43 protein-coding genes, 3 tRNA genes and 2 pseudogenes are annotated in these 51,089 nt (G+C 70.7%); 23 read left to right on the top strand and 25 right to left on the bottom strand.

Going from position 1 to position 51,089, the window contains the following annotated elements; translation table 11 throughout:
* From Aau02nite_RS36305 to Aau02nite_RS36295, 3 genes and pseudogenes are all read left to right on the top strand, one after another.
* Nucleotides 1-541 (top strand): annotated as a pseudogene (locus Aau02nite_RS36305) (hypothetical protein); the annotation flags it as partial.
* Nucleotides 542-852: 311 nt separating this feature from the next.
* The gene (gene orn, locus Aau02nite_RS36300) at nt 853-1,443 is read left to right on the top strand and encodes an oligoribonuclease (RefSeq protein ID WP_212993152.1); all 591 of its coding nucleotides are present in this window, start codon (nt 853-855) and stop codon (nt 1,441-1,443) included.
* Nucleotides 1,444-1,541: 98 nt separating this feature from the next.
* Nucleotides 1,542-1,614 (top strand) — tRNA-His (locus Aau02nite_RS36295).
* Between the two features lie 86 nt (nt 1,615-1,700).
* Here Aau02nite_RS36295 and Aau02nite_RS36290 read toward each other — a convergent pair.
* Both Aau02nite_RS36290 and Aau02nite_RS36285 read right to left on the bottom strand, forming a co-directional pair.
* Nucleotides 1,701-2,585, bottom strand: coding sequence for an MHYT domain-containing protein (locus Aau02nite_RS36290; RefSeq protein ID WP_212993151.1), 885 nt, complete (start codon nt 2,583-2,585; stop codon nt 1,701-1,703).
* 156 nt (nt 2,586-2,741) lie between these two features.
* Entirely contained in the window at nt 2,742-5,936 is a 3,195-nt protein-coding gene (locus Aau02nite_RS36285; RefSeq protein WP_246595699.1) for an ATP-binding protein, read from the bottom strand.
* A 70-nt stretch (nt 5,937-6,006) separates the two neighbouring features.
* Between Aau02nite_RS36285 and Aau02nite_RS36280 the strand changes: the two genes are divergently transcribed.
* A complete protein-coding gene (locus tag Aau02nite_RS36280; RefSeq protein WP_212993149.1) occupies nt 6,007-6,876 on the top strand; it encodes an alpha/beta fold hydrolase in 870 nt (289 codons plus the stop codon).
* A 44-nt stretch (nt 6,877-6,920) separates the two neighbouring features.
* Here the strand turns inward: Aau02nite_RS36280 and Aau02nite_RS36275 are convergent, their stop codons facing one another.
* From Aau02nite_RS36275 to Aau02nite_RS36250, 6 genes are read right to left on the bottom strand one after another with little or no spacing between them, the layout of a single operon-like run.
* Entirely contained in the window at nt 6,921-8,312 is a 1,392-nt protein-coding gene (locus Aau02nite_RS36275; RefSeq protein WP_212993148.1) for an NAD(P)/FAD-dependent oxidoreductase, read from the bottom strand.
* 2 nt (nt 8,313-8,314) lie between these two features.
* On the bottom strand, nt 8,315-9,145 hold the full coding sequence (locus tag Aau02nite_RS36270; protein WP_212993147.1) for an ABC transporter permease: 831 nt from the start codon (nt 9,143-9,145) through the stop codon (nt 8,315-8,317).
* Complete coding sequence (locus Aau02nite_RS36265; protein WP_212993146.1) at nt 9,142-10,005, bottom strand: ABC transporter permease; 864 nt, start codon at nt 10,003-10,005, stop codon at nt 9,142-9,144. The genes Aau02nite_RS36270 and Aau02nite_RS36265 overlap by 4 nt, the downstream gene beginning before the upstream one ends.
* A 3-nt stretch (nt 10,006-10,008) precedes the next feature.
* Nucleotides 10,009-11,259: a polyamine ABC transporter substrate-binding protein gene (locus tag Aau02nite_RS36260; RefSeq protein ID WP_307857973.1), complete on the bottom strand. Its 1,251-nt coding sequence runs from the start codon at nt 11,257-11,259 to the stop codon at nt 10,009-10,011.
* Between the two features lie 2 nt (nt 11,260-11,261).
* Nucleotides 11,262-12,386, bottom strand: coding sequence for an ABC transporter ATP-binding protein (locus tag Aau02nite_RS36255; protein ID WP_212993145.1), 1,125 nt, complete (start codon nt 12,384-12,386; stop codon nt 11,262-11,264).
* Nucleotides 12,387-12,396: 10 nt separating this feature from the next.
* A complete protein-coding gene (locus Aau02nite_RS36250; RefSeq protein ID WP_212993144.1) occupies nt 12,397-13,896 on the bottom strand; it encodes an aminobutyraldehyde dehydrogenase in 1,500 nt (499 codons plus the stop codon).
* 278 nt (nt 13,897-14,174) lie between these two features.
* Here Aau02nite_RS36250 and Aau02nite_RS36245 point away from each other — a divergent pair, with 278 nt between their 5' ends.
* The 9 genes from Aau02nite_RS36245 (at nt 14,175) to Aau02nite_RS36205 (ending at nt 23,083) form a co-directional block, all read left to right on the top strand.
* A complete protein-coding gene (locus tag Aau02nite_RS36245) occupies nt 14,175-15,176 on the top strand; it encodes an efflux RND transporter periplasmic adaptor subunit (protein ID WP_246595697.1) in 1,002 nt (333 codons plus the stop codon).
* Nucleotides 15,173-15,862 carry an ABC transporter ATP-binding protein gene (locus Aau02nite_RS36240; RefSeq protein WP_212993143.1) on the top strand — a complete coding sequence of 230 codons (690 nt, stop codon included), beginning with the start codon at nt 15,173-15,175 and terminating at the stop codon, nt 15,860-15,862. Before Aau02nite_RS36245 ends, Aau02nite_RS36240 begins: the two co-directional genes overlap by 4 nt.
* Nucleotides 15,859-17,139 (top strand): ABC transporter permease, encoded by a 1,281-nt coding sequence (locus Aau02nite_RS36235; protein ID WP_212993142.1) that lies wholly within the window; start codon nt 15,859-15,861, stop codon nt 17,137-17,139. The genes Aau02nite_RS36240 and Aau02nite_RS36235 overlap by 4 nt, the downstream gene beginning before the upstream one ends.
* Before the next feature lie 30 nt (nt 17,140-17,169).
* The gene (locus Aau02nite_RS36230) at nt 17,170-18,150 is read left to right on the top strand and encodes an aldo/keto reductase (protein ID WP_212993141.1); all 981 of its coding nucleotides are present in this window, start codon (nt 17,170-17,172) and stop codon (nt 18,148-18,150) included.
* A gap of 7 nt (nt 18,151-18,157) precedes the next feature.
* A complete protein-coding gene (locus Aau02nite_RS36225) occupies nt 18,158-19,069 on the top strand; it encodes an ATP-grasp domain-containing protein (RefSeq protein ID WP_212993140.1) in 912 nt (303 codons plus the stop codon).
* 12 nt (nt 19,070-19,081) lie between these two features.
* Nucleotides 19,082-19,270 carry a hypothetical protein gene (locus Aau02nite_RS36220; protein ID WP_212993139.1) on the top strand — a complete coding sequence of 63 codons (189 nt, stop codon included), beginning with the start codon at nt 19,082-19,084 and terminating at the stop codon, nt 19,268-19,270.
* Between the two features lie 98 nt (nt 19,271-19,368).
* Nucleotides 19,369-20,631, top strand: coding sequence for a hypothetical protein (locus Aau02nite_RS36215; protein ID WP_212993138.1), 1,263 nt, complete (start codon nt 19,369-19,371; stop codon nt 20,629-20,631).
* A gap of 5 nt (nt 20,632-20,636) precedes the next feature.
* A complete protein-coding gene (locus Aau02nite_RS36210) occupies nt 20,637-21,863 on the top strand; it encodes an AAA family ATPase (RefSeq protein ID WP_438841208.1) in 1,227 nt (408 codons plus the stop codon).
* Complete coding sequence (locus Aau02nite_RS36205; protein ID WP_212993136.1) at nt 21,860-23,083, top strand: vWA domain-containing protein; 1,224 nt, start codon at nt 21,860-21,862, stop codon at nt 23,081-23,083. The genes Aau02nite_RS36210 and Aau02nite_RS36205 overlap by 4 nt, the downstream gene beginning before the upstream one ends.
* On the opposite strand, the gene Aau02nite_RS36200 is transcribed toward Aau02nite_RS36205, so the two are convergent.
* From Aau02nite_RS36200 to Aau02nite_RS36185, 4 genes are all read right to left on the bottom strand, one after another.
* Nucleotides 23,067-24,242 (bottom strand): hypothetical protein, encoded by a 1,176-nt coding sequence (locus tag Aau02nite_RS36200; protein ID WP_212993135.1) that lies wholly within the window; start codon nt 24,240-24,242, stop codon nt 23,067-23,069. The two genes, Aau02nite_RS36205 and Aau02nite_RS36200, sit on opposite strands and share 17 nt — an antisense overlap.
* Nucleotides 24,239-25,936, bottom strand: coding sequence for a YVTN family beta-propeller repeat protein (locus Aau02nite_RS36195; protein WP_212993134.1), 1,698 nt, complete (start codon nt 25,934-25,936; stop codon nt 24,239-24,241). Before Aau02nite_RS36195 ends, Aau02nite_RS36200 begins: the two co-directional genes overlap by 4 nt.
* Nucleotides 25,937-26,196: 260 nt before the next feature.
* Nucleotides 26,197-26,793 carry a mycothiol-dependent nitroreductase Rv2466c family protein gene (locus tag Aau02nite_RS36190; protein WP_212993133.1) on the bottom strand — a complete coding sequence of 199 codons (597 nt, stop codon included), beginning with the start codon at nt 26,791-26,793 and terminating at the stop codon, nt 26,197-26,199.
* Entirely contained in the window at nt 26,790-27,614 is an 825-nt protein-coding gene (locus tag Aau02nite_RS36185; RefSeq protein ID WP_246595696.1) for an alpha/beta hydrolase, read from the bottom strand. The genes Aau02nite_RS36190 and Aau02nite_RS36185 overlap by 4 nt, the downstream gene beginning before the upstream one ends.
* A 106-nt stretch (nt 27,615-27,720) precedes the next feature.
* On the opposite strand from Aau02nite_RS36185, the gene Aau02nite_RS36180 reads away from it, so the two are divergent.
* The 3 genes from Aau02nite_RS36180 (at nt 27,721) to Aau02nite_RS36170 (ending at nt 31,561) form a co-directional block, all read left to right on the top strand.
* Nucleotides 27,721-29,304 carry an ABC transporter transmembrane domain-containing protein gene (locus tag Aau02nite_RS36180; protein ID WP_212993155.1) on the top strand — a complete coding sequence of 528 codons (1,584 nt, stop codon included), beginning with the start codon at nt 27,721-27,723 and terminating at the stop codon, nt 29,302-29,304.
* On the top strand, nt 29,301-31,010 hold the full coding sequence (locus Aau02nite_RS36175) for an ABC transporter ATP-binding protein (protein WP_246595695.1): 1,710 nt from the start codon (nt 29,301-29,303) through the stop codon (nt 31,008-31,010). Before Aau02nite_RS36180 ends, Aau02nite_RS36175 begins: the two co-directional genes overlap by 4 nt.
* 191 nt (nt 31,011-31,201) lie before the next feature.
* Nucleotides 31,202-31,561, top strand: a complete 360-nt coding sequence (locus tag Aau02nite_RS36170; protein WP_212993131.1) for a YciI family protein — start codon at nt 31,202-31,204, stop codon at nt 31,559-31,561.
* Between the two features lie 23 nt (nt 31,562-31,584).
* Here the strand turns inward: Aau02nite_RS36170 and Aau02nite_RS36165 are convergent, their stop codons facing one another.
* The 4 genes from Aau02nite_RS36165 to Aau02nite_RS36150 all read right to left on the bottom strand — a co-directional run bounded on the left by Aau02nite_RS36165 (nt 31,585) and on the right by Aau02nite_RS36150 (nt 36,072).
* Nucleotides 31,585-32,793, bottom strand: coding sequence for an RNA polymerase sigma factor (locus Aau02nite_RS36165; RefSeq protein WP_246595694.1), 1,209 nt, complete (start codon nt 32,791-32,793; stop codon nt 31,585-31,587).
* A gap of 17 nt (nt 32,794-32,810) precedes the next feature.
* Entirely contained in the window at nt 32,811-35,075 is a 2,265-nt protein-coding gene (locus Aau02nite_RS36160) for a hypothetical protein (RefSeq protein WP_212993130.1), read from the bottom strand.
* Nucleotide 35,076: 1 nt separating this feature from the next.
* Nucleotides 35,077-35,149: transfer RNA gene (locus Aau02nite_RS36155), tRNA-Arg, on the bottom strand.
* Nucleotides 35,150-35,484: 335 nt separating this feature from the next.
* Nucleotides 35,485-36,072: a TetR/AcrR family transcriptional regulator gene (locus tag Aau02nite_RS36150; protein WP_212993129.1), complete on the bottom strand. Its 588-nt coding sequence runs from the start codon at nt 36,070-36,072 to the stop codon at nt 35,485-35,487.
* A 72-nt stretch (nt 36,073-36,144) separates the two neighbouring features.
* Here Aau02nite_RS36150 and Aau02nite_RS36145 point away from each other — a divergent pair, with 72 nt between their 5' ends.
* Both Aau02nite_RS36145 and Aau02nite_RS36140 read left to right on the top strand, forming a co-directional pair.
* Nucleotides 36,145-36,873, top strand: coding sequence for a CPBP family intramembrane glutamic endopeptidase (locus Aau02nite_RS36145; protein WP_212993128.1), 729 nt, complete (start codon nt 36,145-36,147; stop codon nt 36,871-36,873).
* Between the two features lie 378 nt (nt 36,874-37,251).
* Nucleotides 37,252-37,484: pseudogene (locus tag Aau02nite_RS36140) on the top strand (IS5/IS1182 family transposase); the annotation flags it as partial.
* 93 nt (nt 37,485-37,577) lie between these two features.
* Here the strand turns inward: Aau02nite_RS36140 and Aau02nite_RS36135 are convergent.
* Nucleotides 37,578-38,600, bottom strand: coding sequence for a glycoside hydrolase family protein (locus Aau02nite_RS36135; protein WP_212993127.1), 1,023 nt, complete (start codon nt 38,598-38,600; stop codon nt 37,578-37,580).
* Nucleotides 38,601-38,726: 126 nt separating this feature from the next.
* Between Aau02nite_RS36135 and Aau02nite_RS48130 the strand changes: the two genes are divergently transcribed.
* Nucleotides 38,727-39,152, top strand: coding sequence for a hypothetical protein (locus tag Aau02nite_RS48130; protein WP_212993126.1), 426 nt, complete (start codon nt 38,727-38,729; stop codon nt 39,150-39,152).
* Nucleotides 39,153-39,613: 461 nt separating this feature from the next.
* Here the strand turns inward: Aau02nite_RS48130 and Aau02nite_RS36125 are convergent, their stop codons facing one another.
* Both Aau02nite_RS36125 and Aau02nite_RS36120 read right to left on the bottom strand, forming a co-directional pair.
* Nucleotides 39,614-41,566, bottom strand: a complete 1,953-nt coding sequence (locus Aau02nite_RS36125) for a hybrid sensor histidine kinase/response regulator (protein ID WP_212993125.1) — start codon at nt 41,564-41,566, stop codon at nt 39,614-39,616.
* 757 nt (nt 41,567-42,323) lie between these two features.
* A tRNA-Leu gene (locus tag Aau02nite_RS36120) sits at nt 42,324-42,429 on the bottom strand.
* A 296-nt stretch (nt 42,430-42,725) separates the two neighbouring features.
* On the opposite strand from Aau02nite_RS36120, the gene Aau02nite_RS36115 reads away from it, so the two are divergent.
* The gene (locus Aau02nite_RS36115) at nt 42,726-43,619 is read left to right on the top strand and encodes an IS5 family transposase (RefSeq protein ID WP_212993124.1); all 894 of its coding nucleotides are present in this window, start codon (nt 42,726-42,728) and stop codon (nt 43,617-43,619) included.
* A 166-nt stretch (nt 43,620-43,785) separates the two neighbouring features.
* Here the strand turns inward: Aau02nite_RS36115 and Aau02nite_RS36110 are convergent, their stop codons facing one another.
* The 4 genes from Aau02nite_RS36110 to Aau02nite_RS36095 all read right to left on the bottom strand — a co-directional run bounded on the left by Aau02nite_RS36110 (nt 43,786) and on the right by Aau02nite_RS36095 (nt 46,283).
* The gene (locus Aau02nite_RS36110; protein WP_212993123.1) at nt 43,786-44,439 is read right to left on the bottom strand and encodes a hypothetical protein; all 654 of its coding nucleotides are present in this window, start codon (nt 44,437-44,439) and stop codon (nt 43,786-43,788) included.
* A gap of 110 nt (nt 44,440-44,549) precedes the next feature.
* A complete protein-coding gene (locus Aau02nite_RS36105) occupies nt 44,550-44,942 on the bottom strand; it encodes a contact-dependent growth inhibition system immunity protein (RefSeq protein ID WP_212993122.1) in 393 nt (130 codons plus the stop codon).
* A gap of 523 nt (nt 44,943-45,465) precedes the next feature.
* Nucleotides 45,466-45,822, bottom strand: coding sequence for a VOC family protein (locus Aau02nite_RS36100; RefSeq protein ID WP_212993121.1), 357 nt, complete (start codon nt 45,820-45,822; stop codon nt 45,466-45,468).
* Between the two features lie 104 nt (nt 45,823-45,926).
* Nucleotides 45,927-46,283, bottom strand: coding sequence for a hypothetical protein (locus Aau02nite_RS36095; protein WP_212993120.1), 357 nt, complete (start codon nt 46,281-46,283; stop codon nt 45,927-45,929).
* Between the two features lie 545 nt (nt 46,284-46,828).
* Here Aau02nite_RS36095 and Aau02nite_RS36090 point away from each other — a divergent pair.
* Nucleotides 46,829-47,524, top strand: coding sequence for a hypothetical protein (locus tag Aau02nite_RS36090; protein ID WP_212993119.1), 696 nt, complete (start codon nt 46,829-46,831; stop codon nt 47,522-47,524).
* A gap of 150 nt (nt 47,525-47,674) precedes the next feature.
* On the opposite strand, the gene Aau02nite_RS36085 is transcribed toward Aau02nite_RS36090, so the two are convergent.
* Nucleotides 47,675-47,827 (bottom strand): hypothetical protein, encoded by a 153-nt coding sequence (locus Aau02nite_RS36085; protein WP_212993118.1) that lies wholly within the window; start codon nt 47,825-47,827, stop codon nt 47,675-47,677.
* A 197-nt stretch (nt 47,828-48,024) separates the two neighbouring features.
* On the opposite strand from Aau02nite_RS36085, the gene Aau02nite_RS36080 reads away from it, so the two are divergent.
* A complete protein-coding gene (locus Aau02nite_RS36080) occupies nt 48,025-48,828 on the top strand; it encodes a nucleotidyltransferase family protein (protein WP_212993117.1) in 804 nt (267 codons plus the stop codon).
* A gap of 510 nt (nt 48,829-49,338) precedes the next feature.
* Here the strand turns inward: Aau02nite_RS36080 and Aau02nite_RS36075 are convergent.
* Nucleotides 49,339-50,277, bottom strand: coding sequence for a PLL family lectin (locus Aau02nite_RS36075; RefSeq protein WP_212993116.1), 939 nt, complete (start codon nt 50,275-50,277; stop codon nt 49,339-49,341).
* Between the two features lie 308 nt (nt 50,278-50,585).
* Here Aau02nite_RS36075 and Aau02nite_RS36070 point away from each other — a divergent pair, with 308 nt between their 5' ends.
* Nucleotides 50,586-51,011, top strand: coding sequence for an Imm32 family immunity protein (locus Aau02nite_RS36070; RefSeq protein WP_212993115.1), 426 nt, complete (start codon nt 50,586-50,588; stop codon nt 51,009-51,011).
* Nucleotides 51,012-51,089 lie beyond the last annotated feature (78 nt).

Genomic DNA, 51,089 nt, shown 5'->3' with positions numbered 1-51,089 from the left:
CAGCGCAGGTTCGGCTGACGTGCTCCCGGCTGGCGCTCGCCCGGTCAGCTCAGCTGACGCCCGCCCGGCTGTCGCCAACCCGATCAGCGCGGGTCCGGCTGACGCCCGTCCGGCTGCCACCGCGGAGGCGACCAGCAAGGTCGACCCGGCGAAGGTCGACCCGGCGAAGGCCGACCAGGCGAAGGCCGACCCGGCCAAGGCGAACCCGGCGAAGGCCGATCTGGCCAAGGTTGCGCTGGGCACAGCCGAGAAGGCGGGCGCTGAGCAGGCCGAGGCTGGCAAAGCGGGGGCCGAGAAGGCGGCTGACAAGGCCGAAGAAGGCAAAGCCGACAAGGGCAAACGCAAGCCCGAAGGCTCCCTCTCGCGGCTGGCGGCGTACAAGGCGGAGGTGGCGGAGCTGCTCGGGGGTGACTCGGCCGCCCGGCGCCGGCGGAAGAATGTCACCGCTTCCGGGCTGCCTGCTCCGGATCCGGCGACCCAGGAGCCGCCGATCAAGGTGACCCGGCCGCCGCGTAAGGGTGGTTCGCGGTCGAAGGACTGACCTGGCGTAAAGCCTGGGCGGCCGTGACCTGTTCGACGGGGTTGCGGCCGCCCGGCCGATCCGACGGGACGACACCGAAAAGGGCCCTCCGCGCTGCCGACGCGGAGGGCCCTTTTACCGGGGGAACGGAGTAACCGAAGGGGGGCTTCGTCCGTTAAGCACACTTTAACCCCTGGACGGCGGAACTGGGTAGTCCTGGGGTTAATACGGACAATCCAGGGTGAACGTGCCCGGTGCTGGTGTGGCGTCCCCGGCGGGTGGGTACGGCGGACGCGGCGACACGTCTTCCGCGCGGCGCGTAGGCTGGGCGGGTGGCGGATCTTCTGGTGTGGATCGACTGTGAGATGACGGGTCTCGACCTGGGCAAGGATGCCCTGATCGAGGTGGCCGCGTTGGTGACCGGTCCCGATCTCGACGTTCTCGGCGACGGCATCGACCTCGTCATCCATGCCGACGACGCGGCCCTGGACGCGATGCCGGAGGTCGTGCGCGAGATGCACGCCAAGTCCGGCCTGACCGACGAGGTGCGCCGTTCCACCGTCACCATGGCGGAGGCCGAGGAGGCCGTCCTCGCGTACATCAAGCAGTTCGTGCCCAACCCCCGCTCGGCCCCGCTCTGTGGCAATTCCATCGCCACCGACCGGGGTTTCCTCGCCCGTGACATGCCGGCGCTGGACGACTTCCTGCACTACCGCATGATCGACGTCTCCTCGATCAAGGAGCTGGCCCGCCGCTGGTATCCGCGGGTGTACTTCGGCCAGCCGCAGAAGGGCCTGGCCCACCGGGCGCTGGCCGACATCCGCGAGAGCATCCGTGAGCTGGAGTACTACCGCCGCACGGTGTTCGTGCCGCTGCCGGGTCCGGACGTCGACCAGGCCCGGGCCATCGCCGCGGAGCTGTGAGCCACGCCGAGCGGTAACCCGGTCGACGACTGCGGGGGTGCTGCCGCTATGCTTGTCCGGCACGCGCCGCGGGGAGTTTCCGGCGGCAGCGCGGCATGGTGGTCGTAGCTCAGCTGGTAGAGCACCGGGTTGTGGTCCCGGGGGTCGCGGGTTCAAGTCCCGTCGGTCACCCAGAGATAGTCAAGGCAGAGCGCCTGATCGCGGAAGCGGTCAGGCGCTCTTGCGGTTTCCGCACCCGAGCCGTGCTCGGAGAGGCCCTACTGGCCCGCCCGGTCGCGGAAGGTCCACGCTGCTCCGCCGGTGGGCATGCGCCGCCCGTTGGGCCCCTGCTGCGGCGCCGGCTCGTACAGATCGTCGTCGTTCTCGCGCTCCAGCCGCGCCGCCAGGTACGCCGCCGCCGCCCGGTCCTCCTCGGTCGGTGCCGCCATCAGCGCGTAGATCAGGCCGAGGATGCCGAAGATGACGGTCAGGCCGATCGGGATGAGCAGCGTGCTCGCGCTCGCCCCGGTCACCGAGGCGCCCGTGGCGGCGGGATCGGGGCGCACCGACATGGCGGACATGCCGGTGAAGTGCATGCCGTTGACCGCGATGCCCATGACCAGCGCGGACGCCAGGATCGCGAGCGGCCGCTGCACCGTCATGGCCAGCCAGAGCGCCACGGTCGCCGCGACGACCGCGATGGCCACCGCTGCCACGACGCGGCTGGTCAGGTAGTCGATGGTGCCGTCGAGGTGCATCGCGTACATGCCGGTGAAGTGCATCGCCGCCACGCCGAGGCCGGCGAAGAGGCCGCCGATGATCAGCCGGGCGCCGTGGACCTTGGTGCCCCGGGCCGCGATGGACAGGCCGATGGCGACGGCGCCGATGGCGATGAGGGCGCTCAGGGTGGTCACCGGGACGTCGTACCGGATCGGCATGCCGACCACGCTGAAGCCCAGCATGGCCACGAAGTGCATGGTCCAGATGCCGGTGCCGCCGATGGCGACCGCCGCGAGGGTGAGCCACCAGGCGCGCCAGCCGGCGCTCGGCGCCGTGCGCAGCCGGACGGCGCACACCAGCCCGAGCAGGGATCCGAGCACGGACAGCGTGTAGCTGAACGTCGGCGTCAGCCAGCCGTGCTCGAAGTGGTGGATCTGCGCCATGCCTGGTCACTCCCTAGATCGACCTACCGATGCATCCTTCCTGGCTTATTCGCGTTCGGCACCGGGATGAAGGGCGCCCGGACCGGAAATCAACGTTGGTACGGGGCAGTCCTGACTGTTCGGAGGCCCGCGGTGACCGTCGACCGGAACGATCGGTCAGGACGGACGAGGCAGTTGTTGCCCCAGGTGATCGGAGACTGGACCGAGGGTGACCACGCCACTGCCGGCTCCGGCGAGCTCGCCGGCGGCCGGACGCAGCTCCGCGTGGACCCGGGCGAGCGTCGCCCGGTCGTCGAGGACCCGGGCGGCCCGGGCCACCAGAGCCAGCCGCGCTTCCCACAACAGGTCGTGCGGTGACTCCGGGACCGCGCGCAGGGCCGCGGCCGCCCGCGCCCGGTCGCCGCCGGCCAGCAGCACCAGCGGCCGGGCCCACGGCTCGTACGGGCCGAAGTCACCGTCCGGCGCACCATCCGGGTCCAGGGTGAGCAGGGCCAGCGCGAGCAGACCCCCGGCCATCCCGGGCATGCCGCTGCCGTCCAGCCTGACCTGCGCCGCCCGGTACGCCGCGGCCGCCTCGGCGACCCGGCCGGCCAGGGCCAGGCGCAGCGCGGCGCACCACTGGGTCAGGACCCCGACCAGCGGCAGGTCGTAGCGCTCGGCGAGCCGGTCGGCGGCCTGCGCGTGGGCGTCGGCGACGGCGGGCTCGCCGAGCGCGCTGTGGGCCTGGAGCAGGATGAGATGACCGAGGACCTCGAAGGTCACCAGCTCGTGCCGGGCGGCCACCGCGACCAGCTCGGTGCCGATCGCGGCCCGTTCCCGGGCCAGCCCGGTCCGGGCGAACGTGTGCATGAACCGGGCGTTGAGGGCGAACGCCAGCAGCGCCGGGTCCCCGGCCTGCCGGGCGAGGGCCTCGGCCTCCCGCGCCGCCCGGTCACCCCGGTCCGTGGTGGTGCCCCGCAGCTCCAGCGCGATGGTGCTCAGCAGCCGGCTGCGCTGCTCCGGCCGGTCGGGGCCGAGGGTGGCCAGGGTCCGCTCGGCCAGCTCGACGATCTGCCCGGAGAGCCGGTCGTCGTCGTTGCGGGTCCAGACCGCCGGCACGTCGAAGGCGGCCAGGACGCTCGCGGCGAGCTCCGGGTCGTCGAGGTGCCGGACGGCGGCGACGGCTTCGGCCCGCAGCGCGCGGGCCTCGTCCAGGTGCCCGGTCACGGCGAGAGCCCGGCCCAGCCCCATGACGGCCGCCAGCCGGCCCCGGTCGTCGGCCTCGGCACTGCGGTCGTACGCGTCGACGGCCTGCCGCCACAACCGGGCGGCCTCGTGCGGGCGTGAGCTGCGTTCGGCCTGCTCGGCGGCTGCCCCGCTGTAGCGGGCGGCCCGGACCGCGGTGGCCGGGGTCGCCGCCCGGGCGAAATGGTGGGCGAGGGCGGTGACGTCCCCGGGATGCAGGCGTTCCAGCGCCGCGCCGGCGGCGGCGTGCCAGTGGGCCCGGCGCAGCGCGGACAGGTCGCCGTAGACCGTGTCCCGGACCAGTACGTGGGTGAACCGCGGCTGACCGCCCGGCCCGTCCTCCGCGAGCAGGCCGGCCCGCAGGGCCGCGTCCAGGGCATCCAGCGTCGCCGTCGCGTCGCCGGCCAGCTCGGCCAGCACTTCCGGGTCGACGTCGCGGCCGAGCACAGCCGCTTGCCGCAGCACGCTCTGCGCGGACTCCGGCAGCCGGGAGAGCCGGTGCCGGATGACATCGCGGACGCCTGCCGGCACCTGCTCCAGGGCGGCGTCGCCCTCGGCGGCGAGCAGCCGGGCCAGCTCGCGGACGAAGAACGGATTTCCGCCGCTGCGGCGGTGGATCAGCCGCGCGGCCGGTGCGTCCAGGCCGGTCCCGACCACGGTACGGGCCAGCGCCGCCGTCGCCGCCTCGTCCAGCCCGCCCAGGTAGACCCGCACCGGCTCGGCCCGGGCGAACCGGGCCAGCGCCGCCGTCAGCTCCGGGGTGATCTCGGTGGCCCGGAACGTGGCGACTATCAGCACCGGCACCGGCTCGACCGCCAGCGCGGCGATCAGGTCCAGCGTCGCCTCGTCGGCCCGGTGCAGGTCGTCGGCGATCAGCAGCACGGGTGCGTGGGCCGCAGGTGCGGTCAGCCGCGCCACCGCAGCCTGCCGCCGGCGGAACCGGGCCACCGCGGGATCCCCCGCGGGCTCGGCTTCCTCCCAGACTCCGGGCCAGGTCACCGGCGCGCCCTCGTAGCCCGGACTGTGTCCCCGGGTTACGGCCCAGCCCAGGCTGACCAGGTGGCGGGTCAGCGCCTCGGCCAGGGTGGTCTTGCCGGCGCCGGCCTCGCCGGAGACCAGCGCCAGCGCGGCCCGGCCCCGCGCGGTCACCGTCTCGGCCGCGCGCGCCAGCTGGGCCAGTTCCTCGTCCCGGCCGACGAGAGCCGGCTCCGGCGCGGCGACGCCCGCGGCTGCCCGCACCGGCTGCACCGGCTGCACCGGCTGCACCGGCTGCACCGGCTGCACCGGCTCGTCCGCACGGCCGACGAGAGCCAGCTCGTCCGCACGGCCGACGGGAGCCGGCTCGGGCGTAGCGGGCTCGGGCGGGCTCAGATGGGCCGCCTGGGCGAGGATGTCGGCCTCCAGCTGGCGCAGGCGCGGGCCGGGGTCCACGCCGAGCTCGCTCACCAGCGTCGCGCGGATCTGCCGCAGCGCGGCCAGTGCCTCGGCCTGGCGTCCGGCCCGGTAGAGGGCCGTGGCCAGCAGCTGCCAGGCGTCCTCGCGCAACGGCTGGGCGGCGGCGTGGGCCTGCAGTCCGGAGACGGCGTCGGCGGCCCGGCCCAGCGCGAGCAGGGCCTCGGCGCGGCGTTCGATCGCCAGCAGCCGCAGCTCGTCGAGCCGGTCGGCCTCGGCGCGGGCCCAGCCGCGGTCGGCGTACTCCGCGTAGGCCGGACCCTGCCAGAGCGCGAGCGCCGCATCGAGCTCGGCCAGGGCCCGGGCCGGCGATCCGGCGCCGAGCAGCTCACCCGCCGCGGCCACGGCCGCCTCGAACCGCCAGGCGTCCACCGCGTCCGGGGCCGCCTCCAGCGCGTACCCCGGCGGCGCGGTGACCAGCAGCCGGGCCGGCTGCCGCGGTGGGCGGCCCGGCTCCAGCGCCCGGCGCAGATCCGACACGAAAGTGCGGATGGCCGGGACGGCACCCCGCGGCGGCTGCTCCCACAGATCGTCGACCAGCCGGTCGATCGGCACGACCCGGCCGCGCGCGATCAGCAGGCGGGCCAGCACGGCCCGGTGCTGCGGACCTTTCAGCGGTACGGGGCCCAGCGCGGTGCTCGCCCGCACGGGTCCGAGCACACCGAAGGCCACCATGACCCCATCTAAGCAGCGTGCTGATCCGCTGCTGATCCGCTGCTGATCAAGCCGGCGCAGCCTGGTGGACATGAACCCTTCCCTCACCGGATTCGACTACCAGCGCGTCACCGTCGCCGACGACGTGGCGCTCAACGTCGCGGTCGGCGGCTCGGGCAGCCCGATCGTGCTGCTGCACGGCTTCCCGCAGACCCATCTGATGTGGCGGCATGTGGCCGCGGACCTCGCTGCCGACCACACCGTGATCTGCCCCGACCTGCGTGGCTACGGCGCGAGCGACAAGCCCGCCGGTGGCGCGTACGACAAGCGGACCATGGCCGCCGACATCGTGGCGCTGGCCCGCGCGCTGGGCCACGACCGTTTCGCCCTGGCCGGGCACGACCGGGGCGCCCTGGTCGCCATCCGGGCCGGCCTCGACCACCCGCAGGCCGTCACCCACCTGGCGTCGCTCGACGTGCTCCCGACGCTGGACATGTGGGACGTCATGCACGGCGTCAGCGCGGCGGTGGGCTTCCACCTGTACCTGATGGCCCAGCCGCCCGGCCTGCCCGAGGAACTGATCGGCGCGGCCCCGGACGCCTTCTTCGGCCACTTCCTCGACATCTGGACGCAGGACCCGCAGACCATCCCGGCCGACGTACGCGCGGCCTACCTGCGCGCCTGCCGCGAGGCGGTCCCGTCGATCGTCGCGGACTACCGCGCCTCGGCCGGCGTCGACGTGGAGCACGACCGGGCCGACCGGGCGGCGGGCAACCAGCTCCGGATGCCGGTGACGGTGCTGCAGCAGGACTGGGGCGCGGCGCTGGGCTTCGACGCGGCGGCCATCTGGCGGGCCTGGGCGCCGGACCTGGAGCACCGTACGGTCTCGTGCGGGCACTTCATGGCCGAGGAGGCCCCGGCCGAGGTGGTCAAGGCGTTGCGCGGTCTGCTGAGCCGGTAGCGGGCCGGGCGGCCACGGGGCCCCGCAACAAGTTGTGCCGGTCCTCAGGAGTCGAAGCCGAGGCCGACCTTGTCCAGGGTGCGCAGCCAGACGTTGCGGCGGCCCTCGTGGGCGTCCGCGCGGGCGATGGACCAGCGGGTCAGCTCGATCACCCCGGAGCGCACCGGTTCCGGCGGGAACGGCACCGGCTTGCGGCGCACCATCTTGAGCCGGGTCAGTTCGGTCCGCTCGCCGGTGAGCAGGTCCAGCATCACGTTGGCACCGAAGCGGGTGGCGCCCACGCCCAGCCCGGTGTAGCCGACCGCGTACGCCAGCCGGCCGCTGTGCGCCGTACCGAAGAAGCCGCTGAACCGGCTGCACGTGTCGATCACGCCGCCCCACTTGTGCGTGAAACGCACGCCGTCGAGCTGCGGGAAGGTCTGCGCGAAGTGCTCGGCCAGCACCGCGAAAGTGGCCTCGCGCTGGTCGCGTTCCGGGCTGATCCGCCCGCCCCGGTAGTAGATCGCGTCGTAGCCGCCCCAGAGGATCCGGTTGTCCGCGGTGAGCCGGTAGTAGTGGAACTGGTTGCCCGCGTCGCCCACGCCCTGACGCCGCTGCCAGCCGACGGACGCCAGTTGCGCGGCGGTCAGCGGCTCGGTCATCAGCACGTAGTCGTAGATCGGGACCACGTAGTGGTGCAGCCGGCGCAGCAGGTTGCCGTGCGCCCCGGTGGCCAGCGCCACCTTCGCCGCGTCCAGCCGGCCGCGCCAGGTGTGCAGGCTCAGCCCGCTGCGGGTGGAGCTGATCCGCTCGACCGGGGAGTTCTCGTAGATCCGGACGCCCAGCTGCAGGCAGGCCCGGCGCAGACCCCAGACCAGCCGGGCCGGGTCGACCATCGCGCAGCCGGTGCGGTCCCAGGCCCCGCCGAGGTACGTGGGCGAGTCGACCTCGGCCCGCACCTGGTCGCGGTCCAGCAGCGTGACGTCCAGCCCGCGCCCGGTGGCCTCGGCGTGGTACGCGGCCAGATCCCGTACCTGCCACTCGGCGGTCGCCACGCTCAGCTCCCCGGTGCGGGCGAAGTCGCACTCGATCCCGTACCGCTGGACGGTCTGCTCGATGCCGTCCAGGTTCGCCCGGCCGAGCCGCTCGAGGGTGTCCATCTCGTCCGGGAAACGGCTCAGTCCGTTGTCGAAGCCGTGGGTGAGGCTGGCCGCGCAGAACCCGCCGTTGCGCCCGGAGGCCGCCCACCCGGCCGTGCCCGCCTCGATCACCACGACGTCGCGGCCGGGGTCGCGTTCCTTGGCCAGCAGTGCGGTCCACAGTCCGCTGTAGCCGGCGCCGACCACGGCCAGGTCCGCCGCGTCGATCCCGTCCAGCGGGTCGGCGGCCGGCGGCGCGCCCGCCTGCGCGAGCCAGTACGGCTCGGGCTCCGCGTCGGCGAGCGCGCGCGCCACCATGCTCAGGAGTTCTTCCGGGGTCGCGACCGCACGCTGCTGACCACCGCGATCAGCACCCCGCCCACGAAGATCAGCGTGCCCATGACGTTGACCTGTGGGGGCAGGCCGACCCGGGTCGCGCCCCAGATCCACAGCGGGAAGGTCGTGGTGGTGCCCGCGGTGAAGTTGCTGACCACGAAGTCGTCGATGCTCAGGGCGAAGGCCAGCAGCATGCCGGACATCACCGCGGGCATGATGATCGGGAAGGTGATCCGCCAGAACGTCGTCCACGGATTGGCGCCCAGGTCGGCCGCGGCCTCCTCGACCGAGCGGTCCAGGGTCAGCACCCGGGCCCGCACCACCACCGCGACGAACGAGATCGAGAACATGATGTGCGCGATCGTGATCGTCGTGGCGCCCAGTCCCACCCCCAGCGAGACGAAGAGCGTCAGCAGCGAGGCGCCCATCACCAGTTCCGGGGAGGACATGGTGGCGAACATGATCAGGTTGACCGTGCCCGAGCCGCGGAACCGGTAGCGGCCCAGCGCGTAACCGATGCCGGTGCCCAGCGCGCCCGCGAAGACGGCGGTGAGCACCGCGACGACCAGCGAGATCACCAGGGCTTTGGTCAGTTCGTCGAGCGCGAAGACCCGGCCGTACCACTTGAGCGTGAAGCCCTCCCAGGTCTGGTTGTAGCGGCCCGGGGTGTCGTTGAAGCCGAACAGGATCATGATCAGCACCGGCAGCATCAGCCAGGCGATGATGAGCCAGCTGTAGATGGACAGCGCCCGCCCGCCGGTGAGCCGGGACCGGCGGGGAGCGACCGCGGGCGCTTCCTCGACGACTTGGGTCATCGCGCCGCCACCTTCATGACGTCCTCCGTGCCCAGGGCCCGGGCGTAGGCGAAGACCCCGACCAGCAGCACCGCCATCAGCGTGAAGGACAGGGCCGAGGCCGTCGGATAGTTGGAGCTGGTCAGGTACTGCGACTGGATGACCTGCCCGATCATCGTGGTCGAGGAGCTGCCCAGCACCGCGGAGTTGACGTAGTCGGAGCTGGCCGGCACGAAGGTCATCAGCACGCCGGCGAAGACCCCGGGCAGGGCCAGCGGCAGGATCACCTTGCGGAACGCGGTGGCCGGGTCGGCGTACAGGTCACGCGCGGCCTCGACGACCCGGGGGTCGATGCGCTCCAGCGCCACGTAGATCGGCAGCACCATGAACGGCAGGAAGTTGTAGACCAGCCCGCCGATCACCGCGACCGGGGTGCCCAGGATGTTGAAGCCGTCCGGCAGCAGACCGGCGCTCTTCAGCGGTCCGAGCAGCATGCCCTCGTCGGTCAGGATGTAGCGCCACGAGATGGTGCGCAGCACGAAGGACACGAAGAACGGCAGCAGCAGCAGGAACAGGTAGGTCGGCTTGCGCCGGCCACCGTAGAAGGCGATCCAGTACGAGACCGGGAAGGCGAGCACGATCAGGATGACCGTGGTGACCGCCCCGTAGATCAGCGACCGGACCAGCTGCGTGCGGTAGTTGACGACGGCGTCCACGTACGTCTGCCAGTGACCGGTGAAGACGTACCCGGACACGATGTCGCCCTGCTGCAGGGACAGCGACAGCATCGTCACCATCGGGATCACGAAGAACAGCAGCAGCCACAGACCGCCCGGCAGGATCAGCAGGTAGGGCGCGAGCACACGCCGTGAGCGCGACACGGGTCAGGCCAGCACGATCGGCTCGAAGATGCTCTGGTACTCCTGCTGCTCGGCGGGCGTGGCGAAGTCCCGGAAGTAGTGCAGCTTCGCGTAGTCGGCCTGGGTGGGGAAGACCAGATTGCTGGCGGCGACCGCCTCCAGCGCGGACTTGTCGTCACCGGACGCGGCCGCCGCGTGTTCCTTGATCTTGGCCTGGGCGGCCGGCACCGGGCACACGTAGTTGATGTACTCGGCCAGCGTCGCCGCGTTCTCCACCTCGTAGAAGAAGTCCATCAGCTTGATCGCGTCGACCGGGTTCTGCGCGGTGATCGGGATGGCGAAGTTGTCGGTCCAGATGGTGCCGCCCTCCTCCGGGATCACGAACTTGAAATCCGTGCCGTCGGAGACGTTCTTCTGGAAGATGTCGCCGGACCACGCCTGGGTGATCCACACTTCGCCCTTGCCGAGCGCGTCCACGTAGCTCTGGTCGTAGTAGTTGCGGACCTGGCCGGCGGCCTTCTGCTCCTTGAGCTTCTCGGCGGCCTTCTTCCAGTCCTCCGGGGTGGACTTCGCCGGGTCGATGCCGAGCGCCATCATGCCGAAGTTGCCCAGCTCCTGGGTGTCGGAGTACATGCCGACCTTGCCCTTGAAGGCCGGGTCCCACAGGTCGGCCAGCTTGGTGATCGGCCGGGTGATCTTCTTCGGGTCGTACGCGATGCCGGTCATCCCGGAGGTCCACGGGATCGTGTAGACGTTGCCCGGGTCGAACGCCTCCTTGGCGTACGACGGGTCGGCGTTGGCCACGTAGTTGGGCAGCTTGGAGTGGTCCAGCGGGGCCAGGAAGCCGGAGTCGACGAACTGCTTGAACTGGATGCCGTTGGTGATCACCATGAGGTCGTAGCCGATCGACTGCTTGGCCGCGAGCTGCGGCTGGACCTTGGCGAACCAGGGACCCATCTCCTGGATGACCTCCTGGTACTTCACCGCGACCCCGGTGGCCTTGGTGAACTTCTTCAGCTCGGGCTGCTCGGGGTCCATGTAGAGCGGCCAGTTGGCGAAGTTCACGGTGCCGTTGCTGGTCTTGCCGGCCCAGTACTTGGCCACCGCGTCCGGGGCGGGGGCGCTCGGCGTGGTCGAGCCGGTGCCCTTGACGCCGCAGGCGGCCAGCGCCATGGCGAACGCCGACAGGCCGGACACCCGCAACGCGTCGCGGCGGCCGAGCCGGCGCTGCGTCATGCCGCGGATCAGGGAGGGGTCGGGGAGGTTCGACTGCACGATCAGACTCCGATCGGGTAAGAGTGCTGAGGGCTCCAGCTGAGGTACACGCGGTCGCCGGGGCCGGCCAGGTCCTCGGCGGAGAAGGCGTTCTGGTCGAAGACCACGAGGTCGGGGCCGGCCGAGGTCTTGACCGTGTAGTTGGTCGAGGTGCCGTGGTAGACGACCTCGGTCACCACGCCGGTGAGCACGCTGGTGCCGTCGCCGTCCGGCGGCTGCTGGGAGAGGTCGATCTTCTCCGGCCGGACCGAGACCTCGAGGTCGTCGCCGGTCTTCATGGTCCCGCTCACCGGGACCAGCACCCGCTCACCCTCGCCGTAGCTCAGCCGGGCGACGTCACCGGTGATGCTCTCCACGGTGCCGTCGAGCAGGTTCGAGGTGCCGATGAAGCCGGCCACGAAGCGGGTCGCCGGGCGTTCGTAGATCTCCCGCGGGGAGCCGAGCTGGTCGATGCGGCCCGCGTCCATCACGGCGATGCGGTCCGACATGGTCAGCGCCTCGCCCTGGTCGTGCGTCACGTAGACGAAGGTGATCCCGACCTCGCGCTGGATACGCTTGAGCTCCACCTGCATCTGCTGGCGCAGCTTCAGGTCCAGCGCGCCCAGCGGCTCGTCCAGCAGCAGCGCCCGGGGCCGGTTGACCAGTGCACGGGCCAGCGCGACGCGCTGCTGCTGGCCGCCGGACATCTCGCGCGGGGCCCGCTTCTCCATGCCGGTCAGCGAGACGATCTCCATGATCTCGCCGCACCGGCGGCGGATCTCGGCCTTGTCGACCTTCCTGCGCTCCAACCCGAAAGCCACGTTCTGGTACGCGTTCAGGTGCGGGAACAGCGCGTACGACTGGAACACCATGTTCACGTCGCGTTTGTTGGGCGAGACCCGGGTGACGTCCCGGCCGTCCAGGAACACCGTGCCCCCGGTGGGCTCCTCGAAGCCGGCGATCATCCGCATCGTGGTGGTCTTGCCGCAGCCCGACGGGCCCAGCAGCGAGAAGAACTCGCCCTGCGCGATGCTCAGGTCCAGCCGGCGGACGGCCTGCACCGTCTCGCCGTGCGACAGGTAGTCCTTGTGCACGCCGGCGAGCTCGATGGCCGGCCGGCCGGGGTCCTCGTCAACAGCAGTGGTCATTCATACCTCTTCAGGCCAGGTTGCTCATCACGTGCTTGATCCGGGTGTATTCCTCGAAGCCGTACATGGACAGGTCCTTGCCGTAACCGGAGTGGCCGTAACCACCGTGCGGCATCTCGGACACGAACGGCAGATGGGTGTTGATCCACACCGCCCCGAAGTTCAGCCGGCGTGACACCCGCATCGCCCGGCCGTGGTCGCGGGTCCAGACGCTCGCGCTCAGCCCGAAGCGCACGTCGTTGGCCCAGCGCACGGCGCCGTCCTCGGTGTCGAACTCCTGCACCGTGATGACCGGGCCGAAGATCTCGTCCTGGATCATCTCGTCGCGCTGGCGCAGGCCCGCCACCACGGTCGGCTCGAGGAAGTACCCGCGGTCACCGATGCGCTGCCCGCCGGTCACCACCCGGGCGTGGCCGGGCGTGCGGTCCAGGAAGCCGCGCACCCGGTCCAGCTGGGTGCTGTTGTTGACCGGCCCGAAGTAGGCGCCGGTATCGGCCGGGCCGCCGACCCGGGTGTCCCGGGCCGCGGCGGCCAGCGCGGCGGTGAAGTCGGCCGCGACCCGGGCGTGCACCAGCACGCGGGTGGCGGCGGTGCAGTCCTGCCCGGCGTTGAAGTATCCGGCGCCCGCCACGGCGGCGGCGGTCGCCTCGAGGTCGACGTCGTCGAAGACGATGACCGGGGCCTTGCCGCCCAGTTCCAGGTGGACCTTCTTGAGGTCGGCGGCGGCCGCGGCGGCTACCGCCATGCCGGCCCGGGTGGAACCGGTGATCGAGACGAGCTGCGGGGTGGGGTGCACCACCAGCGCACGGCCGGTGTCCCGGTCACCGCAGACGACGTTGAGCACCCCCGGCGGCAGGAACTCGGCGGCGATCTCCGCGAGCAGCAGGGTGCTGACCGGGGTGGTCTCGGAGGGCTTGAGCACCACGGCGTTGCCGGCCGCAATGGCCGGGGCGAACTTCCACACTGCCATGACCATCGGGTAGTTCCACGGTGTCACCTGGGCGCAGACGCCGATCGGCTCGCGCCGGACCCAGGAGGTGTGGTCGCGCAGGTACTCCCCGGCGGACTTGCCCTCCAGCATCCGGGCGGCGCCGGCGAAGAAGCGCAGCTCGTCCAGCAGCGGCGCCATCTCCTCCTGCCGGGTGGCTTCGACCGGTTTGCCGGTGTTGCGGCACTCGGCGGCGATGATCTCGTCGGCCCGGGCCTCGACGGCGTCGGCGATGCGCAACAGGGCGCGCTGCCGCTCGGCCGGTGTGCTGTCCCGCCACACCTCGAAGCCCGCCTCGGCGGACTGCATCGCGGCGGCGACATCGACAGCGGAGGAGACCGGGGCGTACGCGTACGCCTCCCCGGTGCACGGGTCGACGATCGCCGACGTCGCGCCGTCGGCGGTGTCCGTGCTGGACCCGCCGATGAAGTTGTGGAGGACCGGTAGGTCGGTGCTCACGGAAATCGGACCTCCCGCCCCGGGCCTGTGACAGCCCCCACACGAAGAGGTGGACCTTGACATAGCCGAAGACCTAAAGACAAGGGAATCCGAGGGATTTTGCAAGACCGAAACGGAATCAGGAGCGCGCACCCGCGCGCAACTACGCAATCCGGCGCGGATAACCGTCGCCGGGCCCGTTTCCGCAGGGTGATCCCCGCGTTCCCGGCGGCCCGACAATCCGGTGCATCTGGATCGCTTGCCAAGTCGATGTACCGTCTGCGAGCGCCGTTCGGATCGGAGATCATCTCTGGACGGCCATCGATGTGCCGACGATCGGCTCGAACAGCTAAGGGGAACCGGTGGACGGACGCAGGCTCCTGCCCCGCGCACTCGTGGGGATGACCGTCGTGGCGGCGCTGGCCGGCTGCTCCGGCTCCTCCGACGAGGCCGGGACTCCCGGACTGGAGCCGCGCGGCACCGTGCTGACCACGGTCCAGCCGACCCGCCAGGACCTCACCAACAAGATCAGCCTCAACGGCAAGGTGGCGATCAACCCGGTCTACGGGATCGTCGCGCCGGTCGACGGTGAGCTCCGCTACGTGCAGCGCCGGCCCTCGACCTCGGCCAGCACCCAGGCGACCTGGGTGGCCACGGTCTGGGACCAGGGCACGCCGCACAAGGTCCTGATGCCGAAGAACTCCATCCTGGCCGGCCGGCTGCTCGACGACCGGACCACGGTCACCGCGGGGATGCCGGTGATCTCCGCCAAGCGCGCCGGGTATGCGGTCGTCGCCGACATCGACAGTGCGCTGGCGTACCGGATCTCCGGCTCGGCGAAGTCCGTCCAGGGCCAGATCAAGAACGGCCCGGGACCGTTCCCCTGCAAGCCGCTCGGCACCATCGCCGCGCTGCCGGCCGGGACCATCCCCGAGCCGCCGCCGGCCTCGCCGTCCCCGGGCGCCACCGGCGAGCCCGCCCCGCAGCCCGAGCAGCCGCCCGCGGGTGGCAGCGAGGGTTCCGAGCCGACCGGCCTGCGGCTGGTCTGCACCGCCGGCAAGGGCATCAAGCTCATCAACGGTGCCGCGGTGACCCTGGAGATGGTCACCGGCAAGGCCAGCGACGTGCTGGTGCTGCCGGTCGAGGCGGTCGCCGGCACCCAGGGCAAGGGCAAGGTCGACGTGGTCGGGGCGGATCGTGTCCGCAAGACCGTCGACGTGGTGCTGGGCCTCACCGACGGCAAGGTCGTGGAGATCAAGAAGGGCCTCAAGGGCGACGAGACCGTGGCGATCCCCGGCCCCAACCTGCCCGCCGCCCCCGAGAACCCCAACCCCGGCGACCAGCCCTCCGGGGCCGTGGGATGACCGCGCTGATCGAGCTGACCGGCATCACCAAGGTCCTCAAGGGTCAGCAGCAGCCGCGCACCATCCTCGACGGCGTCGACCTGACCGTGCAGGCCGGCGAGAGCGTGGCCATCGTGGGCCGGTCCGGCTCCGGCAAGAGCACCCTGCTCAGCGTCCTGGGCCTGTTCGACAGGGCGGACGAGGGCAGCTACCTGCTCGCCGGCCAGGACATCAGCCGGCTGCCCGAGCGCCGGGCGGCCAAGCTGCGCAGCTCCCACTTCGGCTTCGTGTTCCAGCGCTTCTTCCTGCTCAAGCACCTGACCGCGGCCCAGAACGTCTCCATGGCGCTGGTCAACGGCCAGGGCTGGCTGCCCCGGCGGGAACGCCGGGCCCGCGTCCTGCAGGCCCTCGAGCAGGTCGGCATCGCCCACCTGGCCAAGAACCGCCCGGCCCGGATGTCCGGTGGTGAGCAGCAGCGGGTGGCGATCGCCCGGGCGCTGGTCCGCGACCCGATGGTGCTGCTCGCCGACGAGCCCACCGGCGCGCTGGACACCGAGACCGGTACCGCGGTCATCGACGCCCTGCTGGCCGCGACCGAGCGGGGCTGCGGCCTGGTGCTGGTCACCCACGACCGGGACCACGCCGCCCGGATGGGCCGCACCCTCGACCTGGTCGACGGGGTCCTCACCCAGCGGGTGACCGCGTGAGGCGGCTCTCCGGCCGGTTCCGGTCCGCGCTGATCATCGGGCTGCAGGGCATCCGCGCCCGCAAGATGCGCACTCTGCTGTCCATGGTGAGCCTGTTCCTCGGCGTCCTCGCGGTGGTGGTCGTGCAGGCCGGCGCCAGCATCGCGGACAAGGCGCTGCTGTCGGACATCGAGCTCGCCTCGGCCGTCGACGGCACCACGATCATCGGTATGCCGATGGAGCCCAAGGCCACTGACATCGTGCTCGACACGGTGGACGGCCGCACCGACGCGGTGGCCATGCTGGGCCTCACGGCGATGATCGGCGAGCCGAACGTCACGCCGGTCAACCCGGGCGCCGCGCCGTTCGACGAGGACTGGGGCGGCGGCGTGGTCTGCTACGGCACCGGGCCGTGCGAGCCCGCCGACACCCTGCCCAAGGGGCAGGCGGTCGAGGTCCGGCTGACCGCGATGACCGGCGACGTGCGCCCGTTCCGGCCGCTGCGGCCGCGCACCGGGCAGTGGCTCGAGTTCGGCACGGTGCCGGCGATGGCGCCGCGGCTGGTGGTCAACCGCGAGGCCGCGAAGGGCTTCGAGCGGTACAAGGTGCCCGCTGAGATGCGCATCGGCGGCGCGACGGCCAACATCACCCCGCAGTTCGTCGGAGTGGTGGACGACGGCGACATCCAGCCACGCGCCTACGTGCGGCTGGACGAGCTGGCGACCTGGCTGCCGAGCGCCGGCGTGGCCGACCCCAACAGCGGCGGGGAGATGCAGGTGCTCGTGGCGCCGGGCAGCCCAGTCGAGCAGGTGCTCACCACCAAGCTCAAGGCCATCGGCTCGGAGACCTGGGTCCAGACCGTCGACACCAAGAAGGAGATGGAGAGCCAGCTCAAGCTGCTGCGCCTGGTCTTCCTGGCGATGGCCAGCCTGGTGCTGCTCATCGGCGTGGCCGGCATCCTCAACGTCGGCCTGGCCACCGTGGGAGAGCGGGTGGAGGAGTTCGCCCTGCGCCGGGCGGTCGGCACGCCGCGGATGCTGCTGGCCGGCATCGTGCTCGCTGAGACGTTGCTCACCGGCCTGTTCACCGCGGCCGTGGCGATCGGGCTGAGCGCGGCCGGTCTGCGGGCCGTCTCGGTGCTGTTCGGTGACTCCGAGCCCTTCCTGAAGGATCTGCAGTTCCCGTGGGAGGCCGGGATCGCCGGCATCATCGCCGGTCTGGTCGCCGGCATCCTCGGCGGCTTCATCCCGGCGCTGCGGGCCGCCGGCATCCCGATCGCCACCGTCATGCGTGCTTGACCGGGCGGCCGATCACCGGAGAATGCAGCAGTGGACTACGTGAACTTCGGCTCGACCGGCCTGCGGGTCTCCCGCCTCTGTCTCGGCGCGATGAGCTACGGCACCCCCGACCGCGGCGGGCACCCGTGGTCGCTGCCCGAGGAGCAGGCCCGGCCGTTCATCCGGCAGGCGCTCGACCTGGGCGTCACCTTCTTCGACACGGCCAACGTCTACTCCGACGGCACCAGCGAGGAGATCCTCGGGCGGGCCCTCAAGGACTTCGCCGACCGGGACGACGTGGTGATCGCGACCAAGGTCCACGGCCGGATGCGCCCGGGCCCGAACGGCGCCGGCCTGTCCCGCAAGCACATCATGACCGAGATCGACAACAGCCTGCGCCGGCTCGGCACCGACTACGTCGACCTCTACCAGATCCACCGCCTGGACCCGGCCACCCCGATCGAGGAGACCCTCGAGGCGCTGCACGACCTGGTCAGGGCGGGCAAGGTCCGCTACCTCGGCGCCTCGTCGATGTGGGCGTGGCAGTTCGCCCAGGCGCTGTACCTGGCCGACCTGCACGGCTGGACCAGGTTCGCTTCCATGCAGAACCACTACAACCTGCTCTACCGCGAGGAGGAGCGGGAGATGCTGCCGCTCTGCCTCGACCAGGGCGTCGCGGTGATCCCGTGGAGCCCGCTGGCCCGTGGCAAGCTGACCCGGCCCTGGCAGCAGGACACCACCCGCTCCGGCACGGACGAGTTCGGCAAGACCCTGTACGCGGGCGCCGAGGACAACGACCGGCAGATCGTCGACGCGGTGACCACGGTCGCGGAGAAGCGCGGCGTACCGCGGGCGCAGGTGGCCCTGGCCTGGGTGGCGCGGAACCCGGCCGTGACGGCACCGATCGTGGGCGCGACCAGACCGCACCACCTCGACGACGCGGTGGCCGCCCTGGAGCTGACCCTCACCGACGACGAGGTGGCACTGCTCGAACGCGGTTACGCACCCCGTCCCGTCGCCGGCTTCAACTGAGGGCCGGATGACCACCACCATCGGTCTGGTGACCACCGACACCGAGCTCGTCCGGGAGCACGACCCGGACACCGCCGTGCTGCTGGACGGCCTCACCGCGGCGGGTTTTCGAGCCACCGCCCCGGTCTGGCATGACCCGGCAGTCGACTGGGCCGCCTTCGACCTGCTGGTCATCCGGTCACCGTGGGACTACCCCGAGCGGTACGCCGAGTTCACCGGCTGGCTGGAGCGCACGGCCGGGCGTACCCGCATCCTCAACGCGCCCGAGCTGATCCGCTGGAACATCGACAAGCGCTACCTCGACGACTTCCGCGGGCTGGACGTGCCGTGCGTCCCGTACGTCTTCTGCACCACGCCCGCCGAGGCGGAGGCCGCGATCGCCGCCCTCGCGGACAGCCGGGTGGTGGTCAAGCCGTCGGTCTCGGCCGGCGCCCGCGACACCGGTCTGTTCCAGCCGGACGACCCCCGGGCGGCGAAGCTGGCCGCCCGGATCATCGCCTCGGGCAAGACGGCGATGGTCCAGCCGGCCGTGGAATCGGTCGTCGCGCACGGCGAGAACGCCCTGTTCTTCCTCAACGGCGAGTTCGCCTACGCCTGTCACAAAGGGCCCTTGCTCGCGCCGGGCGGTGCGTACCTGGGCGGCGAATACACCGAGGTCATCACCCGGGCGGACCCGTCGGCCGAGGAGATCGACCTGGGCCGCCGGACGGTCGCCGCCCTCGCCGGCATCGCGGAGCGCAAGGGCCTCGGCGAGGACGCCGGACTGCCCCTCTACGCCCGCATCGACATCGCCTCGCAGCAGGGCCGCGACCCGCTGATCATCGAGGTCGAAGTGTTCGAGCCGTCCTACTTCACCGACGTGATCCCCGAAGCCACCGGCCTGTTCGTGCAAGCCGTCGAGCGCCGCTGCCGATCGTGAGCCGGCCGCCAGATGTATCTCAACGGGCGTCTCCCGGGCTATCGCGCGGCCCTGCTGATGCTGCCGGACCACGAGTTCGTGGCGGTCGCTCTGGCCGACGACGAGCAGGCGCTGCCGGCGCTGGCCCGTACCCTCGACGATCTGCAACGACCCCTGACCGGCGACCAGCTGGCCGAGGCCGTCGTCTCCTTCGCCGCCTGAAAATCGCCTTCCCACCGCCGAAGGCCGGTGGTACGGTCCCCGGCGATGATTACTTCCTGTGTGCGATTGGGGGTTCCGTCCGCCAAAGGTGAGCGCTGATGCCCTCACTGATCGCGGATGGCGAATCCCGCCTCTCCCTCTGGCTGCGCGTGCGCGAGTTCGCCGTGCCGCCCTCGATGATCGAGCTGGCGACTGCCCGCCGGGCCGCCTTCGACTGGGCGGCGGCGTGCGCGGCGGCCCGGGTCGACGTCGACCTCAATCTGCGGGCCGTGGCCCGTACCCGGGGTGCCGAATTCGCTGCCCGGATCCGGGCCGACCTGCGGCACCTCGCTCCTGACCTGCTGCGCTGGCACCTGCCGCGGATCGCACCGGACGGGTTGCTGCGCCCCGGCCTGACCATCTCCCTGGCCCGGTACGACGACGTGCACCTCGTCGTCCGCACCCCGCCGGCCTGGGCGGACGCCGGTCAGCGGTTCAGCCTCGCGCTGTGGGACCGGGCCGATCCCGGCGGCCCGCGTCCCGACCGGCGGTTCCGGCTGGACCTGCACCGGCACCTGTGGGACGCGAGACGGTCCGGCGAGCTCCGCGATCGGTCCATCGTGGAGCGGGCCGGGCGCTGGGCGGCCGAGGCGGCGATCCTGTTGCGTTCGGAAGGGTGCAGCGGCGGCGCGGTGACCGTACGGCTGGGCCATCGCCGTCGGTTGATCCTGGAGCTCACCGGGACCGGCGCGGTCAGGGTCTCGCCGGACCCCGTGCGGGGCTGGGCCGCGGCGCTGCCGGTGCTGCCGGACGCGGCGACGTGGGAGCTGCCCGACCTGGCGTTGCTCCGGGCCGGACTGATCGAGCCGGACCGGTTGCATCCCCTGGTCGCGGCCGCGCTCGCGCCGGGACATCCGCGCCGCCCGACCCCGGCGCCCGAGCCGGGTACGGGTCCCCGCCTGGTCGCCTGCCGTGGCGCCGAGCACCGGATCGCGCTCGTGGACGGGATGCTGGTCCCGCTGGACCACAGTCCGGACGAGATCCGCCGCGAGGAGTTGCTGGCCGCCCTGACCGGCACCCCCGTGCCCTGCCTCCAGGCCATCGACGAAGCCCACCGGGGCCCGGCTGAGCTCGTCGACGTACGCGCCCGCCTCGATCACGGCGACGTCGCCGGAGCCCTGGCCGTCGTCGAGTCGCTGCTCGGTCCGCAGGCGGTGCTGCGCGGCGGTGACCTGCGCGACGAGCTGGAGAACGCGGTCCTGCGGCAGCTCACGCACCGGCTGTTCCGGGCCGGCCTGGCCGGGCGCACACCGCTCCCGGCCGACCGTGACGAGCGCAGCCGGCGCCGTGGCCGCCCCTCTTCCTTCTCCCACCCAAGGTGATGACTGTGCCCCTCACTGCCCGCAACTCCCGTCTTGATGTCGCCGCCGACCTGCTGTCGCTGCTGCACGCCACCACCACCGAGCCCCGCCACGATCAGCAGCTGGAGGCGCTGACCCTGGCCGTGGCCGCCGATCTGCCCGTCCTGCTGTGGGGCGAACCCGGTATCGGCAAGACCGCCGCGTTGCAGCAGCTCGCGGCGTCCCTGGAGCTGCCCCTGACCACGGTGATCGCCAGCGTGCACGAGCCGTCCGACTTCTCCGGGCTGCCCGTGGTCGGTGACGATCCGGCCGTCCAGGGTGTCCCGATGGCTCCGCCGGACTGGGCCGTGCGCCTGGTCCGCGAAGGTCGTGGCCTGCTCTTCCTGGACGAGCTGTCGACCGCGCCGCCGGCGGTTCAGGCCGCGCTGCTGCGGCTGGTGCTGGAACGCCGGGTCGGTGCCCTGAAGTTGCCGCCCGGGGTACGGATCGTGGCCGCCGCCAACCCGCGCTCCTCGGCGGCCGACGGGTGGGAGCTGAGCCCGCCGCTGGCCAACCGCTTCGTGCACCTGCTGTGGCTGCACGACCACGACGTCGTGGTCCGTGGCCTCGGCGGGACGTGGCCCCGGGCCGTCCTGCCGGAGCTGGATCCGCGGCGGTTGCCCGAGGCGGTGGCGTTCGCCCGCCGGGCGGTCTGCGGATTCCTCGCCGTCCGTCCCGCCCTCGTGCACCAGCTCCCGGCCGGCGAGCCGCGCCGGGGCGGCCCGTGGCCCTCGCCGCGGAGCTGGGAGATGGCCCTGGCGCTGACCGCCTTCGCCACCGCCGCGGGTACCTCGCGGGAAGTGCTGTCCATGCTGGTCCGGGGCACGGTCGGGGACGGTCCCGGGCTGGAACTGCTGGCCTTCCTGGACCGGATGGATCTGCCCGACCCCGAGACCCTGCTGGCCGACCCGGCGGCGGCTGCCCTGCCCGAGCGCGGTGACCTGCGTCAGATCGTCCTCGACGGCGTGGTCGAGGCGGTGCGCAAGCGGCCGGACCGGCAGCGCTGGGACGCGGCGTGGGCCATCATGGCCCGCGCGCTGGAGACCGGGCCGCCGGACCTGGTGGTGGTGCCGGCCGGCTCGCTGGCGGCCCTGCGCCAGGCCGACTGGGACGTGCCGGCGACGATCGGCCGCCTGGCCGGCGCGGTCTCGCTGTCCCGGCGGGCGGACCGGGCCGGTGCCCGCGTCGTGGCCGCGGCGGGGAGCGGCCGGTGAAGCTGGACCGGGACAAGCTGTTCGCCGCCCGGCTGCAGGCCGTCCGCGCCCGGCCGTACCTGGCCACCGCGCTGTTCGCCCTGCACGTGGTGGAGTCGTCGCGGGTGCCCACGATGGGCGTCGACCGGTACTGGCGGTGTTACGTCTCACCGGTGTTCGTCGCGCGGACCCCGGTGGAGGAACTGGCCGGGGCCTGGGTGCACGAGGTCGCCCACCTGCTGCGCGACCATCACGGCCGCAGCGACCGGTACGCCGCGAAGCACGGGCTGACCGAGCCGGGGGAGCGGTTGCGGATGAACATCGCCGCCGACTTCGAGATCAACGACGACGTGTACGGCGACGGGCTGGCCAGACCGGCCGGCGCCGTCCTGCCCCGGCTGCTGCATCTGCCCGAGGACGAGCTGATGGAGGACTACCTGCACAGCGTCCAGCTGCGGTCGTACACCCGGGAGCTGATGTGGCTGGACTGCGGCAGCGGCGCCGACGGGCTGGACCGGGAGTGGGAGCTGGGACCCGACGGCGCGGACGGCCTCACCGAGCAGGAGCAGGACGCGGTGCGGTTCCGGGTGGCGGAGGGCATCAACGGCCGGCCGGGTGACGTCTCGAAGGGCTGGCGGCGGTGGGCGCAGGAGGCGTTCCATCCCCCGCAGCCGTGGCGGGACCTGCTGGGGGCGGCCATCCGGTCGGCGGCCGCGAGCTCCGGGGCGGGCGACGACTACTCGTACGGGCGTCCGTCGCGCCGGTCCGCCGGCCTGCCCGGCGTGGTCCTGCCCAGCCTGCGCCGCCGGCCGCCGCGGGTGTCCGTGGTCATCGACACGTCCGGCTCGGTCAGCGACGCCGAGCTGGGCAGCGCGGTGCTCGAGGTCACCGCGATCGGTCAGGCCGTCGGCGGCCGGCGTGACCTGGTCACGGTGCTGCCGTGCGACGCGGCGCCCCGGGTCGTGCACACGCTCTGCCGGACCGAGGGCATCCCGCTGCTGGGTGGCGGCGGTACGGACATGCGCGCCGGCTTCTCCCGGGCGCTGCGCACGACGCCGCGACCGGACGTGGTCGTGATCCTGACCGACGGGCAGACCCCGTGGCCGGTGGCGCAGCCGGCGTGCCGGACGGTCGTGGGCCTGTTCCGCCGCGGCCGGCAGCAGGAGTCGTGGGACGAGAACTCCGCGTACGTGCCGTCCCGGCCGCCCGCCTGGGCGCGGGTGGTCACCATTGCCTCGTGACCGGGGCCTCCGTCTCGACCGGCGGGTCCATGTCGTACCAGGGGCGCTGCCGGGGCCCGGTCGGCTCCGGGGGACGCACCGGGACGGCGTCACCGTCCGGGCGCCGCGGCTCGGTCCAGATCGGAGCGACCCGCGGCGGCGGGTGCCAGCCCAGTTGTGCCGTCGCCGGCGTGGCGAGTGCCGCCTGGGCCCGCTGCGGCGGCTTCCAGACCGGCGGCGCTCCCCACCAGATGACCCGTTCGGCGTGCGGCTTCGGCGCGGGTTGCGCGGCGGCGGCGATCGCGAGCGGCGCCGGTGCGGCCTCGACGGCCTCCGGCGGCTGAGCGGTCTGCTCGTGTCCCGAGGCGCCGGCCAGCAGCACGGCGGCTCCGACGGTGACCAGGCCGGCGATCAACGCCGGCACTTCCCAGCCCGAGCGCACGGCGTCGCCCATGACCAGGAGCGCGACGGCCGACGGCGCGATGACCTCGGCGATCCAGAGCACCGCGGTCACCGGCCCGACCGCGCCGTGCTGCAACGCGTGGGTGTAGAGCAGCATGCCGCCGACGGCGAACACCAGCAGGGCCCAGAGCAGCGGCTCGGTGACGATGCCCAGGGCCATGCCACCCGGGTTCTCCATCCCGTGCTCGGGCATCGGCATGGCCCGGCCGGCCAGGGCCGCCCCGCCGAGGGACAGCCCGGCCAGTGCCGCGACCCAGCCGGGTGAGCCGCTGATCCGGGCCGTGCCCCAGCCGATCACGGCCAGGCCGACGGCGGCCGAGCACAGCGCCAACCGCAGGCCGTTCGACGCGGCGACCTCGTCCTGCGGCCCGGCCGACATGGCCAGCACGGTCAGCGCGACGACGGAGACCACGACAGCCACCACGTCGCGGTTGCGCAGCCGGGCTTTGAGGAAGATCCGGGCGGCCACCACGGTGATCGCGAGCGAACTGGCGAGCACCGACTCGACCAGGTACACCGCCAGCTCGCGAAGCGCGACCATCGAACCGACGAAGGACAGGATGTCGAGGCCCAGGCCGAGCAGATAGAGCGGATGGCCGAGGGCCCGCACGGTGGTGGTGCTGCGCCGGGCCCCGACGGACTGCAGGATCGAACCGGCGGCGTAACAGACGGCACCGAAGAAGGCGATCCCCAGGGCGATCCAGCCGGCGCTGGTCACGATGCTGTCCGCAGTACGGAGATGGTGTCGTCGGCGCCGTTGGACACGTACGCCATCCGGCCGTCGGGCGACACCGCGACCGTACGCGGACTGCGCCCCACCGGAACCGTCGCGGTGACCGCACCGGTGTGACCGTCCAGCACGGACACGGAGTTACTGCCCTCGTTGACCACGTACGCATGCTCGCCGTCGGTGGCGAAAGCGACGCTCTGCGGCTGCTTGCCGACCTTGAACGGCCCGATCCGCCGCAGGGTGGCGGCGTCGATCAGATCGGCCGCGTTCGCCTCGTACCCCGCGACCAGCACCGTCCGGCCGTCGGGCGAGACGGCGATGCTGTGCGGCGCCTTGCTGACCGGAATCGATTTGAGCAGCCGGTCGGTGCGCATGTCGATGATCGACACGGCGTTCGACTCGTGGTTCGGCGTGTACGCCCGCTTGAGCGGCCCGGAGAAGGCCACGGCGTGCGGGTTGGGCGGCACGAGGACCCGCCCCCGCGCCCGGTACCCGCTGGCGTCGTAGATCTCGACCCGCCGCTCACTGTGGATCGGCACCCAGACCCGCCCGTCGGGACCGACCGCCAACGTGTACGGCTGCACGCCGGTGCTCATGTACCGCAGGACCTTGCGGGCGGCGGCATCCACGACGGCCACGCCGCTGCCGGACTTGTCGTCCTCGTACATCGAGACGAAGACGAGGCGCCCGTCGCGTGAGGTGGCGACGAACCGGGGCGTGTTGCGCAGCCGTACGGAGGTGACCCGCTCGGTGGCGACGTCCAGCACGGAGAGGATGCGCGAGCTCTGGTTGGCGACGTAGACCGTACGGCTGTCCGGCGAGACCACGACGCCTTCGGGCTCGTCACCGACCCGGATCGTGCCCACCATGGTCGGCTTGGCCAGGCTCGACACGCTCAGCGCCAGCGGCACCCGGGCCACGCCGGTCGGGCCGGGCGCGGCACCTGTGGCAGCGGCCGCCGCTGTCGCCGGCGCCGTAGTCGGCACCAGGGCCAGCGTCGGTGGTGGAACGGGATCGTCACCCCGGTTCAGCGCCACTGCGACGCCCGCGCCACCGAGCAGCACGCCGGCCGCCAGGGCGGCGAGCAGAACCGGTGCCCGCCGCTGCTTGCGTGCCGGTGGTGCGGACAACACGGTCATGCGGGTCGTACTGGGATCGTCGGGGATCGCGAACTGCTCCTCACCGTCGGTGCGTGCCACCGCTGCCCCCGCGGCGACCTGCCCGGTCACCCGGACGTCGGCCCAACCGGCCGGGCCACGCACCGTGACGGTCCCGTCCAGCCAGTCGGCGGCCGGCAGCCAGGCGATCCGCAACCGGCGACCGGCCAGCATCGCCCGCAGTCCCGGCCCGGAGACCGTGACGGCGGCAGCGGCGGCGAGCGGCGGCCCCTCGACGAGGACCTCCGCTTCCAGCCGGGTCGTCCCCGCGGCGACCTGCCCGAAGTGGACCTGGTCCGGATTGAGCCGCAGAGCGGTCCGCTCGAGAGCGGCGGCCGCGGCAGCGGCGACGCTGCGACTGTCCTCCTGGGTCAGCCGCATCAACGTACGCCGGGCCGCGGCGGCCATCGCGAGATCGGAACCGTTCGCGAGCCGCTCCAGCTCGCCCACACCCTTCAAGCGAGTCTCACGGACCGAACTGTCGATCTCGGTCAGCACCTGCGTCGGCAAGACTTTTTCACTCATAGTGTCCCCGGAGTCATTCTGCGTGACGATCGCCATCGAAGGAACCCTCAGCCCGAAATTGGCACCTGCCGATCAATCGACTCTTGTCGGGCTGCGGCGACACCGCCGAACCGTCCGCCGGCACAGCGCCGGCTCCCGCCGCGGCGACAACGCCACTCGCGGAGGAAGGCCGCGGCGACGTCGCGACCACGGTCAACATCACCTGAACAGCTCCGACATGCTCGTGGAAGGACAGTCCCGCGGGCCGTCCACCTCGGCCCTCACAGTGCCGCCGGGCGGCCTCTCAGCTCGTGGAACCCGGGCGTCGCGGCGACCAGGACGACCCCGTCCCACAGCCGGCCGGCCGCCTCCCCGCGCGGCACCTCCGAGATCACCGGGCCGAAGAACGCGACGCGCTCGCCGGCCGGCCCGTCGGTAGCGATCACCGGGGTGCCGACGTGCTCGCCGACCAGCGAAATTCCTGCGGTATGCGAGGCCCGGACGGCGTCGTCGTACTCGTGCGTCCACGCCACCTCGGCCAGGTCCGGCGGTAGCCCCGCGTCGGTCAGCGCGCCCCGGAACTCGCCCCACTCGCCGCTCTCGTGCACGCGAGTGCCGTACGCGGTGAAGAAGCGCGCCAGCGCCTCCGGCCCGTGCCGGCGTTCCACCGCGGCGCACACCCGCACCGGTCCCCACAGGTAGCCGCCGGTGTCGCCTTCCGGGTCCACGTCGCGCCCCTCGTTGAGCACCGACAGGCTCATGACGTGCCAGCGCACGCCGAGCGGTCGTACCGTCGCGGCCTCGACCATCCACCGCGACGTCAGCCACGTGAACGGGCAGCTCGGGTCGAACCAGAAGTCCACGGCTCGCGCTGTCACGAGTCACCTCCGGCCAGTTCCGTGACGGCGTCGATGAGCTGCCGCCCGTTGAGCAGCGAAGCGTCGTTGTGGTCGGCGCCCTCGACCACCACGACCCGTACCGGTCCGGCGGCGTTGTCGGCGACGGCCCGGCTCTGGGCCGGTGGGACGACTGAGTCGGCCGTACCGTAGACGACCAGCGTCGGTGCGGTGATCCGGGCGATGGCGTCCCGGACCGGGAAGCGGTCGCGGGCGAGCAGCCGCACCGGCAGGAACGGGTAGTGCTCCTGGCCGGCCGCCGGCAGGTCGGTGAACGGTGACCGCAGGATCAGCCCGGCCGGCGCATGCCGGGTCGCGAGCGCCGTCACCACGGCCGCGCCCAGGCTCTCGCCGAAGTAGAGCAGGCGTTCGGTCCGCTCGGCGAGATAGGCCCGGGCCGCGTCGACGTCGCGGGCCAGCCCCGCCTCGGTCGGGCTGCCGGGGTTCCCGCCGTAGCCCCGATAGTCCACGAGCAGCACGGTGAGACCCCGGCCGGCCAGGGCCGTGGCGAGCGGCACCCGGGCGAGCCGGTTGCCGGCATTGCCGGGCGCCACGAGCACACCGATGCGCCGGTCGGTCGTTCCCGGCGGGGGCCGGACCAGCCAGGCGCCCAGGCTCAACCCGTCAGCGGTACGCAGGGAGACGTCCTCGGCCCCGGCGAGCACCTGAGCCGCGGGCGGCGGCGCCGAGCGGTCCGGGAAGTAGACCAGCCGGCGTTGCATCAGCCACGCCGCCGCGACGAGCAGCGCGAGGAGGAGCAGCACGACGAGCGCTGCCCGTACCGCAGCGGGCACCTTGACCACCGTCCCATTGTCGCCAGGCACCATGGTGTCCGTGGATATCCGGGGACCCGCACGTTACCTCTGGTGGCTCGCCAGGCAACTGAAAGGCCGGGTTCTGCTCGGCGCCATGTTCGGCTCGCTCTGGTTCGCCAGCCTCGCTCTCACGCCGTATCTGCTGTCCCAGGCCATCGATCGCGGTCTCGGTCCGCGCCGGCCGGTGGCCCTGCTCGCCTGGACGGCGGCGGTGCTGCTGATCGGCCTGTCGAGCGCGGGCCTGGGCATTATGCGGCACCGGTCGATGACCAAGTTGCGGCTGGCCGCCGCGCTGCGGACCGCCGATGCGGTGCTGAGGCACGCGATCCGGCTCGGTGCCGCGCTGCCCCGCCGGGTCACGTCCGGCGAGGTGGTCACCATCGGCATCGCCGACGTGTGGACCATCGGGCGGGCGATGAACGTCGTCGGGGTCGGGGTGGCGAGCGTGCTCGCGTACGCGGTGGTGGCCGTCCTGCTGTTCCGGACCTCGCCGCTGCTGGCCGTCGTGGTGCTGGCCGGCGTGCCGGTCCTCGCCCTGGCGGTGGGTCCGCTGCTGGTCCGGGTGCAGGCGGCCGGGGCGCGGTACCGCCGGCGGCAGGGCGCGCTGGCCGCCCAGCTCGTCGACGTGCTCACCGGCCTGCGGATCCTCAACGGGCTGGGCGGCAAGGAGGGCCACCTGGCGCGGTACCGCAGCTCCTCGGCCGGCCTGCGCGACCTGGGCTACCGGGTGGGCCGGGCGAGCAGCTGGGTCGGCGCGCTCGGCGAGGGGCTGCCCGGCGTCTTCCTCGCCGTGGTGATCTGGCTGGCGGCGCGGCAGGCGGCCGCGGGCGAACTCACGACCGGCGAGCTGATCGCGGTGTACGGCTACACGGCCATGCTGGTCATCCCGGTCAACGTCATGATCTTCTGCGGGTTCGACGTCACCCGGGGCCTGGTCGCCGCCCGGCACGTGGTCGCCTTCCTGCGCCTGCCGCCGGACGAGGTCGCCGGCCGGCCCGCCCCGGACCGGCCCGCGGTCCTGCACGATCCGGTGTCCGGGGTGTCGGCCGAACCGGGCCGGTTGACCGCGCTGGCTTCGGCCCGGCCGGCCGACGCGGCGGCGGTCCTCGAACGGCTCGGCCGGTACGGCCCGACCGACGCGACCTGGGGCGGTGTCCGGCTCGACAGCATCGCGCGGGACGAGGTGCGGTCGCGGATCCTTGTCGCCGAGCACGAGGCGGACCTGTTCGCCGATCCGTTGCGCGACGTGGTCGCCGGCCGCGACACCCCCGAGCAGGAACGCTTCCGGGCGGCGATCGAGGCCGCGGCGGCCCGCGACGTCGGTGAGCCCGACCATCCCGTGGAGTGGGGCGGCCGCAATCTCTCCGGCGGCCAGCGCCAGCGCGTACGGCTGGCCCGCGCGCTCTACCAGCAGGCGGAGATGCTGCTCGCCGCCGAGCCGACCTCGGCGGTGGACGCGCACACCGAGGCCGCGATCGCCGGACGGCTGCGGGCCGCCCGGGCGGCCCGCGGCACGGTCGTCGCGACCACCTCGCCGGCGCTGCTGGACCGCGCCGACGTCGTGCACTACCTGGTCGACGGGCGGGTGGCGGCCACCGGATCGCACCGGGACCTGCTCCGCACCGCACCCGGCTACGTCCGGCTGGTCGCCCGGGTCTTCGGGGAGGACCCGGCGTGAGTGCCGTACTGCCGATCGCCGACCGGCGTCTGGTCGTGCGGGCGGCCCGGCGGCTGCTGGCCGCCGACCGCCGCACCGTCGTGCTGATGCTCGTCCTCAACGCCCTGGCCGCGCTGGCCGGCCTGGGCGGTCCCTGGCTGCTCGGCCGGATCATCGACACGGTCACCGGCGGGCACGGCGCCGGGCGGGTGGACCGGCTGGCCCTGGCCGTGCTGGCCTGCGCCGTCGCGCAGATGCTGCTGTCCCGGTACGCCCTGACGGTCGGCTACCGCTTCGGCGAACGCACCGCCGCCCGGATCCGCGAGGAGTTCCTGCGCCGATCGCTGGACCTGCCCGCCGCGGTGGCCGAACGGGTACCGGCCGGTGACCTGACCGCCCGCGGGACGACCGATGTGGACGCTGTCGCGACGACCCTGCGGGACTCGCTGCCGGTGGTGTTCATCTCCGTCGTGCAGATGCTGCTGATCGTCGTCGCGGTGGTGGTGGTCAGCCCGCCGCTCGGAGTGGCGGGCCTGCTCGGCTTCTCCGGCATCTGGTTCGTGACCCGGTGGTACCTGCGCCGGGCCCGGGCCGCGTACCTGCGCGAAGGCGCGGCCAACTCGGTGATGGCCGACGAGCTCGCGGCCACGACGACCGGCGCCCGCACGATCGAGGCCTTCGACCTCCGCGAGCGCCGCCTGACCCGGGGACACGCGGCGATCGCGGAGACCCGGCGCACCCGGCTGGCCACGCTGGGCCTGCGGTCGGTCTTCTTCCCGCTGGTGGAGATGTCGTACGTGCTGCCGGTCGTGCTGGTGCTCCTGATCGGTGGCCGGCTGTACTTCGCCGGCTCGGTCACGCTGGGCACGGTGGCCGCGGCGTTGCTGTATCTGCGGCAGCTCGTCGGGCCGCTCGACAACATCATGCTCACGATCGAACAGTTGCAGAGCAGCGCGGCGTCGTTCGCCCGCGTCGAAGGACTCGCCGCGGTGCCCGCGGACGGCACCCGCGCGATCCGGGCGCCGGACGGCGACCGGATCGAGGTCCGGGCGGTGCGCTACGCGTACGAGTCCGGGCCGGATGTCCTGCACGACGTGGACCTGACCGTACGGCCGGGAGAACGGCTGGCGATCGTCGGCCTCTCCGGCGCCGGCAAGTCCACCCTCGCCCGCCTGATCGCCGGCGTGGACCGCCCGGACGCCGGATCGGTGACCGTGGGCGGCGTGCCCATCGCCGACCTGCCACCGGACGAGCTGCGCCGCCAGGTGGTCCTGGTGACACAGGAACACCACGTCTTCCGCGAGTCCCTGCGGGAGAACCTGATGGTGGCGGCCCCCGACGACGTGCTGCGCCGGGCGCTGAAGTCGGTCGGCGCCGACTGGGCCGACGACCTCGACCGCGACCTGGGCGAGGACCCACCGAGCGGCGGCGAGGCCCAGCAGCTGGCCCTGGCCCGGGTGGTGCTGGCCGACCCGCACACCGTCATCCTGGACGAGGCGACGGCACTGCTGGATCCCACGGCTGCCCGCAGCGCGGAACGCGCCCTGGCGGCGGTGCTGCACGACCGTACGGTCATAGCCATCGCCCACCGCCTGGAGACCTCCCACGACGCGGACCGGGTGGCGGTCATGGACGGCGGCCGGATCATCGAGCTGGGCAGCCACGACGAGCTCCTCGAGGCGGACGGCCCGTACGCAGCCCTGTGGCGCACCTGGCACGGCACGTGAGGCCCGCCTGCGGGGCACCGGCGCCGGAGGGGGCGCGCAAGGCCAGGTACGTGCATGCCGGTGGAGACCGCCAGCACCTGGCCTGTGCCCCGGCCGAGAAACTGTCCTGACAACTGCCGCGACGCTGTCGAGAACCGGTGCCTCCCGTTCGTCACCCGGAGGACGCAAGCCTTCGACCCTGAGGAGAACCCATGAGATACGCGATGCTCATCTTCGGTGACGACCGTGACTGGTCCGAGCTGTCGCCCGCCGACGAGCAGGAGCTGATGACCCAGGTCTACGGGTGGTACGAGCGGTGGCAGCCGACCGGCAAGATCGCCGAGGGCGGGGCCGAGCTGCAGGAACGGAGCACGGCGAAGACGGTGCGCGCCGGTGCGGACGGGGAGCCGGTGATCACCGATGGGCCGTACCTGGAGCTCAAGGAGGTGATCGGCGCGGTGATCATGCTGGAGTGCGACGACGCCGACGAGGCTGCGAAGATCGCGGCCACCTGGCCGCTGGGCGCGGGCATGAGCGCGGTGGAGGTGCGACCGGTGATGAGCCGGGAGTAGGGCGGTGCGGCGGGGCGCCGGTCTCACCGCCGGCGCCCCAGCTCACCCACCCGGCGCGACATGAGCTCGCGTTCGGCGGGATTCGTCGCCAGTGCCAGGGCCCGTTCCGCCGCCGCGAGGGCCTCGGCCGGCCGTTGGAGCGTGGACAGCAGGTCCGCTCGGGCGGCGTGCCACAGGTGGTAACCGGCCAGCCGCCCCGCAAGCGCGTCGACCTCTTCCAGGGCCGCGACCGGCCCGATGACGAACCGCGTGGTCACCGCCCGGTTGAGCAGCACGACCGGAGACGGGTCCAAGCTGGACAGCCGGTCGTACAGCGCGCGGACCTCGGCCCAGGGAGTGACCTCGTACGAGGCCGCCAGCGCGTGCAGCGCGGCGATACCGGCCTGGACCTGGTACGGCCCGGGCCGGCCCTGGCTCACCGCCGACCGCAGCCGCAGCGCCGCCCGTCCGATCGCGGCCCTGTCCCACAGCTGCCGGTCCTGCCGTTCGAGCAGCACGATGCGCCCCCACGAGTCGAACCGCGCGGCGGCGCGGCTCTGCTGCAGCTCCAGCAGGGCGGTCAAGCCGGCCACCTCGGGCTCGCGGGGCAGCAGCGCGGCCAGCTGGCGGGCCAACTCCACGCCCTCGCGGGCCAGCTCCCGCCGCTGGGCGGACCGGCCACTGGACAGATAGCCCTCGTTGAACACCAGATAGATGACGGCGAGCACGGCCGGCAGCCGATCCGCGTACTCATCCGGCTGCGGCACCTCGAACCGGATCCCGCTCGCCCGCAGCTGGCGTTTGGCCCGGCTGAGCCGCTGCGCCATGGTCGGCAGCGGCACCAGGAACGCGGCGGCGATCTCGGCCGTGCTGAGACCGCTCGCGGCGTACAGGGTCAGCGCGACCCGGGCCGGCTGCGGGAGATCGGGATGGCAGCACGCGAAGATCGTGGCCAGGCGGTCGTCGACGCCCGGCGTCGGCGCCGGTTCGGCCGCTACCTGGGCCGCTTTGGCCCGGCCGGCCGCGTCGCGGCGCAGCCGGTCCAGCGCCTTGCGCCACCCGGTCGTGACCAGCCAGCCGGGAGGATTGTCCGGTACGCCGTCCTCAGGCCAGCGCTTGAGCGCCTCGGCCAGTGCGTCGGACAGCGCCTCCTCGGCCCGCCCGAAATCACCGAGCCGCCGGGCGAGCGCGCCGAGCATGCCGGCGGCATCCGCCCGCCAGACCCGGTCGACCAGAGCGGCCACGTCCTCCACTGCACCAGGCTATTCCGTCAGTACTCCACCGCGAGCCTCCCGCGATCCCCGCTCCCCGGCTCACGCATCCAGTGCTGTCCCGTTGTCCAGCCGACCAGTCGACGTCCTCCGGCCGGCGTGCCGCCTGCGCTGAACCGGCCGCCCGCGACGACGTACCCGAGTCCGGTCACGGCCGGGCTCAGCCTGGTCCGGACGGCTTCCGGCGCGGTAGCGAGATCGGCGTGGAACCCCTCGATCAGCGGTCTCGGATCACCTGCGCCGGGGAGGGACAGACAAAAGACGAGGTGCCGCCAGGCGTACGCGACGTCTTTGATCGTCGTCAAGGGGCGGGGATTGCGGTCGATGCGCGAGGTGATGCGCAGGACCATGGCGAAGGTGCGCCGAGCCGTCCCCGCCCACCCGTCGGCGGGAGTGACACCCACAGAGTGGGCGAGCGTGGCCAGGTTGTGCGTGGTCAGGATCTGCGCCTGCTCGATCACCGTGCCGTTGGCCGCGACCCCGCTGTGCCCGCGGGCGGCTCCTGCCCGGCCCCGGCACAGCGCATCGAACGCGGCGCTGCTGGAGCCCCGTTCGCCCGGTTCGTCAGGCTCGGGCAGAGCAGGGTAGTCGATGTCGTAGTAGCGGGCGTAGACGCTGTCGGTCAGCAGTTCCCCCGCCAGGCGGGCAGCACGCACAAACTTGGGGGAGAACCGGCCCATGAAGATGTCCGCGGCCAGCTCCTCGACCCACGGCAGATCAGCACCGGATTCCCGGGACAGCGCGGCGAACTCCCGCACGAGTGGGTTGGGCGGCAGCGTGGCGGGAAACCCGTCGAGCGCCAACTCGCCGAGCCGACGCAGGGTGGCGTGTGCCTCCCGGCGGGTGTCGTCACCCGCCTCCCGGTGCGGGCGGAGCGCCCGCACCCAGGGCAGTTCGGTCAACCGCACCTGGTGCTGCAGGTCTACCAACAGCAGCGACCGGCGGTTGCGGAAGGCGCGGTAGGTCGCTGCCATCAGCGTCCGCAGCGCGGGGTCGGAGTACGCGGCGGCGCTGGTCTCGGCGGCAAGCTGCGGCACGAGTTCCGCCAGTACCTCAGCCGACGGCAACACCCCCGCATCGAGCAACTCATCCACCCGGCCGGCCATCGCGCGCCGCACGACCCGCCGGATCGGCTCGGGAACTGGTGTGCCGGCCGGGACCGGGTGGGTGTCTGCCTCGGCCTCGGTCACCGGGCCACAGACTTCGTGCACCTGACGGATCCCCGCCTCCGGGTCGAGCCCGGACAGCCGGGCCACCACCACCCGGGCCAAGAGGTGATGGGCGGGTATGGCCGCCTCCCGGACCTGAACGAGCCGCAGCGCCGCATGCTCCGGCGAGCCGGGCCGTCCCCTCCGCGCCACCGTCGAGTCGACCGCATGACGCAGCATCCCGCGGCGCCGATCCGTCAGCCTGCCGCCACCGGTGATGTCCCGGGTGGCGGCGAGCAGGATGGCGAGGTTCTCCTTGGGCCGGCGATGCTTGCCGCACCGGGTGTGGGCAGCGGCGAGCGCTTCGTATCGGTCAAGCAGATCCCCGGCCCGACCCTCCCAGCCAGGAGGAAAGACGGCCGCCACCGCGTGGCCGGCCCGGGTTTCCAGCCACAACGCCAGCATCTGGTCGGCGAACGGGTTCCACACCGTCACCGCCTCACGCATCGCCTCCACCCGGGCGTTCTCCCGTCGCCCGGCCAGCGCGGCTCCCACCTCGCCGGCGCCGGCCCGCCACACGACAGACGGGTCCTGCCGCCTGACCGGATCCGGCACCGGCGTGAAGCACAACCGCGAGGCGAACGGGCCGATCTCATCCAACAGACCCAGCGCCCGGGCCCGGTCACCGGCCCGGAGGAGCCAGGCCACCGCGAGCAGGGCAGCTTGCTCGGGGAACTCCAATCGGTAGCCGCCGCTGTCCAGCAGCGTGCACAGCTCCGCCTGACCGGCGTCAGTCAGGTAATGGGCGAAGACCGCGCCCCGTTCGCTGCCGACCGCCGTCTCGTGTGGGCGCATCGACCCACCTGCCGCCGGCGTACCGGTGGCGAACCCACCTCGAAGAACCTGAGGCGTCGCCCACGCCGGGAGCCCGGCCACCGGCGTACGGGAACCGACCGTCACCCTGCCCGACGCCATCCCCGCCAGCACCTGTGACCAGCGCCGTACGCGCTCCTCGGCGCGCGCCCGGGTACCCGCGTCCTCGTGCGTCAACGCGGTCACGAATGCGGACGCGAGCTGCCCCCTGGTGTAGGTGGCACCCACCTCGTCGTTCTTCATGCCGGCGTGGCGGGCTCCGCCCCCGCGCCCTCCGGGTCCGAAGCCCGGTGCTCTGCTGACTGAGCTACACGCCGTCGGGCCCGAGTCGATCGAGGCCGTCAGTAGACCCTATGGCGCCTGGGCAAGACGGCAACGCATTTGTGCGGACAGACGGGGGCTGCGTTGCGGGCAACAAGAACGGCCTCGACCGCAGGTGAACACCTGGGCGAGGCCATCGTGAACTGTGCGCCACGTAGGACTTGAACCTACAACCCGCGGATGAAGAGTCCACTGTCGGCCGTGCTGCCGGGTACGTTACTGCGCCGTTCGGCACCGGCATGTACGGTTTCGTGGCGTCGCCAGGCCCGGGTTCATCGGCAGGTTGCTGGACCGGTGAAGGCCCCACACACCCCCGTCCGGGTGGGGCTGGCTACGGACGGAGCAGTCGGATGAGCATGTCGGTCATTTCCGGGCCCAGCGTGTCACGCACAACGGGACCTTCCTCGGCGGCATGCTCCAGTACGCCTCGGGCCAGGATTCCCAGCCACGTTCCGATACGGTCCGGTGTGCGGTCGGTGCGTATCGTGCCCTGTTCTTGGCCCGCGGCCACCAGTTCGGTCAGGACCTCTCGGGTCAACTGCGCCTCGGCTCGTAGCGCCGCAGCAACCTCAGCGTTGTCCGGCACGGCGCCGAGAACCGCGATGAACCCGGCCAAGTTCTCGTCGGAGGCTTCGTCGAGGACGTGTTCGCGCCACTGATCAAGGGCCGCGACGGCGTCTCGGGCCGCTGTGTCGCGGATGCGTTCGAAGACCTCGCGTGTGCGTTGCAGGCCGTCTTCAAGAACCGCGCCCAGCACGGCTGCCTTGGTCGGGAAGTAGTGGAAGAACGTGCCCGACGAGACGCCGGCGACCTTGCAGATCTGTGCCGTGGTGCTGCGCTCATAGCCGTGCTGGGCCATGCACCGATAGGCCGCATCGATGATGTCGGCACGGCGAGCCGTGCGCCGGATGGCGGACATGACCGATCTCCTGTTCTTCTTCCGATCAACCACAGACTAGAGTGCCCACTCTAGAGCAGGTACTCTAGAAGGGTGCGAGCCAGAGATCCGGGCATTTCGACCGACGAGCCGCAACGTCTGCGGGATGCGCCGTCGCTGAGCCGGCCCCGGCTGCTGACCAGCCTGACGCTGGGGATGATCGTGATCCTCGGAGTCTATGGTGGGCCGCCGGTCGACCGCCTGGGCGGCATAGATCTGCGGTTCGGGCTTTCCGGGCCGCTGTCCGGTGATCCATGGAAGTGGCTCGGAGCGGCGGTGCTGATAGCGCTGGTGTTCGTCGTGGAACGCCGGGGCTGGTACTCCCTGCTGATCCGTAAGCCGAGCGGGCGTGACCTGGAATGGGTGCTGTACGCCTTCGGCATCGTGATGGTGTGGTCCTGGCTGGCCGGCCGATTCGCACCGCAGGGCGACAACGAAGGCGTCACGGTCATCGTCGACCTCGGGATCGTCGGGGTGATCATGCTGATCGTCACAGCCGCCGTGACGGAGGAGATCGTCTATCGGGGATTTCTGGCGGAGCGGCTCGGTGCCCTGTTCGGTCGTCGGCGATGGGCCCGGCCGCTCGGCGCCGCGTTGAGCCTCGCTGCTTTCATCCTGCCGCACATCGCCTTTTTCGGGCCCTCCTGGCTGTTGCACCAGTTGCCCGGAGCACTCGCAGTCGCGAGCATCGCCTTACTCAGGCGGAACCTTCCGGCGGCCATGTTGCTCCACCTACTGATCAATCTCCCGATCCTGATTCCCACTGTTCAGGGTGTCGCCTGACAGCGCGATCCCACGATTCGGCGCAGCTCACCGAGGGACACGATGCACTGTCATAGCCGATGTGAGTGCGCACCCGCGGCCCGGATACTGCCGGCAAGGGCGTATGACGTCCGGCTCATGGCGTTCCTCGCGGGCTCGACTGGTTCAAGGAAATAGGCTGACCTGAAGGTTGAGCGCCGGCATGCCGCAGTCGTGTCAGCCGATTGTCACCAGATGCCGAAGGTCGTCCCGGTTGCCGGAGAGCAGGATCGTCGCGTGGCCGTCCGTCAGGGATAGTTCGACGCATTCTGTGGTTCGGTCAAGCAGCCAACCCGCTGGGCGGCAACCTCCGCCCCATCCGCCGGCCCTGAGGTGCCTCCTCACTTCCAGGTACAGGTCTTGGCCAACGGTGACCCGTTCACCCGGCTGGCGGCCGGGTTCGGCGTCGGCACCGCAACCGCCTGGTGCTACGCGATCACCCTGCTCACCGCCGCCGCCGCCGCAGCCGACGACCTGACTGCGGCCATGACTCGGATCCGCCGGCTGGCCTACGCCATCCTCGACGGCACCCTGATCCCGATCGACCGTGTCGCCGATCAGAGCCGTACTACTCCGGAAAACACAAACGGCACATTCTGGCCCTGCATCACATCGAGAACCCAGTTCACGGCAGTTGAAAAAGTGCTGACTGTTGACAAGGTCGTTAGGGGTCCCGTCGCGAGGACTCAGACTCGGTGGAAGGTAAATCGCCCGGTCGTGAGGAAGTAGGGCGAGGGCGCTGGCGGACGCCGCCTGGCGCGCAGCCTGCTGAGCGCGGCGCGCCACCACGGGGTCGGGGTGTGGGTACCCGTGGCGAACACATGCAGTGTGTCGCTTTCGGCCACCATGGCCGGACCGCACACCCCGGCGGCGTACCAGTCCTCGGCACCGGTATCTGTGTCGAGCAGCCGTCGCAGCGGGGACCACGCGGCACGCTCGCCCAGGGTCGCAGCCTCGGTGAGCCAAAGACCCTGCCCGGGGAACGGTGTCGTGCCGTACAAGTTCGTTCCCCGGGCGAGCACCATCCGCCAGCCCTCAGCCCTACTGGAAACCGCGTTGTCGAAGAATCCCTCCTCCAAGGTCGCGAACGTCTCGGGCGCTTCCCAGCGGATGCCATCGTCGCTTTCGGTGTACCGCAGCTCGTAGTCGGGCTGCTCGCCGCGGCCAGTCTCGCCGATCGCCGAAAGGAACCACATCCGCCATCGCCCGTCGGCGTGCAGGACCAACGGCTCAAGGGCGCTGGGTCGTGCTGCGTCTCCGGTCAGTACCGGGCCCGGCAGACGATGCCAGGCGCCGTCGCGGTGTTCGAGACAACCGATGGCGTACCTGCTGTCGGGCCCGGTGATCTTCCGCGAGCCCCTTCCCGCGTAGTAAATGCGTTCGACGTCAGGCCCCTTGACGTAGCTCGGCGTGTGCATGCCTGCCGCATCCCAGGCACGCCGATCTGGTGGGGCACCCAGCTCCACCGCGCGCTTCCGCCGGTCGATGATCAGATTCCACGAATCATCGGTGATGGCTGCGTCGGCGGGCAGCCGGGCCTCGACGATGCGTACCACAAAGCGGGTCGTGAAGGCGCCGAGGAACATCGTCCAGGTCCCGTCGCGCAGATGCACGTCCGGGTCGCTGACTCCCATGAGCCCGTGACCAGGCCGCGGATCGCCGAACATGCTGAACAGCGGAGACGCCTCAGCCAGAAGCCACTCGCTCATCAAAGCTCAGGGTGTCACAGCTCCGTTTATGCGGCAAACATGTCGGCCAGCGGCTACAGCCAGCTCCCAGCCTCCAGATCAAGGCCCGGATTTGTATTCCCCTGATGTCAGCGCTAGTCGGCGGACGTGGCTCCACCACCCATGCCGCAGACCTCCCCGCACACCCCCGATTCCGGCTCCGATCGCCCGCTCATCGGGCTGTTCCTCGTCCCTCCGCACCGCCGCGACGCGCCGCTGGCCGACGCGGCGACCTGGTACGGACTCGACCCGCAGCGCCTCGCCTGGCTGATCCGGCACTACACCCGCGACGGCGACGTCGTGCTGGACCTCGACAACCACCCCATCGTCGCCCGCGCCGCCCGGTACCTGCACCGCCGCCCGGTCACCATCACCGCCGACGGTGACCACACCCAGGTCCGGCTCACCGATGACCGGCCCGCCCGCGCCCGCAGCCGTCCTCGGCATCGGCCGCACCACCGCCTACCAACTCGCTTCATCGTCGGCGTCCCACACCTGCTGCGCGCCATCGGAGTCACTGAGACCGCCGGCTGACCGCCGCCCGGCCCGAGCCGGGACCGCCGCGCCGAGGGGCGGCACACCGGCAGAGACCACCGGTCTGACCAGGTACCCGACCTCGCCTTCGACGCCGCCGAAAAGGCCGCCGCCAGCGTGCCTCGCCAGCGACACCTCAAGGCCGTCAGCTGAGGCCGGCTCCGGGCCTGACCGTGGCAGGACGCGTTCAGGCCCGGAGCCTTTGCCCCCTGCCAGCGGGCAGGCGCGATCAGCCTCCGCCGCGCGACGGTCCTCGTCGGCACGCACCCGATGCTCGTCCGCCGCACCATCGCCACGACGGGCCAACTGATCATGTATCGCCGCTGGACGGTCATGGTGTCGGGGTACGGATTCCGGGCAGAGTCGGGTACCAGATCTCTGTACATCAGCGGCGTACCTGGTCTGTCCGTGAGCCTGTGCACCCGTTGGGCGGGTGTCGGCGGACGGCGAATGCCGAATTTCTAGGTTTGATTGTTGAGTGCCTGTCCGGCTTTCTCGAGGATGCCTGATGCCGTGAAAGGCTTTTCGATGAGGACGACGTCGGGGTCGAGTTTGCCTTCTGAGGCCAGGACGGGTTGGGCGTATCCGGACATGAAGATGACTTCAATGTTTGGTTTGATCATGCGGATCCTGTCGGCGACTTCCTTGCCGAGCATGGTCGGCATGACGACGTCGGTCAGCAGGAGGTGGATGTCGCCGTCGTGCTCAGCGGCGAGCCTGATGGCCTCGGGCCCGTCTGCGGCGGTGATGACGTGGTAGCCGCCGCGGGTGAAGATCCGGCCGGTGACCTCGCGGAGCGCCTCCTGGTCATCGACGATCAGCACAGTTTCCCCTGCCGGGGTGTGTTGATAGCGCGGGGCTTCTTCGATCGGTAGGGCGACCTCGTCGGTGACGGGCACCAGCACGGTGAAGGTGGTACCTGCGCCGGGCTGCGACTGGATCGTGATGGTGCCTTCTGCTTGGGCGACGATCCCGTACACCGTGGAGAGCCCGAGGCCGGTGCCGGCGCCTTCGGATTTGGTGGTGAAGAATGGTTCGAAGGCGTGTTCGATGACATCGGCGGGCATGCCCGTGCCGGTGTCGCTGACCTGTAGCCGGACGTGTCGGCCCCCGTGTTGGGTGGCTGTTCCGTCCGCTGGGGTATCGATGATGACGTTGGCGGTGTCGATGCTCAGGGTGCCGCCCGCGCTCATCGCGTCGCGCGCGTTCACTGCGAGGTTGACGAGTACCTGCTCGATCTGGCCGGGGTCGGCCAGCACCGGCCACAGGTCCGCGGCCAGATCGGTGCGGAGCAGCACGTCGGCGCCGATGGTGCGCCGCAGGAGTTCCTCTACGTCGGTGACGGTTTGGTTGAGCTCCAGTACCCGCGGTTGGACGATCTCGCGGCGGGCGAAGGCGAGCAGCTGGTGGGTCAGGGCGGTGGCCCGTTCCGCGGCGCGTTGGATCTGCCCCATGTCACGGCCGGCCGACTCCAGTTCCGGTGCGGGCCCGGCGAGTTCGTCGGCGATGAGTTCGGGGTAGTTGAGGATCACCGCGAGGAGATTGTTGAAGTCGTGGGCGATCCCACCGGCGAGTTGGCCCAGGACTTCGAGGCGCTGAGTCTGGTGCAGCTGCGACTGCAGGTTGCTCCAGTCATGGTGGGCGCGGGACCGCCCGGTGTCCATCGCGCTCTGGAAGCGGTCCTGGGCGGCCTGGACCTGGAGCTGTTCCTCCGCGCGCTGTTCGCCCATCCGGGCTTGGAACAGGTCTTGGGCTTCGTAGACCTGCACGCGTTCCTTCGCGCGTTCGTCGCCCATCGCGACCTGGAACCGGTCCTGGGCGGCCTGAACCTGTACCCGTTCCCGCGCGCGCTCCTCGCCCATCCGGATCTGGAACCGGTCCTGGGCCTGCTGTACCTGCACGCGTTCGTTCGCGTACTCGGCTTCGATATTGGCCTGGAAACGTTGGTCCCAGTCGCTCTGGGTCCGATATTTCAACCCGTCGACGTGCGTCACCGCAGATCGTGCCCCGGCGTGGTGGGCCTGCTGTGGTTCGTTGGTCCGCTGCGTGATGCTGACCGTCCCGACGACCGCACCGGTGTTGTCACGGACCGGCGCGACGGTCAATGACAACTCGATCGATGTCCTGTCACGGCAGATCCGTTGCGTGTCGCGCCCGTCCACCTGTTCGCCGGCCATGACCCGGCACATGATCGCCGCCTCCTCCACCCGGCGCTCCGGCGGAATCAGGATGTCGGCGTCTTGCCCGATCAGCTCGTGCGAAGGGTAGCCATACAGCTCGACCGCGGCCCGGTTGCAGCTGTTGACGATTCCGGCGTTGGTCGTCCCGACGATCGCGTCCTGAAACGACTCGATGATCGACGTCAAGTCGACCTGATGGACGGCGACCTGCGTGGCTCCGGGCAGTTCGGCCATGATGAACCCACTAGACCGCCAACAGGTCCGGGCCCTGGTTGAAGCGGTCCTCACCAGGAACACGTCGGAGGTCGGGCGTCCAACCTCCGACCGAATACTACACCTTACCGACGTTCCTCGCTAAACGGGCAAACGCCACGCCATGGGTTAAAGGTGGCATCCTCCTCACGGTCGTAAGCCCATCCCATTTCAACCCGTTCGAGTGATGTGCCGGCAACCTTCACGGTCATCACGAGCTCAGCGCTGTGCTCGGCACATCCGCACCCACAACGGGGGTCAATGAGGTCCGAACGGCAGGACGTGCTCGATGACATGTCTCGTGAGACCACCCCAATTCTGGCGAACGGCGGGATCGGCAGCTCGGCGAGCCTGTTCCCGGTCGCTCGGGGTGGTGGTGAGCCGCTCTGTGCGCTGGCGGCGGCTCGGCCGCCAGCTCGCGGCTGAGCTCGCGGAAGTCGATGCCGCTATGGACTCGGCGGCGTACGCGGCTCTGCACTGCACCTCGTACGCCGACACATGGGCCAGCGTGTCGGGAACTGGGCGGCATCTAGCCTCGCGGAAGCCACGAATCCGGGCGCTGGCGGCGACCGTTTCGCCCGGTGAGTTGGATCACCATGGGGCCGCCATGACGGCGAATGCCGCCCCCTGTCGCCAGGTGCCAGCGTCTCCAGATCACGCATGGATCACGCATTCGTCCACAGGGACGAAAAATGGCCCTGACCAGACGTAAAACGCCTGTTCGGGGCCATAATCTACTGTGCGCCGCGTAGGACTTGAACCTACAACCCGCGGATTAAGAGTCCACTGCAGGCCGTGCCGCCCGGTACGTTGCAGTGTCGTTCTGTACCGGAATTTACGGCTCAGTGGTGTCGCCAGGCCCGGCCTTCTATCGGCCGGTGCCAGGCAGGGTTGACCCACACCAGGACCGTCGATCACGCATGGATCACACCAGGGGCCTGGCGACGGTTGCCCGGCAGGCGGGCACGACGCCTCGATGCGTCTGGCGATCAGAGCGCTGGCCTCGCCAGTGCATTCATCTAAGGCGTGTTTCGTAAGTCGGGCTGGCCGGTTGAAGTCACGGCGTGGCGATGATCGATAACTGAAGAGGTCTCCGGTATCTGGTTCTGCGACCAAGCAAGAACTTCATACCGGAGACCTCGTGGCCACCTTAGCGGTGACGAGGCGGCATGACCTGACCGACGCGCAGTGGGCTGTCCTGGCCCCGCTGCTGCCTGCGCCGTCGGGCACGGGTCGGCCGCCGAAGTGGGAGAAACGGCAGCTCATCAACGGGATCCGGTGGCGGATCCGGATCGGTGCACCGTGGCGCGACGTGCCCGCCGAGTACGCGCCCTGGCCGACGATCTACGGACTGTTCCGCCGCTGGCAGCGTGACGGGACCTGGGAGCGGATCCTGTCAGCCCTGCAGGCCCAGGGCGACGCACAAGGACGGATCGCCTGGAGGGTCAGCGTGGACTCGATGACCAGCCGCGCTCATCAGCACGCCGCGGGTGCCCGCACCGACGGGCATCTGCAGAAGGAACCACCCGGCGGTGTTCATGACGAGCCGGCCGATCACGGGCTGGGCCGTTCCCGGGGCGGGCTGACCACCAAGACGCACCTGGCCTGTGAACAGGGCCAGAAAGTCCTGTCCTGCATTGTCACCGCCGGGCACCGCGGCGACAGCCCGCAGTTCATCCCGGTCCTGCGCCGTATCCGGGTGAACAGGCTCGGTGTCGGCCGGGCCCGGTCACGTCCGGTGCTGGTACTGGCCGACAAGGCCTACACCAGCCGCGCCAACCGCCGTTATCTGCGCTCGCGCGGGATCAAGGCTTGCATCCCGAGTAAGAAAGATCAGGACGCCCACCGCAAGGCCAAAGGCTCCCGCAGCGGACGTCCGCCCGCGTTCGACGCGCAGCTCTACCGGCTACGCCACGCTGTCGAGAACGGCATCGCCCGGCTGAAACGCCACCGCGGTGTTGCCACCCGCTACGACAAGTTAGCCGTCCGCTTCCCAGCCGTCCTGACCATCACCATCATCAGCGAGTGGCTCTGACCTGCTTATAAAACACGCCTTAGCCGATGTGAGTGCGCGCACCCGCGGCCCGGGTACTTGCCGGCAAGGGCGTATGACGTCCGGCTCATGGCGTTCCTCGCGGGCTCGACTGGTTCAAGGAATAGGGCTGACCTGAAGGTTGAGCGCCGGCATACCGCAGATCGTGTCAGCCGATTGTCACCAGATGCCGAAGGTCGTCCCGGTTGCCGGAGAGCAGGATCGTCGCCTGGCCGTCCGTCAGGGACACTTCGACGCATTCTGTGGTTCGGTCAAGCAGCCAACCAGCCGGGCGGCAACCTCCACCCCATCCGCCGGCCCTGAGGTGCCTCCTCACTTCCAAGTACAGGTCTTGGCCAGTCTCATCTGGCCTGCCGGTGACCGTGATCGTCCGCGTGCACGACCCCGGGCCGCAGTCACCATCGTCTACTGGGTTGACCGTGGCACGCAGGCCGTCCGGCAGCGGCAGCACCGTGTCCGCCGAGGGAAAGAACGGCCCCGGTCGCCACAGCAGCGCGAAGCAACACAGGACAGCAAACAGCCAGCCGGCGAGTAGGTAGGCCGACGCTATTACTCGGGTCTGCCTACTCGGACCGAGTCGACGTCGCTCCACCAAGCGGGAAAGAATCACCGTCGCCAGGGCAAGCACTAAGCAGCTGAGCAGAATCTCACGGCCGCCGCGCGGCAGGAAGTAGATGAGCATGACCGCGACGGCGGTCAGGCCAGCCAGAATCAGTGCCGCCGACCACCGGACCCGCGGCACTCGCGACATCAGCAACCAGAGCAGCAGCACAGGACCGACGGCGATCAATACCAAGAGCACGGAACTGATCCTGCCAAGCAGGCGCAATCCCGGGCACCGGAGACACGGCTACCCGTGCTGCTCGCCTCCGCGTAGTGCTGCACCTGGACGACGCCATGGCCCCCCTTCGCTCACGCAGTGGTCCTGAGGAGCGAAGCGACGGCGTCATGTGCGCCCTCGGGTAGATGTACATCGTCGAGATCCACGACAGCCACGGCAGCGGCCAGGCGTTGTCGCACCTCCGGCATGGCTGACCATGCCGCAGCCGGCAGCCGCAGGACGGCCCACAACAGGTCACCGGGGTAGTAGTCGCCTTCGGCGTGCGGGTCGGCTGCCAAGACATCGACGGCGAGGGGCAGCAGGATGGGCACCGCTATCTCCTGCCCGAGCATGATCCGAAGATCCTCGACGGTGAACTGCTCAAGAGGCTTACGCCTCAGCTCGGTGCAGCGTTGAACCAGGAACGAGGCATCGGCAGGAACCGTCCCCCAGCCCCTGCCCTCGATCTGCTGGATCGTTGTCATCGGATCACTGTAGCCACGACGACAAACGCCTAGACTATGCCTTCGACCTCGCCCTGTGGCCTGTTGACGAAGTCGAGGCAGGTTGCATCCCTGCCTGACGGACGAGGCAAACGCGTAGACGTCAGATGCACCGTCATGCCGCCGATGACGCGTGCGGGTGATCGCCGTACGACCGTCGGAGTGCCGGGCGGCGGCCATCGCTCAGGGAGGACCTCACGGCAGGGGGGTGTCGGCGTGGACGCTGCGGCTCGAGAGGGACTGTCGGATCTGCCCGCTTGATCTGCCTCAGGCATCGCGCGCGCCAGGTTTCCTCCCGGCCCGTGCCCGGTCCTCGGCCGGGGCTCAGCAGTCACGCTTGCGTTTCAGACGGCTGGTCAGCAGGTCCGCCCGGGTAGGAGCCGAAGGTCAACGGCAGCTATCTGAGCCAACTCATTCACGCTGTTGGAATGCTCGTACTGCTCCGGTAAACGAGTGCACGGATTCGCGATGACCGTGCATCCTGCCTGGTACCTCACTGCTGAATTCAATGTTGTTCAATGCAGAACTCATTGCCTTCGGGGTCGCGCAGGGTTACCCAGCCGCGATCCTCGGGACCGCGGTGATCCTCGTGGATCGTGGCGCCGAGACTGACGGCCCGCTCGACCTCCTCGTTGCGGGACCGCCCGTCGGGCTTCCAATCGAGGTGGACCCGGTTCTTGGCCGAACGCGGCTCGGGGACCCGGACGAACAGCAGACCCGGCACCGGGTCCGGCGCTTCGACGAGCACCTCGTCGTCGCCCGGCTGATCGATTCCGGAAATCGGCCAGCCGGTCAACCGGCTCCAGAAGGTGGCCAGCCCATACGGGTCCGCGCAATCGATCGTTACGTGACGCAGTCTCATTCGCAGCACCGTAGGCCGTCATCAGACCGGCAACAACTGCAATTGACGTCGCCAGCCGCGCCGCGTGTCCCGGATCGGCACGGACGGGCGGCTGGTGCACACATCTAGCCGCTGATAGGGGGTGATGGTTCGGCGGCGGCGGACAGCGTGTCTGTCTCGACCAGGGTTGCTCTCATGGTGGCGTAGGCCTGATCTGGGGTGTCACCACTCGCGGTGATCCACGGCAGGGGCAGTCCCCACGAGAAGGTGTAAGCCGCGTCGCAGCAGGTCTGTCGAACGGGCAGCAACGCAGCGAGCGCTGAACCGATCAGCGTGGTGGCGCAGCCCGCCAGCCAGCCTGCTCGGCCGGCGTGCGGACGCAGCCATGGCAGCCCGAGCAGGAGTGTCCCGGCCAGAGTCAGGACTACGGCAAAAACCAAGAGAGGCACATCGACCGGGGTTACCGCCGCCAGGCTGACCACACCCGCCACCATGCCGACAGCGACCGTGCCGACGCCGACTACCAGTCGCGACAGTGCCGCGGCTGCCGCCTTCCGCGGCTTACCGCCGTCTCGGTACTCCGCCGGACCCTCGCCCGGAGGATCTGTCGTTGACCCGCTCGGCGAACTCATCGTTTGAGTATCCCGCCCCTGTCCGGCGCTGCCTGACTGAGCCGGGAACCCGGGTCGTCTGGCTGATCTGCCGCCGAGAACGCGCGGACGGCTCGAAGGCGCGTGGAGCCAACGGTGTGCCGCGCCCTACCAGGGGATCAATCGCCGCACCAACTGGACCTCAGGCATCGTGGGCTAGCAGTTGTCCAGCGTTCGACCTCACCTGACAGCTGAGCTTCAGATTTCGGATGCCACGGTTTCGGCGCAACGGACGCTCACCCGGTCGGCGGCCCTCGACGCCTCGATGCGGCCGGCGTCAGAACGCGGGCCTCGCCGGCGCATTAATCTGCCGATGTGAGTGCGTTGGGAAAGCCCTTGCATGACGAGGGCAGGCGCCCGCCGGTACCGTCGGCCCGATGAATCTGAACCTCGTCGGCAGCGTTCCGGAAGGGCTAACCCGGCGTGCCCGGTCGTTCGTCTCTTCGGACGGCGTCCGAGCTGATCTGCCTGACGCCGAACAGCACCGATCCTTCTGGGAGGAACTCGGCATCCCGGAGATCGAGATAGACCGCGTCGTGGCGTTTCAGCGGCGCTGGGGCGGCCTGGTCCTGCCGCCGGCGCCGGAATACGACGGCGGCCCCAGGTATTTTGACGTCGATACTCCGGATGGCAGCCCGGCGACGGCGCTGAACGGCTCCGTCGTACACGGGTGGTGGTTTGAGGCGGGATCGCAGCGAACAGCGGTGCCGTACCTGTTCATGATTGGCCCAGCGGGTGAGTTCGGGATTCACGCTCAACGGTGGGTACCGCTGCACGCGAGTGTCGAGGGCTGGATCGAGTCGCTTGCCTTGGCATACCACGCCAGGATGTGGGCGAAGCAGATCAAGAAGGTCGCCGGCGAGGCGGTTGACGCCCTCAACCTGGACGACTTTCAGCCGGTGCCGGAGGTGCAGGGTCTGGCGGACAACTGGTGGCGGGGAACCGATTCGCTGATAGCTGTCTACGTGGGCGATGGTGCATGCGATGGCGCGCCGGCCTCCCGCACTGCCTGGATCTATTCGGGCCTGGACGACTGGGGACTCTACGGCGGGGTGGAGCGATCACTTCAATAGTTACGCCACAACAGGTTCGGCCTTTGGCGTCACGTGACGCGCAGATCTGCCGCTGACAACGTGCGTTCAAGGAAGTGAGTGGCCCGGCTCGTCGTCATCGGGAGACCAGTAGATCGTCGCGGACCACCACGGACCGTCCGCCGTCATCTCCTAGGAGACCCTCAGATCGAGGATGTCCATGGGGTCGAGGTCGCGCTTCTCGATCTCGTCGGCAATCCGCCGCAGCAGCCTCGGAAGGTAGGTGCTGCCGTCATCACGCGGGCTCGTCAGGCTGAAGCGACGGGACGTCCACCATTCGGTCATCCCTGGACTTTGAGGCATGGTCCGATTTCTCAGTACGCCCTAATCTGCCGCCGACCGTGCGCGCCGGCTACCGAGCGCTGTCACGCGGTGTGATCCGCGCCAGCCCGGCTAGGCCGCACGCTCGTGCCGAGGAGCGGGCGCAGCTTCATGGCGCAAATCGCTTGCACTTGTCGGACTCCGGGGTGACCGTGACGACTGTGACAGACCAGATTGATGCCCTGAAACTGCCACCCAGCCTCTCTTCCGAGCACCGCGACATGCTCGCGGGCTTGGTACGTCGCAACGAAGCGGACTACGGAGAGGACCTCTTGGGAATGGTCTTGTCCGGCTCGGCAGGCCGGGGCATGGCGACGGAGAGGTCCGATATCGATGTCTTCACCGTGCTCACCGACACCGGCGGACGCAGGCCCCAGACGAGCCGTTCCGCGGCACTGGACGAGACCATCGTCGCGATCTCTGACCTCGAGCGCGTGCCGCCATTCGGCACCGAGGGATGGTGGTATCGCTGGTCGTTTGCTTGGGCACCGATGCTGTTGGATCGCACCGAAGGGCGGTTGGCATCCGCGCTTCATCGGCAAGCCACGGTCACTGCCGATGAAGCCGAATCGATTCTCGTCGAGCATGACCGGCTCGACGGCTGGCTCAACTTCGCCTATCGCACTCTCAAGAACGATCGCGACGGACGATCGCTGGAACGACGCCTGGACGCCGCCGAGTCGATGCCTTGGCTCCTGGACGTCATCTTCACACTGGAAGGACGGGTGCGCCCCTACCACAAGTACCTTCCCTGGGAACTCCGCCAGCACCCCCTTACCCTCTGGCACGCCGGGGAACTGCTCGCCTTGCTGACCGCCACCCTGGATGGTGACCCATCAGCGATCCGGGCGACTTTCCAGCGTGTCGAAACGGCGTGTGCGGCCTTCGACAGTCAGGTCGCGGTCCCCGTCCTTACACCTGTCATCGAGAGCTGGGGCGACGAGTTGCAGATCCTGAGGCACTGAACCATGCGGCATTGGCGTCCGCGCTCGTGACTTGCGTTCTCCGCGCGCCATCAACGCGGCTTACTCACATGCCGCCGACAAGGCGCGGTCGAAGCCTGGTCTCGCTGATGTCTCACCCGTGTTCGCGTACGTCGGGATGGCTGCCCGCCTACAACGGGCGTCGCTGATCCCACCATGTCTCCCGGTTGACGCCCAGGTCATCGGCATCGACGCGATCGTCGCACGCGGTCGAGACCGGTACGACGCCGCCGCGGCGGCCTTGAACTCCACGGGATAGTGCTTGTTCGCCATCTTGTCCCAGGACTCCTGATCTACCTGGAACCTCAAGATCCTAGGTTCGAAGTGTCCAAGATCAGGGGGCAAGGCCCGTCTATCTCCGCCGAGCTGATCCAGACGCGTTGGGCGGTTTGGGCCAGCCGTTGACCGCGACGCGGGGCAGCCTCTACGACCACCTCGCGACCTGACAGAGCTGCTCGGACCGGCAAACCGTGTGCCCGGGCACGCAGGTGGTTAGGACCATGTCTTGTGTAGCAACAAGCCGTTGTCGTCCACGCCGAAGACGTCGATCCGGTTCTGCGCCCACGACGCGGCACCCGGGGTCATGTTCAGGCCCTGCTCGCCGCCACCGAGGTTCTGCCATGACTTCCACGTGCCGTTGGAGAACCAGGCGTGGCCGAGGTCGCGGTTGAGTGTCTTGCCGAAGAGGTCGATGCGGCCCGGCCCCCACGACACCGCTCCCACGCCCGACGGAAAGTCACCGCCCCGGTCGCTCCAGCCCGACCAGCCGCCGCTGTAGGTGCGCTGCCAGATCCGCCTGGTGGCGGTGTTGACGGCGAACAAGTCGGTGCGTCCAGGGCCCCACGACACCGCACTCGGGGCACTGAGACCGGCCAGGCTGCCCAGGTCCTGCCACGGCTGCCAGGTTCCGTCGGCGAACCTCAGCCGGACCAGCCGCGCGCCGGCGCTGCGCGCGAAGACGTCCAGCTTTCCTGGCCCCCACGAGACCACCGCCGGGGTCCCGGTGATCGCACCGCCCAAGTCCTGCCACTGTTTCCAGGTGCCGTTGGAGAACCACTTGTGGCCCAGACGGCCGTTGTCAGCGGTGACGAACAGGTCGATCCGGCCGCTGCCCCAGGACACCGCCGCGGGACCGCCGGTGAGCCAGTCGCCGGGCAGAACCCCCAGGTCCTTCCACCGCTGCCAGCGGCCGTCGGTGAAGACCCGGTGCGCCAGCCGGTTCGTGTCCTTGCCGGTCGTGTCGAGCCCGCGGGCGAAAACGTCCAACCTGCCGGGTTCCCACGACGTCACCGCCGGGTTGGAGATCAACGATCCGCCCCGCCCGACCCACGGCGACCAGGAACTCGCGCGAGCCGGGGTGGCCACCGCCACGGACGACACGACCAGGGCGCACACCATCGCGGCGCGCCGCCATACCTTTTCTCGCCGCATGTTCCGCTCTCGTCGCCCAGCGCTACAAAGTCTTCACTATGAGCGACCAAGCTTAGTCGACCGGAGCGGCGGAAGGATGGATGACACCCGACGGTCAGGCGAGGAAGCTCTCCTGTATGTCGTGGTCGTAGAGGACCATCTCCCCGATCGCGTAGGCCCGCGAGCCGATGTGCCGCGACTCGTCGGCCGCGTCCCAGATTTCGACCATGGCGTTGAGCTGCTCGAACGAGTCGACCTTGGAGACCTTCTCTGAACTAGCGAGCGGGCGCGCGTCCCTCCCCGGAGGTAAGGGAAGCGAGAATGAGCGGATGAGTGATCATCAGCTTTGCCGTCTCTCCGGTAGTGACGGCGAACTGGAGCTTGCCGGCCCGCCAGCCGCGCTCCGTGCCCTCGGCCAGCGGCTCCGCCAGTTTGGTGCGACACCTCGGACTGCCCGACCTCTCGAGGTAGCGATTTCCGGCGGCTCTGTGGTGCAGGAGGTGACCGGCGGCCCGCTGCTCGTCGGCCTGCGAGATGCGACCACGTTGCATGTTTCAGGCGGCCACGAATACCTCGACATCTTGTGGGACGCGCTCGACGGCGTGGCGCACCTGGCCGAGACCGCGGACGACCGGGGCGTGAACCGGCATCAGCACATCGAGCACTTTCCAGGAGACGAGCACCGATCGCCGGACTCCATCCCCTTGGTCATCGTGGCCGACTGGCCGCAGGAGCCGATCCCGGTGCCGCGTTGACCTCGGGACTCTTGCTGTTGCTCAGTTCAGCTGCGCGCGCTTGAGATGGTGATAAGTCATTGAGCCCTTTTCATCCTG

Source organism: Actinoplanes auranticolor (genome assembly GCF_018332655.1).
Taxonomy (GTDB): domain Bacteria; phylum Actinomycetota; class Actinomycetes; order Mycobacteriales; family Micromonosporaceae; genus Actinoplanes; species Actinoplanes auranticolor.
This window is presented reverse-complemented; position numbering and strand designations above follow the sequence as displayed.

Excerpts from the sequence above, each read along its gene's own strand:
- Aau02nite_RS36290 (WP_212993151.1), bottom strand. The coding sequence starts at position 2,585 with ATGGCGCAGATCCACCACTTCGAGCACGGCTGGCTGACGCCGACGTTC.
- Aau02nite_RS36285 (WP_246595699.1), bottom strand. The coding sequence starts at position 5,936 with ATGGTGGCCTTCGGTGTGCTCGGACCCGTGCGGGCGAGCACCGCGCTG.
- Aau02nite_RS36280 (WP_212993149.1), top strand. The coding sequence starts at position 6,007 with ATGAACCCTTCCCTCACCGGATTCGACTACCAGCGCGTCACCGTCGCC.
- Aau02nite_RS36275 (WP_212993148.1), bottom strand. The coding sequence starts at position 8,312 with ATGGTGGCGCGCGCGCTCGCCGACGCGGAGCCCGAGCCGTACTGGCTC.
- Aau02nite_RS36270 (WP_212993147.1), bottom strand. The coding sequence starts at position 9,145 with ATGACCCAAGTCGTCGAGGAAGCGCCCGCGGTCGCTCCCCGCCGGTCC.
- Aau02nite_RS36255 (WP_212993145.1), bottom strand. The coding sequence starts at position 12,386 with ATGACCACTGCTGTTGACGAGGACCCCGGCCGGCCGGCCATCGAGCTC.
- Aau02nite_RS36250 (WP_212993144.1), bottom strand. The coding sequence starts at position 13,896 with ATGTCAAGGTCCACCTCTTCGTGTGGGGGCTGTCACAGGCCCGGGGCG.
- Aau02nite_RS36240 (WP_212993143.1), top strand. The coding sequence starts at position 15,173 with ATGACCGCGCTGATCGAGCTGACCGGCATCACCAAGGTCCTCAAGGGT.
- Aau02nite_RS36225 (WP_212993140.1), top strand. The coding sequence starts at position 18,158 with ATGACCACCACCATCGGTCTGGTGACCACCGACACCGAGCTCGTCCGG.
- Aau02nite_RS36220 (WP_212993139.1), top strand. The coding sequence starts at position 19,082 with ATGTATCTCAACGGGCGTCTCCCGGGCTATCGCGCGGCCCTGCTGATG.
- Aau02nite_RS36215 (WP_212993138.1), top strand. The coding sequence starts at position 19,369 with ATGCCCTCACTGATCGCGGATGGCGAATCCCGCCTCTCCCTCTGGCTG.
- Aau02nite_RS36195 (WP_212993134.1), bottom strand. The coding sequence starts at position 25,936 with ATGAGTGAAAAAGTCTTGCCGACGCAGGTGCTGACCGAGATCGACAGT.
- Aau02nite_RS36180 (WP_212993155.1), top strand. The coding sequence starts at position 27,721 with ATGTTCGGCTCGCTCTGGTTCGCCAGCCTCGCTCTCACGCCGTATCTG.
- Aau02nite_RS36170 (WP_212993131.1), top strand. The coding sequence starts at position 31,202 with ATGAGATACGCGATGCTCATCTTCGGTGACGACCGTGACTGGTCCGAG.
- Aau02nite_RS36160 (WP_212993130.1), bottom strand. The coding sequence starts at position 35,075 with ATGAAGAACGACGAGGTGGGTGCCACCTACACCAGGGGGCAGCTCGCG.
- Aau02nite_RS36150 (WP_212993129.1), bottom strand. The coding sequence starts at position 36,072 with ATGTCCGCCATCCGGCGCACGGCTCGCCGTGCCGACATCATCGATGCG.
- Aau02nite_RS36135 (WP_212993127.1), bottom strand. The coding sequence starts at position 38,600 with ATGAGCGAGTGGCTTCTGGCTGAGGCGTCTCCGCTGTTCAGCATGTTC.
- Aau02nite_RS36125 (WP_212993125.1), bottom strand. The coding sequence starts at position 41,566 with ATGGCCGAACTGCCCGGAGCCACGCAGGTCGCCGTCCATCAGGTCGAC.
- Aau02nite_RS36105 (WP_212993122.1), bottom strand. The coding sequence starts at position 44,942 with ATGACAACGATCCAGCAGATCGAGGGCAGGGGCTGGGGGACGGTTCCT.
- Aau02nite_RS36100 (WP_212993121.1), bottom strand. The coding sequence starts at position 45,822 with ATGAGACTGCGTCACGTAACGATCGATTGCGCGGACCCGTATGGGCTG.
- Aau02nite_RS36090 (WP_212993119.1), top strand. The coding sequence starts at position 46,829 with ATGAATCTGAACCTCGTCGGCAGCGTTCCGGAAGGGCTAACCCGGCGT.
- Aau02nite_RS36085 (WP_212993118.1), bottom strand. The coding sequence starts at position 47,827 with ATGACCGAATGGTGGACGTCCCGTCGCTTCAGCCTGACGAGCCCGCGT.
- Aau02nite_RS36075 (WP_212993116.1), bottom strand. The coding sequence starts at position 50,277 with ATGCGGCGAGAAAAGGTATGGCGGCGCGCCGCGATGGTGTGCGCCCTG.
- Aau02nite_RS36070 (WP_212993115.1), top strand. The coding sequence starts at position 50,586 with ATGAGTGATCATCAGCTTTGCCGTCTCTCCGGTAGTGACGGCGAACTG.